Here is a 57,671-nt window from a genome sequence, read left to right as displayed (position 1 = left end):
CCATTGGGTGTATTGCGATTTTTACGCGCTTAATGAGTACCCCGCTGAGGCTAAAATTAAATACCGCGCACAACACGTAAATCAGGCCGATGGGATCTAAATTCAATTGCTGCAACTGGGCATAACATACCATCAACATCCCAAGCATAGCTAAGCCCAAAGCACACTTTTTAACGGGCGTAAACTTTTCTTCTCCGAGTAGTTTTTGAGCAAGTAACCCAGAAAGTATTGGCGCCAAGCCAAACACTAGGGAAATAACCCCCGAAGGAACTGATTGTGACGCTAAATAAGCGAATAGCATGCCTACTAAAATACCACCGCCAGAGTACGTGTAAAGCAGCCATGCTTTTTTACTCCATTGCATTCTGATTCTAGTGCAGGCCATAACAAGTGCAGCCAGTACTAGTGCAAGCGCCATACGCAATAACACACTGGTAGTCGGTGCCATAGTGCTACTGCTCCAAACGATAGCCAGCGGCGTCGTTGACCAAATTAAAACCACAAATGCATAAGACAATTGCACGGGCATTGGTTTACATCCTTAAAGTACGGAACGATAAACGAGGAAAGAGAAGGAAAATATAGGCTAACCGCATCTATCGTCGCGGTTAGTAAAAGAGACTTAACCGCTACACACTAACCCACATGACTAGAAGCCATGATCTATTGAGCATTGTATTGGTTAGTCGGTTCATTGTTATTACTTTTTATCCTAATAAGTAGAACGTCTACTATGTACTCGCAAGCTGTTAGAGTCAACACCATTGACAAAGAAAATCTGATAACACTTCAGAGTATTTCAGATAGACATCGTAAATCACCTCTCATACCATCGCGAGCGATACATTAAAGCAGTAAGGTATTTATGATCATTGCATATATTTTGTCCGCCACATTAGTTAAGACGTCCCTCCTTGGATTGGGTATTGTAAGTATTATGCTCAGTATATTGGCGTTGCTTATCATGAGTATCAATAAATTACATTTATCAACAATAGCGCGACGAAAATTCAAACGGATTTTTAAAGTGGCGCTCGTCGGACACCTGTTCGCTTATTTAGGCTTGCTTGTGAAGGCGTTGTTGATTGATGGCGCAGAAGATATTCCAGCATTTATCGTCAGCCATTTGGTTTTACATCACGTGCTTTGCGCGTTAGTGGCTGGCACAGTAACTTATTTAACCTTGCGCTTGTATACACAAACCAGTAAAGAAAACAACGCTGCTTAGTGACTCAGCAACGTTCATAACCTATACACGGTTTTAAGCATGGAGCTAGAAATTAATGTAATTTTGTTCCTAAAGGTTTTACTGTTTCGGTCGAAAAACAATCTGTACATCGATAACTAAGGATAAGGTTATGATTGATAAGCTCACCAAACATTTAAATATTGCTCAATCGCAATCTGCATATAATCATAAACTCAGTAACATCAACGCCAAAAAAGCCACCACAGTTGTTGCGCCTCAACAGGCTCCACCGACAAATAGCGACTACACAGTGAGATTGTCATCTCCTGAAGAAAATGCTCTGAAAGAAGCCGAACTTGAAGCAACACTGGCTCGCCCTATCGTACTTGGTTTCGGCCGAAACTACACTCAACCGCAAGTTACGTTAACAGGGCTGGGAACTGACGAGTTTGAAAAAACTTATCGCTTTGGAGAGCTAACGGACAAAGCTGAAGTAGAAGATTTTCTAGCGCAAGTAGACAGGCTACCACCAGAACAACGGCACAAATTTCAGTACTTAAAGCCCACTAGAGAGCTACTCGAGCTCACGAAAAAACTCAGTGATGAAGACTTGGCTAAATTCGCAGATGTCATTGTTGCCACTGCAACATTTGACCCTAAAACTGGTAGATTCAACAATATCAGTGAAGACTTAATTCAGCAGTTTAACACCATGTCTGAAGAGGTACTCAATAGCTCGATAAACACAATGTCACATTTGCTCGAACAAGGACAAGCGTATGACTTTTCATCGTACCCTTCTCCTGTAGGGATCTTGGATGATGAGGGAAGAGAGGATGCGCTGCTCACTAGATATGACGAAGGGCATAGCATACTAGCTCAAAGTTTTGGTATGCAAAAAACGGCCAATGTCCATCGTTACGCAACATTATTACTCGACAATAAACTATCCGATGGGCAATTACTTGAGTTAAATGCGCATCTGGATGAAGGAGATTACCAAACCAATATCGGTATTGTCGACATGGCAAAAACCATAAAGCCGTATCAGCAAGATAGCTTTTTTGCCATGCTCAATGAAGCAGATAAATCAAACAAACAAAATATTTTTGCATTAGTCAGTAAGCAGCTCGACTGGCGTGAACACAAGCACTATCTGCAATCTGACGCAGGGGAATACGCAGTTAATTATGACTCACTAACTTCAGATAGAGAAAGGCAAACCCTATACTCGAGTATGCTTAAAGCATACGACGAGGTAGGCCTTAGTTGGATGAATGAAGTCATTGATCTCACCCATGACGCCCCTGCGAAAAGTCAGAGTGCAATTTGGCAAGCTCTCATGGTCGACCTTGAAGACACCCCGGACGAGTTTATTCATTCAGACTCAATTGAGAAGTGGGTTAACACTAACCTAGACGCATTCGTGCATGGTTTTGTCGAGCAACAAATTAAAGACATACGCAATTTCAATCAAGAGTTAGAATCACCCTATAACCTACCTGGGTTAAGTTATGTCCATCTAGAGAAACAGAAAGATGAAGATCTACAAAACCAGACGTCGATAAATTAATTTAAATCTCACTCTAATGAACTTGGTATTGCACTCACTCCCCACTAAATTATAAAAATTAACATGAAAACATAAAAACACACATTGATAAAATAACTGTAACATGCTTATATTTCATTTATTCAAGGAAAGTGAAATGTACTCATGTTAATTATGAAACTGGTTAATATATTAGTCGTCGCCTGTGCGTATTTTACAAATACTCACGCGATTGCAAGCACATCCCATCAAAAAAAAGTGTCAATTACTTTTGATGATGTGCCTATTCATGGAGAGTTTACTTTATCAGAACAATCTCTCAGGAAAATTAATCATCAGCTACTTGATACCCTTGAAAAACATAATATAAAAGCGACAGGGTTTGTTAATGAAGGGCATTTAAAGAACAACCCTAAACTATTAAGAACCTTGTTGTCTGACTGGAAAATGCGCGGGCACCAGCTTGGCAATCACACCTTCTCTCATATTTCCTATCATCAGAGTGAACTAAAGATTTATCTAGAAGATATCAAAAAAGGCGCTGTTATAACGCAGGAAGTGCTCGGTCAAAAAAAACAGAAGTATTTTCGCCCTCCTTATTTACACGCAGGAGAGACTAATGAGTCTCAGCACTTGTTGCACAATGGCCTAAAAATGCTAAATCTAGAACTTGTGCCTGTCACAATGGAAAATGCCGATTATATTTATGATGCGCCTTATACTAAAAAGCTTACAAGTAAAGAAATAAACGCGGCAAAAAACTATAAGGAACAATACTTAGCATTTACCGAGCAACGCTTAGACTTTTATGAAAGTGCAAGCTTAAACATGTTCGAGACAAATATTCCTCATATACTCATGCTCCATGTAAATCAGCTAAATGCAGATAGCCTTGATGACATATTAACTTCCTTAAAGTCTCGAGGTTATCAATTTCAAACAATTGATAAAACCTTAAAACATCCTATTTATACCCAACCAACTCAGGCATTTAAATTCGGTATACACTGGTTATTCCGATGGGATAAGTCCAGAGATAATAAAGTGAGATGGGCAACAGAGCCGGAACCTTCCTCTGATGCATTTACAGCCCACAATCGAGCAATAACAATACTAAAAAAGGAAACTAGCCATGTCCCAGTCGATTAAAAATATCAAAATTGGCGTTTCAGGAATGGGAGAACAATTCTGGGTTAGCGTTGGTAAAACAAAACACTTTTATCTTTCGGCACTTATTCAAGCTGGAGCCCAGCTCATTAACCTAGATCAAGAAAACGTACTAGATGAGCAGCTTGACTTATTACTCAATTTTTCGGGAATTCGATTGTGGCAAGACGATTATAAAGATGGGCCACCTCGCATAATGGCTCTGCATGGCGGTGCCACATTAGATACTCACTTTTTACAAGAGTATTTGCCTAAGCTAAGGGCATGTGACGGTATCATTGTTAACTGCCAATCCGATATCGACGTGATTAAGGCTATTTGTCCAAAACTTCAACCTGACATTATATTTCTTCCATTACCTGTATCTGAAGTATTTTGGCAAGTCCCTGAAAAATCACTTGCTAAAACGCAATTAGACATCTCACCATCTACTTGGGTATTAGGGCATGTAGCTAGACTACTACCCCAAAAGAACTTACATCGATTCTTACAATATATAAAAGATTTAAAAGCCGCATTTCCAGAACAACCGATAAAAGCCATTGTCATTGGTAATTACTGGGTCGATTATCCCGTCTTGCCTTACATGACAGATCAATACCCTGACTATATTCAATCCTTACTGAAACTCTATAAACTTGAAAATATTGTCACTTTTTCAGCTGGTAATCTGTCAGAGCAAATGCTTGCCACCAGCATTGCAGCCATGGATGTGTTGATACACCCAACAAACTCATTAGATGAGAATTATGGATATATCGCAATTGAAGCCATGGCCGCGGGTACTCCCGTATTAGGCTGTCGCTATGGCGGCTTAAAAGACACTGTTATTGATAATAAAACAGGTAAGCTCATGTCCACTTGGGTCACTCAAGGCGGCATCCGCTTCAATTACCAAAGCGGGCTAGCGTGGTTATCTGAAGTGCTCAATAGTAATACACAGCGCTGTGAATTAAGTAAGCAATGCAAAGATCATGCTTCTCAGTATTATCGCTATGGCCACTTTGTATCGCGATTAGAATCAGGTTTACTACGCTGTATCGATTTACATAAACAAGGCATAACTACGCGTATCGCGCATCATGTGCCCATTAACAATGACAGCCAATGCCTATTACCAAACGTGCCTCTGGGTTTTGAAAACTATAGCGGCGTGGCACACTATTATGTATCTCATACTCTCAGCCAACGTATCCCTCTGTCCTCAAAAGTAATCGCGGTTGATCACATTCATCAAGGGCTGTGGACCATAGTTAACGACCCATGCTGGCCTGCCGAGAAAAAGCTCTCTGACAAACAGCTGCAAATACTAGGTGAACTAACCGCCCCTATCGAGTTATCACGCTTCGATCACACTGCCCAAAATATTATTTGGCAGCTCTTGGATGATGGCTTTGTGGTATTTGCCTAAGGATTATCTAGTGATAAGTGTAATTATACCTTGGAAAGACCGCCATGAACTTGGCCAAACATTGGAACAAAACTTACCAGCATTGGAACAAATCCCGAAGCTTGAAATACTCATCGTAAATATGGGTGGCGATCAACAGCACTTGCAAGAATTGCTCAATGCTGTCGACTGTAAAGGCATCACAGTCAGGGTCGTGCACATATTCACTCAGTTTTTTAACAAATCTTTCGCGCTAAATTGGGGTATATATCACGCTAGAGCAGAAACCATATTTGTCCTAGATGCTGACGTAATATTGTCCGAGACAACACTCTCGGAACTCTACTCGCTCGTCTCTGAAACCAGTTTTGCAAACTTGCATTCAGTGTCAGAATCAAAGCCTCAATCAGTGACCCAATTTCAACAGCTATGCCAAACTCGCACGGTACTCACATTACCGATTGGTCAGGGTAAGCATACCGAAATTTTAGTTAACCAATCTACTTTGAATAACGACCAACGCACCGCTCCTGGCCTTGTAATGGTGAAAAAGCAGCATATATTGGACGTTGCGGGCTTTGATTCAAAAATGACTTATTGGGGTTGGGAGGACCTAGATTTAATTGTTCGTCTTAAAGCAAAGCTTATGTTAGAGCAGTCCTTGGCAGGATGTGCCACACACTTAACCCATGATGACACCACTCGAAACTTGGGTGAATTCAGTAAAGCGCAAAGCGATCATCAGAACTTTTCATATTGCTTAGACAAATATGCGAATGCCCACTTTTCAGGTAGCTTCTTACAAGATACCTGCAACCAGTTTGAACAGTATGTCTCTGTTCATCAACACAGTTAGCTCTGCTAACTATTTTTAATTTAAGGAAAAATAATGAAAAATCTAGAAGAAATGAAACCTTTATCACTTGAAGAAATGGAATCAATTGTGGGTGGCGGCCCAAATAAGTTCGACAAAGATGACTTATCAAATGAGCCGATTTTAATCCGCGGTTGTTGTAACCAAGGCTGCTGTGAAGAGCCACCTCAAATCTTCTAAATCCTGCATCAACAGGATTTGAAGGTGAAAAGCTGGGGTAAGCCCGCTTTTCGCTCTTAAAGAGCCCGAACTCGTAGCAAGTTTTGATGCAATCAATACTCGTTTGCCTTAGTACGAGCTATGACCCTCCGTCGTCTTACATAGATCGGTTGTGGCGGCTCTTTTCAATTACTTTGATTTTAATAAGGAAAATACTATGAAAGACAATCAAGAAATGACGCCTCTAACACTTGAAGATTTGGATGCCATCACAGGTGGCACTGCAACTAAAGTAAACCAACAGGATTTGGCAAATGAGCCTGTACTAATCCGTGGTTGCTGCACGCAAGGTTGCTGCGAACAAGAGCTTAGAAAATAAGTACTGCCCTAGGAGGTGCTTTGCACCTCCTTCTAATAACAACAAAAATGGGTCGAATTATCATGTCACAAACCACGCCATGGTCACCACTGCAGCTCAGCGACGAGTGCTGGCAAATAATTAATCAAACTAAAAAGAGCATTCATACGCCACAAACGATCGATACAGAGCTTGCCGACCAAGTGATTAATCTTGCAGATCTACTGATTGCTGAAAACTTGGATAGCATTGTCGAACGGGATGGGTTACCTCATCTTTGCCATGTCATAAATGGCTGGGGTAATCTGACCTACCAAGGTAAACCCTTAACAGATCTAGTTGCAGGCTTTGTGCACTTTAAAAAAGACAAACAGCCTTATATCTATCAATGTGACCCTGAGGGTGATTTTCATCCATGGCAAACTTTCGCCTACTCAGCGATGGCTGGTGTACCTGCAAATATAGAAATAGCTAAAACCGGTATAACGTTTGCGGATTTGCTAAACGGCTCAACTAATATTATGACAAGTAAAGGGGTCGAGCTTGGTCATATGCTGTTTGCGCTCGCACATTATTATCCTTATATTGAAGCCAGAAGTTTTACCTTCTTTGCCCCAGATGGTACACCGCAAACATTTGATATTGAACAACTCATGGTACAAGCTGTACACGCCCATTATGTTGGTGACTACACAGTTTGCCGCAAGTTTCACCTCACCGAAGGGGTGCTTGCAATGGTCGCTAGAGTGCCAGAGTTGGACAAGTTTAGGCCCTACGCTGAGCTCTTTTTGAACAGTCAACTCGAGATATTGCATGTCCTTCTGAGTGTGCTGAGACTAACGGTCAAAGTGTTAGATAACCCTCAAGATGCACAAAGCAAACAACAACTCGAACAATTGCGTACTGACATGGTGATGTCTGACTTAATTGAAAACCAAGTTTATTATGCTGGGCATGTCATAGAAGTCATGGACTTTGCTATTTTGGATGGCTACGAAGTCTCAAACGCGGATTTCAACTGTGCAATTGAAATAGTCAACACATTAAATAAGATTTTGTGCAATTCCCTGCATCAAGTAGATTTTCAAGAAGCGTTCTTAGGCCTCGGACATTACCGTCGCGCTCAAACATTACTCAACCAACTCATACTATCTGACCAACCTGATTTGACCGCTTACATGGTTAACCTTGACCAGTCAAAGCCACATGCGTCACGCATAGATACTAATTGGGATGTGATTGCCAATGGTATATTTTCCGCCCACAAAGTGGTCAAAGAAAGACCTGAGCAGTTTTTAAAGATCATTGAAAAATATAACGCACAGGCCGATGAGCAATGGCAAACTCGTGGCTCTTTTATGCATTTTAGGCGAATTGCACCGAGCCACTGGCCTAGAGCTTGCCACTATGAGTTCCTCACGCTTCCCGATGCAATTGGCGTAGAAATTCATCTCGAGCGAGATGAACTCGCTTTTATTAAACCTTACTTAGTCCAAACTGTCCCCACTTTGCGAAAGGCAATAGGTGAATACCAAACATTAGGCTGGGACGAAAAGTGGAATAAAAGTCGTGGTCGTTTATTTATTAGCTTTTCAGACCAAACCAATACGGATGTGATAGTCGCAGCCATGCTAAAGCTGATAGCGCTGACCCGCCAAGATATTGAATCCCTGCTCGCAGAGCACAGTATGATAGCGGCCTAAAATGGAGTAACCATGGCAATCAACATACAGCATGACAAGGTAGAAGCCGTTTTTACAGAAGCTGTGAGTAATAATCGGCCCGTATTTATGATAGTGATCGCAACCAAACCTTGCTATGTAAAACTGGCTTCTTTAATACATGCATGTGATACACAAAACATGTCCACTCTTGTTATTGAAAGTGGTCAACATTACGATGCCGTGCTGACTGAGGCTGGCGCTCTTTTTGATATTGCCGACAAAGTTGCTATCAATCTAAATGTTTCTGGCAGCATGCTATCAAAAGCCGCCGATATGGCTTTAGCCATTGAGCAACTTGCTCATTATTTTATAGACCTCGCACCAAGCACATGCGTGGTTCCCGTTGTATCAGGAGACACCCTAACGTCAAATTTACTACCGCAGTACTGGTATTTGGCAACCGGGATCCGAGCGGTGCATGTTGAAGCCGGACTGCGCAGTATGGGACCTAGTTCTTGGCAGCCCTTACGTGGTGAGGCGCTTTTATCGCAGCGTCAGTGTGAATGGGTGTGGTATCGCGATATGCCTTTTCCTGAAGGCATAGATACCGTTTTAACTTCTTGTGTATCAGACTTGTTATTGGCCCCATTAGAGCGTAATCGTCAAGCCTTATTAAGGGAAGGATACCTCTCAGAAAACATAGATATTGTCGGTTCACTTAGTGCCGATGCAGTCACTTTGCAGAGTCAACGTAAACCAAAGCAGACCATTTATGATTGCTACCCAGAGCTTGCCAATGGCAAGTGGATAAGAGTTGATATTCATCGCCGAGAAAACTTAACCAAACCCATATTAACCGCGCTTATAAACGCCTTAACCCAACTTGCAACTGAGCAAATACAAATCGTGTTTGTAAAATACAATGCCTTTATCAACGCCGTAGAAAGCTACCAACTGCAGACACTGGTATCTAAAGCTTGTGAAGCAGGTGTTGTTTTTCATGAATTATGGCCCAGTTATCAACATCTCTTGGAGTTTGTGACAGGAGAGCATTGTCGCTTTGTATATAGTGATAGCGGAGGTTTACAAGAAGAGTTAAACACTCTTGGCGTCCCCATGCTTACCTGTCGTGCTAACACCGATAGGCCCGAAACGATACTCGACAGTCAATCCAATCTACTTGTTCCCCCTCTGGACCAAGCATTTATTTATTCAGGCCTAAAACTCGCGATCGACAAGCCGCAAAAAGTGTGGCCGCGTCACGCAGGGCAAAAACTTTATGGCGAAAACGTCGGACAAACCATAGCCGCCAGTCTGTGTCGCTACCAAAGTAAGGTGAAGCGCCGCATTGATATTCTTGAAGGTTACTAAACATGACCGAGAATGACATAATTCAGTGCCGTGCCCCGTTAAGAATTGGTTTGGCCGGCGGAGGCACAGATATCCCTCCATACGTAGATATGTATGGGAGTGAAGTACTCAATTGCACGATTAATTTGTATGTACACGGTCAAATTTCCATAGGTGGAAATGAACTGCTGATCCGCAGCCATGACTCTAAGGTGCAGTTTAGCGCCAGAGACATAAGCCAACTCACTTTGCAAGGAGAGTTGGCCATACAGCAGGCGGTGTATCTGTACTTTGTTGAAAACCACCATCAAGGTAAGTTCTTCCCATGTTCAATAGAGACGTGGAGTGAAATCGGTTTTGGTAGTGGTCTCGGTGCATCATCCGCGCTCACCGTAGCTTTAATCAAAGGGTTTTGCGAGTTACTTAACGTCTCTAATAATCCCCAAATGCTGGCGCGCACAGCGTATGAAATTGAACGTACTAAATTACAGCTCAAAGGCGGTTTACAAGATCAGTTTGCGGCAGCATTCGGGGGGCTCAATCACTTTTCTTTTTTAAGTCAATATGATAACAAAGTAACCCCTCTGGAATTGAGCCAGTCAACACGCCATGCTCTAGAATCTCAAATTATCTTAATTGACAGTCAGATTTTGCGCAGTCCGGGCGAAGCCATTGAAGCGCAATCTTTACAGATCAAGCAATGCAATACGCAGAGACTAAGTTATTTACACCGTATCCGCACTTCGGTTATCCCCATGGCACAGGCTCTGATGAAAGGAAATACCATACATTTTTGGTCTTTATTTAATATGGCAAGTGAACTGAAGCATCAGCTTGGCGAAGCAGTACTCCCGCCCAATATAGGCCCCCTATTCGAATTCACCATGAAACAAGGTGCCTTAGCAGGAAAAATCTGTGGTGCCGGTGGCGGCGGTTTTATGCTCTTTGCACTACCCAAAGATGGTGTAAATCAGCTCAAAGAAAAAATAAAACAGGCTTTTCACACAAATATTATACAAGTAAAAATCGTTGAACATGGTGCGCAGGCGGTTACTGTTAAGCGCAATACCAAACACAAAACGCAGGAGCCGGGTATATGGATGTAATCGTGTTGGTGGGTGGCAAAGGTACACGGCTACGGTCTGTCGTCAACAACCTGCCTAAACCTTTGGCGCCGATTGGCAACCGTCCCTTTTTTGACCTTGTTTTACATAAGCTGCGCGATGCATTTGGCCATGATCTTCATTTGATTTTGGCCACGGGGCATATGCATGAGTGCTTTGAGCAATATGCATATGCCAATCAAGCGCATGCGAAGATCTCCTTGAGTTGTGAAACACAACCGCTTGGAACGGGTGGAGCGATCCGCCACGCGATGCAATTAAGTACTCAGGAACACATTTTGGTATTAAATGGAGACTGCTATTTTGATATTGACTACAGGGATTTTGCGCAGCAAGTTACGAACAAAAGTGCGGTATGCCTTGCTGCCGCTCATGTGCCAGATATCAGTCGTTTTGGCGCCTTAACTATTGGCCCAAACACTGGCCTTGTTACTGAGTTTCTTGAAAAAGGAAAACAAGGTGCGGGCTACATTAATGCGGGTGTATATCTAATCAGCAAAACTGAGTTTTTGGCTAGCACACCCAACATCCCATTCTCTTTTGAGCAGTATTTGTCTGAGTACGCTGTAACTAAGGCACTATATAGCCAGTGTTATAAAGCTGAATTTATAGATATTGGTACACCAGACGATTATAAAAAAGCGCAATCAATGCTCAAACATCTCACATAAAAAGCCTGTCCTTTCACATTGTTTGCGCATTTTGTATACACACTATTAGATGTAATAAATAATATGAGTGTGTAGTGATCATGATAGGTGCAGTGTCTAGCAATCAAAACATGTCTTTTGGCCGTACAGAGAATCAGCTTAGTACGGAACAAACCGACACAATTAAAGCAACTCTCGAACAATTTGCCCCTCAAAACCTCAGTGAAGAGGATGCTAAGTCAATCGTCGAAACTTTCAAAGAAGCGGGTATAAAACCGGGTAAAGCCCTAGCGGAACAAATGTCTGAACTGGGTTTCGATGCCAAAGCAGTAGGAGAACTAGCGGGTGTAGAGCCGCCGCCAAAACCACCTAAGGGAGGTGAATCGTCCACAATTGACTTGCAGCAGGTCGTTGAATTTTTGTCAAAATCGCTTGAGGAACTGGATACTAGCAACCTTGATGAAGAACAAAAACAAGCTCTATTTGGAGAACTAAAAAGCGAGTTTGGTCTTAAAGAAGACAGCAACTTCGTCAAAATAAGTGTTTGAAAGTTGTGCTACGGTGTGTCAGAGTGATGGATATCAAATGGGAACCATTTGATATCCATATACGCTTGCGGGATAGACCTGCTTAGCGTTCAATAAAAACAGCAAGGGGTTTGCTGCAATGACAATGTCGCACGATCAGGAATACGACTTCCTCGTATTTATTGGCCGTTTTCAGCCTTTTCATCAGGGTCATTTGGCCGTGGTAAAAGAGGGGCTAAAACGCGCTCATCATCTTATTATCTTGTGTGGTTCTGCACATCAACCTAGAACCGTTAGAAATCCTTGGACAAGCGTCGAGCGCGAGTTGATGATCCGCGGGACACTTACTCAAGACGAAAATACCCGAGTACATATCGCACCACTCATGGACACCGTATACAATGACGATGCTTGGGTACGTAATGTTCAAACAACAGTAAAAGGGCTCGTCACCGCACACCATCGAGTACCCCATAAACCGGCAAGCATTGGGTTGATTGGGCATAGTAAAGATCAGTCTTCATATTATTTAAATATGTTTCCCCAATGGGGCTCTGTGCCCGTTGATAATTTTCAACAAATTTCTGCAACACCACTCAGACAAGAAATATTTTCAACAGCAGGGCTGGTGTTCTTAGACAGGGAGCATAGTCAGCAATTGCCTGTATTTGTAAGGGATATGCTGCGCCAATTTATCAAGACCGAGGATTATCAGGCAATCCAAAGTGAACATAATTTCATCGAAAAATACCGTCTAGCATGGCAAAATGCGCCGTACCCGCCTACGTTCGTAACCGTAGATGCGGTAGTGGTACAAAGTGGCCATGTACTGTTGATTGAGCGCAAAGCACGCCCAGGTAAAGGTCTATGGGCATTACCTGGTGGGTTTATTAACGGCAGTGAGAAGCTCTTAGACGCCTGTTTACGTGAGCTAAAAGAAGAAACCAAACTCAAGGTGCCAGCACCCGTTTTAAAAGGCTCGATTAAGCAACAGCAAGTATTTGATGACCCGCATCGTTCAGCTCGTGGTAGAACCATTACTCATGCTTTCTATTTTGATTTAGAGCCCAATAAAGCTCTGCCAAAAGTGAAAGGATCTGACGATGCGAAACATGCCATGTGGATGCCTTTATCTGAGTTGGAACCCAGTAAGTTATTTGAAGATCATTATTTCATTATTCAAGAATTAACTGGTATGTAATGTACCAAACATACAACGGGATAGACCCGTTGCACTAATACGATAGGAGGAACTCCATCATGAACCATATTATCCTAAACGCAGATAGCTACAAAGCATCTCACTTTAAACAATATCCGGAAGGTACGAGTCAAGTATCTAGCTATATTGAACCTCGCGGGGGCCACTATCAAAAGGCCGTGTTCTTTGGTTTGCAAATGTTCATTAAAACCTACCTTACCACGCCTTTAACTCACGCTGATGTGGATGAAGCAAAAGAGATTTTAGAGTTACATGGTGTACCATTTTATGAAGCTGGCTGGAGACACATTGTAGACAAACACGGTGGCTTACTGCCAATCAAAATTCAGGCGCTGCCCGAGGGCTCTGTGGTACCAATCAGCAATGCCTTGGTGCAAGTCATTAATACTGATCCAAAGTGTGCTTGGCTGACCAGCTACGTAGAAACCGCACTGCTGCGTGCAATTTGGTATCCAACTACCGTTGCAACGGTCTCTTATCACTGTAAGCAAGTGATTCGTAAATATATGCAAGAAACTGCCGACTCACTGGAAGGGTTAGAATTCAAGCTACATGACTTTGGTGCAAGAGGGGCAACCACTGAAGAAGCTGCGGCGATTGGCGGCGCTGCACACTTACTTAATTTTATGGGCACAGATACGCTCAGTGCGATTGTCGCGGCTAGACGCTACTATGGCGCAAGCATGCCTGGTTTTTCTATTCCAGCAGCAGAGCACAGCACTATCACCGCTTGGGGCAAAGAGGGAGAAAAACAGGCTTATGAAAACATGCTAAAGCAGTTTTCAGGCCCGGGTAAACTGGTCGCTGTTGTCAGCGATTCATATGACCTGTGGCATGCAATTGATACGTTGTGGGGTGTAGAGCTCAAAGCGCAAGTTGAAAACAGCGGTGGTACCTTGGTTATTCGCCCCGATAGTGGCGAGCCAGTCAAAGTAGTGACCACGACTATAGAAAAGTTAATGGCTAAATTTGGCTACAGAGTTAACAGCAAAGGGTATCGTGTTTTACCCGATTGCGTCAGGGTCATCCAAGGTGATGGAGTTGATGAGGTGTCAATTGGTGAAATCTTAAAGGCAATGCAAGGTAAACAGCTCAGCGCAGAAAACATCGCTTTTGGGATGGGAGGGGCACTACTGCAAAAACTGGACAGAGACACCATGCAATTTGCGATGAAAGCAAGTGCAGTGAAAGTAAAAGGCCTGTGGCGTGATGTGTTTAAAGATCCTATCACCGATCATGGTAAGCGCAGTAAAAAAGGTCGTTTAGCCGTGGTTGCCGATAAACAAAAAGGCATAAAAACTGTCCGTGAAAGCGATTTAGGCTACCGTGAAAATTTACTCCAAACAGTATTTAAAAACGGCTATTTACTGATTGACCTAAGTTTTGATGACATCATAGCAAACCTTTCATAACCTACTAACAGCGACCAATGGTGCACAACTCTACTTCCATTGGTCGCTTGCCATCACCCGCCATTTTATAAATACTATTTCAACAGCCAGTTCCAGATCTGGCTAGTCGGCCGATTATCATTCGATATAATAAGTCTATTCATATGTAGGATTGACTGAAATGCTAGATAACCAAGTTTGTCAAAAAGCACGCCTATCAAGGGATGCAAGATTCGATGGTAAGTTTTTTATTGCAGTTAAAACCACTGGTATATACTGCCGTACCGTGTGCCCAGCACACCCTCCAAAAGAAGAAAATGTAGAATACTTCACCAGTGCATTGCTCGCAGCTCAATCTGGTTATCGACCATGCCTTAGGTGTCGGCCAGACAGCGCTCCGGATTCCCCTGCTTGGAAAGGTGTGGGCGCAACTTTAGATAGGGCCATTAAGCTGATTGACCAAGGTGCATTACAACAAAGTTCATTACTCGAACTTTCAAAAAGATTAGGGGTTAGTGACCGCTATTTACGTAAACTCTTTAATCAGCACCTAGGTGTTTCACCAAAAGCCTATGCGCTTTACCAACAATGCTTGTTTGCCAAAAAATTACTGCATCAGACTAGCTTACCCGTAACTGAAGTAGCACTGGCCAGTGGCTTTGATAGCATACGGCGCTTCAATGACTGCTTTAAAGAACAGCTCAAACTCACCCCAACGCAAATGCGAAAACAAAAAAAGGCAGCAAACTCTAAAGTCGTACTGCAACTGTTTTATCGCCCACCATTTAACTGGCAGAAAATGCAGCAATTCTTGTCAGCAAGACTGATCGAGGGGTTGGAGTGGATCACCCCCAACAGCTATGGACGAACGATAACTTGGCAAGGCAGGGCAGGGCAGTTTACTGCAACACACCTAGAAGACAAGCATTGCTTTGAGGTAGAAATTCAATTGGACGAACTAAAAGCTCTTAAGCCAGTCGTCAACAACATTCGTCGAGTCTTAGATGTGGATGCTGACTTAGTTCAAATCGAGCATGATTTATCACAAGCGCTACCAAATACGTTTGAATTGACTACTGGGCTGCGTTTGCCCGGAATTTGGGGGTTATTTGAAGCGGGAATAAGAGCTATCTTAGGCCAACAAGTTTCTGTTCAAGCGGCCAAAAATTTGGTGTACCAACTCGTATTTACATTGGGTGAAGAAGCGCCTAATGGGCGATATTTTCCCACACCAGAAGCTATTGCCGGCAATGAACTCACCTTTTTAAAGATGCCTGACTCTCGCAGGCAAACCTTGATCCGGTTTGCGCAGTATTTCTGTGATACCACTGAACCAGAGGCCCCTGATGAATGGCTAAAACTCAAAGGGATTGGCCCTTGGACGGTAGCCTATGCCAAAATGCGTGGTCAGAGCGATCCAGACATCTTTTTAGGGTCAGACTTGGGGGTCATCAAAGCACTCAAAGCACAAGTCGCTTCTCCTGAAGCCTCGGCCGTTACTTCGTCCGAGACTTCGCCGGAACCAATACATACACTATTACCTGATTTAGCGTCTCCGTGGCGCAGCTACCTTACTTTTCAGCTATGGAGTCAACTATGAACCTATACACAGATTACTTTCAAAGCCCACTTGGCTTAATAGAGATAAAAGCCTCTGAAGCTGGTCTACGTCAGCTGATTTTCTGCGGTGAACAGGTCTCCCAAACACACACATGTGAACTACTCAAAGAATGTAATAAGCAGCTCGATGCGTATTTTTCAGGTCGCCTCACGCAATTCAACTTGGATCTAGACTGGCAAGGCACCCCTTTTCAGCAGCAAGTGTGGCAAGCGCTCACGGATATTCCATTTGGTAAAAGTATGACTTACCTAGAACTGGCTGAACAACTGAACAACCCCAAAGCAGTGCGCGCCGTTGGCGGTGCAAATGGCCGAAATCCAATTACATTGATTGTTCCCTGTCACCGCGTGATTGGCGCCAATGGAAAAATGACGGGCTATGCAGGCGGCGTGTTCAGAAAACAGTGGTTACTTGCGCACGAAGGCATTGTGGATTCAAAACCAAGCACGCAACAACTGGCTGAGCTGGTTAATACGCGTCAGGCAAAAACAGAGTTTTTACAGTAGCGCTATTCATTGCGCTGACAGCGCCAGACGCCTCCTTTAAGATCCTTTTTCGAGGCCAGTAGGAACCATAACTGTTGATTGTCAGCGCGTATTATATTTTTGAGTAGTTTCTGCGCACCGACCATTTCTTGTTTAGTTTTACCAAGGCTATTTCTACAACAAACCATGGCTGTGGACCCGTATTTGAATCTTACTTTTGTACTCGGTATTAAACACTTTGTCGCAGCCAAGCGCTTTTGACCTTGGTTAGATGCAAATCCTCGTTTAATCTCCTCAGTCCATAAATGTGCTTTTCGAACCCCTGATAATTTAAATATGTAAGTGCGATCCAATCATGCTGGTTGCCCAACTTCAGTGGACTCTGGCAACGTTGCCCCAGTAAAAACGACCGCTTTTGAGTAAATAAAAAAATCAGTGTGCCTTACCAAGTAACTATTGCTATATACTTCACCCTATCCTCCCCAAGTCTTTCTTCTCAAAATAATTAAATCATATCCAATCTAGACACAAGGCTTATTTTAGCGCTACCACTTCAACCAAATAACAAACAATTGCCAAACAATTAACATTAAAAACCTTTAATATAGGAATAAATTATATATATTTATACAATGAAAGAGATATAGTTTATGAATTGGATAGTATTACGTGTCTTTTTATGGTGGTCCAAACGAGCCTATACGGTTAAGTACGTATTTTGGCAAAAAAGGAAAAGTATTCCCAGCTGTCACTCTGATCATACTCGCAGTGTTCTCCCCCCTTGCTATCAAAAACTTCATTATTGGTGAATATCCTTTAGCCACAGCGATTAGTTTGTGTGTTTTCACATTTAGTGTCGACTCCTATGCTCTCCTCAGAGGTAGAAAATTGCCAATAAATGAGCATATTGTCGCCACTTTAGCAGTGATTTCCGTCACTTTATCACTTTTTACTTTAGGTGAAGGTACCATTTTTTGGGTGTTCCCTGTCAGTATTATTATAAGTTTTTTATTTCCAATCAGGACTGCCATTGTTTTCAACTTATCACTCATTTTGAGCGCAACCATTTACGTTTTACTCAACTATCAAGTTGCCGATGCGATGCGGTTATTTTTTGCTTTGTTGATGACTGTCACTATTGTAAACCTGCTACTCAGGCACATTGACTCACTTCATGAATTACTGAAAGAAGAGTCCACTAAAGATGCTTTAACGGGTGCCCTTAATCGTCGCCAGTTAAACTTATTTTTAAAAGATGCATTGGCAAACAAACTACACTATCACAGCGACTCCACACTCATTATGATTGATGTAGACCACTTTAAACAAATTAACGATTTATACGGTCACGCCAAGGGCGATGAGGTGCTGATACGCTTAGCTTCTGGTATCAACACTCAGATCCGCGAAAGCGACTTACTCTTCAGAGTAGGTGGAGAAGAGTTTGTGATATTGCTCCCTAATACCACGGTCGAAACCGCAGAAAAAGTCGCAGAAAAGTTAAGGGCCACCATCAGAACATCATCGCTCATTGAAGATCGCCCTGTAACCGTCAGTTTAGGCATTTGTGCAACAGATAATAACCTGACTCAAACCAAGTGGATGAGCTGTGCAGATAAAGCATTATATGCGGCAAAAGAAAGAGGCAGAGACAGAGCATGTTGGTATAATCTAAACCGCGATATAATCGAAGATGTCGCAGCCTAACTGACTATTACACATCATCACCAAAGTTAGGGACACACGCGAAAAATCAGGTGTAGTCCAGCAAGTTTACATCGAAACTCTTGTAGCAATTTTAATGTGACCAAATTACAATGTTAAAAAACATGTTAACTCATCATTTTTTGGAGATAATTGTTGTATAAATTTGAAGGAGTTAAAACCACACTCGGCTGCACTTTTGGCCTTGCGGTCTGTTTGTTCGGCGCCCTCCATTTTCAACAAAATTGGCAACACTACAGCACCACAATCAGTCAACTTACCCTTCCAATTTTACTCTTTTCTGCTGGATTTGCTGCACAGTTTAATCGCAGTCGACTCGCACTTGTGTGCTTACTCTGGACTGCATTCTTTGCCTCTCAAGCGTACACTTTTCCTTGGTCACATTGGCTTGAAAATAGCGCTCCATGGCAATTACTGTGTGGTGCTATCATACTTTGGCTAATGTCTTTGATGCGAGACAAAGCGTTGCTTTCTAGGCATTTAATTTCACGCCTAGTGATACTTGGTATGGTTGGGTTTAGTGGCCACTTTTGGCTCATATCTCAGTCCACTGTCAATACATGGCTGGTAAATAACCACTACACAAATCAGCTAACGCCGTATGTTACTTTTCATGCACCGTTATTTTTAATTGGCACTTTACTTTTTTGGCGCAGTCTCACACATAAATGTCTCACACGCGCAACGCTGTTTAGTAGCTTTTTATTGTGGCTTGCCATTCAGTTGAATTGGTTAGCGCTGCCGCTTGATGTGGTGGTTGTTATAGTCGCATTGGTTTACCTACTAACCGTATCCATCGATAGCTATTTCTTAGCGTATCGAGATGACTTAACGGGGTTGCCAACCAGAAGAGCGTTGAATCAACTCTCACTGTCACTTGGACGCAAATACACCGTAGCCATGCTTGATATCGACCACTTTAAAAAATTTAACGACACCTACGGCCATGATATCGGCGATCAAGTACTGAAGCTAGTTGCCTCTAAACTAAGTAAGGTGAAAAGTGGTGGTAAAGTATTCCGTTATGGCGGCGAAGAATTTACGGTAGTCTTTTCAGGCCGCTCGCCTGAGATAGCATTTAATGCGCTTGAGCAGCTGCGAGAAGACATTGCCAACTATGATATGGTTATCAGGCAACAACAACGCCAATCTAAAAAATCTAGGCAGAGCAAACCACCCTCTGATAGAAAGGTCGTTAACGTAACAGTTTCAATCGGTGTTGCTACAAGGCTGACAAAACAAACCTTTGAACAAGTCGTAAAAAGTGCTGACGAGGCACTATATCGAGCCAAGAAAAAAGGCCGTAATAACGTCAGTAATTAACCCACTCTATGTGAGCTATTTTCACAGCAATAGATAGCAGACTGACTGTCTATTGCTATACTCAGGCCATGCTTAGCCCAGCAAAGGATACTTTATGAAGCATTTTTATTGCATGTTAATTCTTTTTACTTTTAGCTTTCTCTCTGCCGCAGAAGAAAAGAAAGAGCTTCCACCTCTTAACCCTGCCTACCAAGGTGAACATGGTATGGTACTAATGAATCGCGGTTCAAAAATATACGCAACGAACTTTCCCTCATACAAGTTGCCAGGTGACATTCAAATCGTGTATAAAATTGATAACCCTGACGTCGCGTTTTTAAATTTAGTACGTGATTCTGAGCTCATAACAATTAAGCCTAAAGCGTTTAACTTACAGCGATTAGAGCGAGGTGAAGAAATTACTGTTGTGGCTGATGTCTATGAAGGCCATTATAAAAAAGACGGGTTTAAAGTGTACTCTGAGCGCTCTATCGTGTTTAGTGATAAGCTCTATTCAAGGAAAATGAAAGATTTGAAACCTTCGGGTCAATGGCAAGAATACGACAGTATAGAAATCAATAAAACCGAGCGTATTTATGTCCACAAAATTACCCAAAAACCGAGTTTTAACCATTTAATCTTCGTGGATTTAACCAGTGCTTGCATGCAAAGATTCAAGACCTCTAAGAGAGTACCAAAAGTATCTGAGCTGATATATAAATTTGTGAATTGTGGTACCTTAAAGCAACTCTATTTTGATGCAGATGCCTACCAATAATAGGCTTTTTTACCGCTTGCCTAGGTTATCAAACAATGCACCTAGGCTTCGGTAGAAGCTATCTTGATGTCTCTATTTAATGAAAGTTACGCGATTTATGATTAAACCCTTGTAGTAAATCGCTTTCATCAATCAAACGCCCCGCAATCACATGGATCACTTCACCTTCCTTTTCCACAATACCCTTTACCCGCAGTAATTTAGACCTTAAATAAGCTTGCTTTTGTGCTCTTGCTGTACCAGCCCACACCACCACATTAAGATTGCCAGTATCGTCTTCTAGGGTAAAAAATGTGACACCTCCCGCTGTACCAGGAGCTTGCCGGCCAGTGACTACCCCCACAACCGTTACTAAGCTCTTATGAGCTTTACCTGCCAATTCATTCATCCGTGTAAATGGCCTCAACAAACCAGCTTCTTCCAATAAGGTGATCGGGTGTTTATTCAGTGTGATTCCCGTTGCCGTATAATCCTCAATTAAGTCAGCAAACGCATCTGGCGAGTGTACATGCTGTACTTTGTCTAACTGTTCAGTCTTAAACAAAGGTAAGCTTGCTTCACTATCCATTATCTGCCAACGAGCTGAATACCTATCTCCACTAAAACTTTGTAGTGCGTTGGCAGAAGCTAGCCGCTCCAAGGTCCCTTTATCAGTGCCAATGTCACTTAAACACTGTACACGACGATAACCTTGCTGTGGCCGTTGCGTCACAATACGTGCAGCCATATTTTGATTGAGCCCCTTAATAATGCGAAAACCCAGCCGAATGCCCCACTGACCTTGTGATTGGCAAACTACATGGTCATATTCTGACTGGTTAACACATACAGGTAATATTTCAACTTGATGGCGCCTCACATCCTGCAACAACTGTGAGGCACTATAAAACCCCATGGGTAAGCTATTGAGCAATGCAGTAAAAAACATCGCGGGGTAGTAGTATTTCAACCAAGATGATGCATAAGCAAGCACAGCAAAAGAAGCCGAATGGCTTTCTGGAAAACCATATTCACCAAAACCACAGATCTGCTCAAAAATACGATCTGCAAACGCGCTATCATACCCCCGCTCAGTCATACCTTTTAGTAACTTATCCTTAAATTGCATCAACTCACCGTTTTTTTTCCAAGAAGCCATCGCACGTCTCAACTGGTCCGCTTCCCCCCCAGAAAAGCCAGCAGCAACCATAGCAAGTTTGATCACTTGCTCCTGAAAGATAGGGACTCCCAAAGTGCGATCAAGTACCGACTTAACGGCTTCGGAGGGGTACTCTATTCTTTCTTCACCATTGCGGCGCTTTAAAAATGGGTGCACCATATCTCCCTGAATTGGGCCAGGACGCACAATCGCGATTTGAATGACCAAATCGTAGTAACAAGCAGGTTTTAAACGGGGCAACATACTCATCTGCGCCCGTGATTCAATTTGAAAAACGCCCACAGTATCGGCTTTTTGGATCATGTTATACACCGCTGGGTCATCTTGCATCCGTGTTAGATCAGCAATGCTCAAGTGTCTATCGGTATGTTGCTTTATCAAATCAAACGCTTTACGAATGGCTGTTAGCATGCCAAGAGCCAGTACATCGACTTTTAACAGCCTTAGGCTTTCCAAATCATCTTTATCCCATTGAATAACCGTTCTGTCTACCATGGCTGCATTTTCTACAGGTACTAGGTCATGTAATGGCCCTGCCGAAATTACAAAACCTCCCACATGCTGCGAGAGGTGGCGAGGAAAACCCATAATTTCATTCACCAGCTCAATAAACTGCTGGCCTTTCATAGAGTCTGGTTCTAGCCCCAGTTCAACAATCTGTGCCTGCCAATTTAAGCTGCGGTCGCGTCGATTAGCATTTTTAATGAAATACTCCAGCTGAGACTGGGCAATCCCCAGCGCTTTTCCAATATCACGCACTGCGCTTTTAAAACGATAAGTGATCACCGTCGCAGCAAGAGCTGCACGCTTACGACCATACTTTTGGTAGATGTATTGAATGACTTCTTCGCGCCTTTGATGTTCGAAATCTACATCAATATCGGGGGGCTCATTACGCTCTTTACTAATAAAACGCTCAAATAAAACGGCAACCTGTCGAGGATCTACCGCTGTAATCTCTAAGCAATAACAAACCACAGAGTTAGCAGCGGAGCCCCGACCTTGATACAAAATGCCACGACTTTTTGCAAACATGACAATGTCATAAATCGTCAAAAAGAAGTAAGGATAGTCCAGCTCCTCAATTAAATTCAGCTCTTTATTTATGGTCTTGTCAATCTCAATTGGCACCCCGTTAGGAAATCGCCGCCGCTTCCCTTGTTCAACCAAAGCGCGTAAATATTGCATGGCTGTTTGCTCTGCTGGCACCAGTTCACTGGGGTATTGGTAACGTAGATTATCCAGATCAAATGAGCAACGTTTAGCAATGCGCTGTGACTCTTCAAGCCAACTAGGTTGAAACAACTTAGAGAGTTTAGTCTTGGAACGCATGGCACGTTCGCTATTTGCCAACAGCCGCGCTTTAATTTGATCAACAGCTTGATTATGCGCAATAGCAGTTAATGCATGCTGCAAGCGCAGTCGAGTTGGTGAGTGCATAAGCACCCCACCCACTGCACATATCGGTATTTGAAATTGCTTAGCAAGTGCCTCACAATGAGCAACATAGCGCTTATCCTGATTATCTAGACGTCGCTGCACACCTATCCAAGTACGCGTGTAATGATAACGAGCTAGCCACTCCCCCCAACTTTCATCAGCAGCATTACCAGCAGGTAACCAAATCATAAAACAATGACGTAGCGACATCAGATCCCACTTTTCAAGTGCGTAATCTCCTTTACTACTTCGCCGTCGCGCATTACTTATCACTCGACATAACTCACTGTAAGCAGCTTTATCTGGGCAAATCAAAACCACTTCTAGATTTTCAAAGCGTAATAAACTGCCAATGATGAGCTTGATACTCAGTCGTTCATTTTTAATCAAAGAATGAGCTCGTACGACCCCAGCTAATGAACATTCATCTGTAATAGCCAATGCAGAATACCCTAAGAACTGTGCCTGCCTAACAAGCTCTTCAGGTCGAGAGGCTCCTTGTAAAAAAGAAAAGTTGCTCTGGCAAAATAACTCTGCGTATTGCATTAACTAAATACTCCATGCAAATACCAACGTTGTTGCCGATCTCTAAAAACCCAAAGCCAGCGCTTAGACTCGTCTTGTGCAATAAAATAGTCTCGCTCCACTTCGTGGCCATCCCACCAGCCTGTACAAATGCGCTCTGGCCCCTGTACTAAGGTAACGGGCTGCTGCAATGGGAGAATTTGTGGGAGTAGCAAATTAGGTCGTAGTATAGGCTCAAATTCAACCTCACTCAATATCTGTGTTTGTGAGGTCAAAGGTGCACAATGCGTCGTTGCAAATTCAGGACGGGCATCAGCGCTTGGCTTAATACCTTGTACAGCGTCTTCTCCCAACTTAGCCTGCAGCACCGCGAGTAACCCAGCCGCCGTCATAGTACCGCAACGCTCACTGAACAAATCGCTGCTGAGTTCATCTGGTTCGCAAAAGTCTGTCACCGATAAAGCAACCCCCTGTAAAGGGGCAACTAATTGCGTTCTTTCCAGTACTAACTGGCATAACCCCTGCCATTTATCAGCACGATACTCCCCTTCGGCACTCCCAATTTCGATCTTCAAGGGCTCGCAATCCCGTTGTAACAGCGTAAATTGAATTGACTTAGTAAGCTTATTGCGAAGCTTTAAAAATTGCTCTAACTGAATCAATAGTTTGAATAAAGGCTTGGCAATCCAATCTAAATTTTCTAACTCATAGAGTAAAGTCAACTGGCGCTCAAATACTTCAGGAGGCTGATAAAACGAAACCGGATGATGTAACTTACCGCGTAAACGCCCTACGTAATGAACTAACTCGGTATTAAAACGCTTACCTAGCTCTAACATTGGAATCTCAAAAAGTGCTTGTGCCGACTGGATACCAACACGCATTAAGCCTTGGTGTTGCTTTTCAGGTAATGCTAATGCGCTGACAGGTAAGTGACCTAAGCGATGTTCTAACTGCTTACTATCTTCACAAAGGGTATCAAACTTCGCTTCAGCCAATAGCTGTGCGGCCAAAGGTGAGTAGCCCAGACTGAAATGATAACGTACATTTTGTGCTTGAAGCCGTGCCTGTAAGGTATGCCAGTACTCAGTAATATTGCGATACATGGTCAACATACCAGAGACTTTAAGTAGCAACCCAGTCGTACCAGATAAATGGATCTCAGCCGTATTTAGATACAGCCACTGCGCCAACTCGGTCAAACGCCGCCTCGTTTGCTCTTCATCATATTCATGTACACACAGAGACGAACACGTTGCCGCAGCGGCGCCAAGTCCCATGCCTTGTCGAATACCCGCTTCATGCGCTACTGAGTTTAATTGCACAACACAGTGCCCTCGGCCTGCAACAATAATCGTTGGTTGCTGCTGATCTTTATAATGATACAAACTGTCCAGTTGCAATTGTGGGAAGTGTAGGTAAAGCCAAAGTGCCATAACTCACCTATTTGCCTGCTGTAAGGCACGCTCAAATGTTACGATATCAGCACCTCGAGAAGGTTTAAGCTGTGCTGTCAGCTCAGGCCAATTTGAAGACATATCGAGTACAAAATCAGGCTTAGCCCATCCACCTCGGCGCTTTGTCACTTGCACCTTAAGGCCCAACGCGTGAGGTAATAACTTTAAACTTAAAGAGACTGGTAATGATGCCAACTGCGTAATGCAACTGCGCATTAAACAAATAAGTCCTTGCCCTGTTTGCGCTGCAAGCTGTAGACGTTTAACTTGGTGTACTTCTAAGTCCCCATGCCACAGTAAAACACTGCTACAGGCTCCACTTTTTAAGCACTGCTCAGCCGCCCAAAGTGCCTCTTGTGGCGAATTGGGCCGAATCACTAAAAACTGCCCAGTGTCCACCCCTTGGTGAAAAAGTGCATGGGCGTTAATCAGTGCAGGAGGGTGTATTACCGCACACATACGTGTCTGTTTACGTAAGTAAGGCAATAGTAATCTCAACTCCCCAATACCTATTTGACTTTGAATGTCCACAACGCCCTGACTTGGCAACCCACCATGCAGAAGCTTATCAAGGTCATCAAACCCTGTGCTGACGGTCTCATATACCTGACGAGAGGCAGGAGCATTTTCAGTCCCCTGCCAAACAAGGTTCTGATGTTGTAAAAAATCAATTAAATTGGCCATAACACACACTTTACTGTATACACATACAGTATCATAGATCGAAATCAAAAGTGCAAGTGAGATCTATAAGGCATATCGCAAAGTAGTTGTAACTGGCTACAATAAATTCAAGAGCAGTAAAAGCTTAGGCTAAATAGGGGGCAAAAAATGTGTGGCAGATTGAATATTACCGATGACCCTTTTGTGATCCAAATACTGCTAGACTTAGGTATAGAAAACCCACAAGAACGTATGCATTTTGGCCGCTTTAAACGCGCTACCGACACCATAAGTATCATCCACCAGCACAACGGTCAGCGCAGTGCCACTTGGTGGCTGTTGCTAACACAAACGTAATCTGAGTTTAAGCCTTCTAAATACACCTCATTTAACAGTCGATATAATAAGTTACATGTGAAAAGTAGCGCCGCTTATCAACCTTTTAGATATGGCCGCTGTATTATTGTCGCCAAAGGGTTTAGCGAGACACAGTACCAAAATGGAAGCCTTTAAGTTATCATGTCTTTATCGCAAAAAATGGGGCGTTATGCTTGGCCGGATGGTACAAATATTGGAGTCACCCAGACACTGGAAAACAGCAACTTTCTTGCTCAATTATCACACTGCCACTCCCCCTAAGTTGCGCCCTTTTCACAACAAGGCAAGCCCGTGATGCTCCGACAACACGCAAACTTATTGGCTCAATGATACATGACTAACTCTGCGAGGCCATTTCACAAACATTGAATTCGCCACAAGTAAACTCAAGTCGAAAGTTCACACTCGATAGTGTGTTAAAATACAGTTTAGCTTCACCGCAAGTTGCTCTAACTGTACCGCCCGCTCATCAATTTCACGCCCTCGAGTCAAGTTGTCGCTGGCCTCTTGGCTGATAGCAGAAATAGACTGACTTATCTGCTGAACCGCATCTGACTGCTGCTTAGAAGCCGCTGCGACTTGTGTGTTCATCGCCGCTATTTGCGCTATGGCAGAAGTAACATCCCCCAATGACGCTTTCGCTTGTTCCGAAGTTTCTGCATTATTCACGCTTTGAGATTGGCTCTGCTGCACGCGCCCTTGAGCCTTTTCGACACCTGATTGTAACCGCTTAATCATATCTTCAATTTCACCTGTTGCTTGCTGAGTACGAATTGCCAGCCCCCGTACTTCATCAGCAACAACGGTAAACCCCCGCCCTGCATCACCCGCTCGCGCAGCCTCAATTGCAGCATTTAGTGCTAATAAGTTGGTTTGCTCCGCAACAGATTGGATCACATCTAATACACTGCCGATTTTAGCACTTTGAGAGGACAAGATATCCATCATCTCACCCACTGAAGCCATCTCTATTGCCAGTTGCTGAGATATCAATGCACATTGCGCAACCAAATCATTGGTATTATCTGTGAGGCTATTAACTTGTTGTGTTTGTTCGGAAGTTTTAAGCGCACTATTAGCCACCTCTTGCACTGCTTGTTGCATCTGTAAGCCAGCTGTCGCCGATTGTTCGCAGTCTAACGACTGCTGGTTAACCGCATTGATCAACGCACCCATTCGTTCAGACAATACAATAGACATCTCTTTCAACGTGTGAGCACTGCTCAACATATCACTGAAATTTCCTTGCAGGCGTCCAACTAAACGATTGACAGATTCACTCAGTTCACAGATCTCAGCATCACCTTCAGTCGGTGCTCGCAAGCGAAAATCATTGTTATCAGCAATATCTCGAATGGCATTACTAGCCGCTAATATAGGCTGTGTAACTCTCGTTGCGATAAAAATACCGATTAGAGTTGCCACCACACCCGCAATCAAAACAAATACCAATGCTGACTTAAAAATGGAGATTTGCAGCGATGAAATCATTGCGAACGCCTCTGCATAATCAACCTCACTAACAATGGCCCAATTCAAGCCTTCGATATTGAGTGGTGCATATGCTGATGCCACGGCAACGGAACGATAATCATCAAATATCGCAACACCCGATTCTCCATTAAGTGCGGCACGAGTACCTGGGGAGTCCACCTCCAATATACCTACAGTCGTATCTTGTTGCTCTATTTTAGCAATGATGTCTTGCGCTACATTATGCGCTTCCAGTACGGTCAAAAACTGAGACTTATCTTCAACAAAAAAGCGACTGTTAGTCAGTAATTTTTTTGCTTGGTTTACCACATATATTTCGCCGGTGTCGCCTAACCCTTGTGCTTTCCATTGACCCGAGAAGGTCAGCATATTATTAATTTCATCCACAGGTAATTGAAAAACTAGTACGCCTAAAAGTACACCATCATCTATAATCGCGGCACTAATAAATCCTGCGGCGGCATTGTATGAGGGTAAATAAGGTGCGAAGTCGATAAAGTTGCCTTGTCTTGTGGTTTGCCCACTGGCAACCTGAAATGCCCGTGCTAGACCTGAATCACTAAACGGCCCTGTGGTAAGGGACGTCGCAAAATCGACCTCTTTGAATACCGAGTACACTACATCCCCCTCAGGGCTGACAAGAAATATGTCGTAAAAGCCAAATTGAGACTGAAAATCACGTAATGCCTGATGATATTTACGATGCACGGCATCATAATCATTATTATTAGGCCCTGTTAACAGCTGGTCTTTACTGCCAAGGGGGTGTGGGTTTTCTGCAATATACTGTGTTTGCAACGATTGGGCTTGTTCAGAAAGTTGAGTAAATAAGCGCGTAGCCTCCCTTTCTCGAAGCGGGCTTTTATCTACCAAAACGGCCCTAAATTGATTCAAATAGTAACTTTCTAACGCTTGAAGGGTACTTTCGCCCATTGGTTCAATATCATTGAATGCCGCTTTAAAAGCCTTCGCTGCATCTATCACCATGGTCGAATGCGCCAATGTAGTTGCCTGTGATTGCATAGTTGCAAAATAACGTTCTACTTGGTTTTGCATAGCGTTTCTTCTAGATATTAGGTTGTTTTCAACCTCTTTAGAAACTGCGGCTTTACCTTCTTGATAAGCAATAAAGCCAATTGCGAAGCACGCTATTAATAACGGTACGACAGCAAGCAATACAGAAACAATACTCAAACGTGTTTTTAATCGCACCTTAATTCCCCACTACCTGTTTATTATTCACAGCTGATCAAATGACCGAAGCCGCCTAGTCATATCCTAAAAGCTTCTCGATGCACTTTTATGACTTTTAATTATTTACCCATAAGAGAACAAAAAACAACCATAAAAACCCATGCAAAACTATTAATTAATTAAATTAATAAAAATAAAGCTGAATATATTATTCAACCAACCGACAAACTGAGGTGAAACCACAACTAAATAAGCAAAGGAAATATAAAAATTAATTCTTTGGAATTAATCTTATCGAGTATTTTTGCCACGCAAGGACAAGCTCAAATTCTCGAAAAACTAGATTTTGAGCGGTCAACTGAACATGTGGAGATAAATTACGATGATATCACGGCTATTTAGCAAACGAATGTACACCCTATGTCGGGAAGCTATAGCTTAAAAGTTAGCGCCCAAAGTCACTTTGAGATAATGCGTGTTTTTGAAATCAACCAAACCCTAACCAGTCCAACACAGTTTAGAGTAAGCTTTGATGTCCAACTATCAGAAATCCAAAACTCAAAATACCAAGGAAATACGACCCTTTATACATATTTAATCGTCGAATTCGACGACGGTAGTCAGGTGCAAGTATATACTTCGAAAGCTGATAATATTAGCCAAGAGCCTGGTAGTATTCATTTGACGTCGCTACAACATTACCTAACGACAAACATATTAAACATGTCACAGCATACTGGAATATGCATTTGTTAGATGAGATGCCAGTCCTTTTCGACAACATCGAAGCGCAACTCACTGATAATACAATATTGAACATAACAACACTGTCATTCAACATTTCTTAATAGATGACACCACCACAACGACTATCGAATAATTGTGAAGACGTTTTAATGGTAATATCGCGCTCACAACGCAGAAGTTCGCTCCGATGGCGCTTTCTATCAGATTTTTAATGACTATGAGTCTGGCAATATTGACTTCACAACGCGACACCCAAAGGAAGTCTCAATAAGCCTTGAAGAAAATAACCAGCTCAACAACGCAAAAAGCCTGAAACTCGCACTTTTCTATGGCGACAGGCAAGCTACTCTTACTTTTTTCTCTGGAGTGAAACGCGCTTTAGCACACAAATACATACCCAATTAGACGTTAATATTACTGAGGCAACTTATGGGCAACCTGTGCAAGTGTGTACTGACATGTATTATAGAACGGGAAAAAAAGATTCATTTTGTGAAGCACGCACATTCGGTAAGAGTAGCTACCAAGTCAATGAGGTGTATCCACTTGATCCGACTCAGTCGCTGCATCGCTTCCTTATTCGCGCACGCTCGTTTAGTAGTTCACCAACCACTGCCAATATCGACAATTTCTCTTTGAAGTGCTGACAACCGGCTTTTACTTAAACCGTGATGATAATATGACTCGATAAAATTCGAGTATGAAACCACATGCAGAAAAGCGGAGCTATCAAGCCCCGCTTTTTTCTTGCAAATTTCAAATGTGTAGCAAGTGATACACATTACTGTGTAACACAATACCACGACTATCAAAACGAATATCGCCTTTTTAAGAGATACAATAAGTCACCAATATGAACTTAAGCCTTACCGCCATTATTTAAATAGCTTTAACAATAGACCATATCAAGCTCTGCCAACATCACTTTGGTTAGATAGCCTGTAAATGTATGCGGAAAATACTTTTACGCACCCAAAATAGCCAATTTAAAGTACAAATTCAAGCAAACAAGATGTAATTCCAAAAAAATATGTATATATAAATATAATCATAAAAACGAATTTTATCAAAAGGTTAAGAACTCACCCAATCCAAAAACAGTGGCTTTTAAAAGACACTAGACATATATATGCCATCATTTTAACAACGGAGTTTCATTTTTGGGGAATACACTCCTCGCGTTCAATTCGGAAGAACACAAACAGTAAATTTAGGCTGTTCATTTGCTCACTAGGAGGGAGAAAAGACAATAAACTCACAGGAATAATGATGACATATACTACAGTTGCGCTCACAACATTCGCCATACTCAGCATAATACCCATTGCACACGCTGCTCCCGAAGTACATTACGACCAATGCCAACCGGTATTTAACTATCAGACAGCCAGCTACCAAGGTACCACCGACAAAAATAATAGTGGCAATCAATGGTGTTATTTGAAACAAGCAATTGATGGCAGTTCATGGGGTAATGCACGTACGGAGACCATTCCCGCGTTTACAACCATTACAGGTAAGCGGTGTAACACCCCTTCTCGATATCAAGGTGAAACTTTTTACGGTTGTTCAACGGCAAATCATACTGCACCTTGGTGCTACGTTGACGAGCTAGGAAACTGGGAAGATTGCGCACCGATTGAGGGGGAGCCTCTACCGAAGCATACTCACCCACAAGCGAGTAAACGTTTAGACCGTATTGCACTTGGCTCCTGCTTTAAAACGAAAGGCGATATGCCACAAGCACTTGCCAAGCTCATTTCTCATCAACCCGACCTGTTTTTATGGCTTGGTGATAATATCTATGCTGATACCACAGACATGGCGACAATGCGCCAAAAATATGATGACAAGAAACGTAATATTGATTATCAAAAGTTTCTCGCCGCGAATATTCCTGTTATGGCAACTTGGGATGACCATGATTACGGTGCCAATAATGATGGTAAACACTACCCCCAGCGCGTCAACAGCCAAAAAGAGTATTTGCGCCACTTTGATGCCCCAGCGGATGACCCAAGGCTCAACGATCAAGCGGGTATTTATGAAGCCAAGTTACTAGGGCCAACCAATGAGCGCACTCATGTTATTACACTGGATGCCCGTTATTTTCGCTCACCGACATTTAACAATTACGGTACGTGCGAAGGTGATAAAACTACAATTTTAGGCGCAGAACAATGGCAGTGGCTTGAACAACAACTGAATACCCCTTCTGAAATTAAGCTCATCGCCAGCGGTATTCAAGTACTTCCACCACTTAACCAAGGTCGTAGCAAAAGTAAGTACTGTGCATATGGAGATGGTAAGCAGTTCGAACAAGCAATCGCTGATATGGCAGAGTCTGATATGTCAGGCACGAGTTATGAGTCATGGGCAGAAGTGCCTTTGGAGCGAGCTAAGTTGCTGCGTTTAGTACAAAAGTCAATTAACAGTGGTAAAACCAAAGCAGTCATTTTCTTATCGGGTGATCAGCATTGGGGGGAATTACTGAAAAAAGAAATCCCAGCAAGTACACAATATGGTAAGGCCGTTACCGTATACGAAGTTACGGCATCTGGGTTTGGTCAAAATTGGCCGTACCATATAGAAAACCCTCTGCGACTGCCCGTCTATGCCGATGCCAAAGGTGATGGTCAGTACAATCAACCATGTAAATTCCCTTTCACTTATGGCCTAACCACCTACCGCGGCTGCACAACGAAAGACAATGATAGACCTTGGTGCTATACCAAAGTTGACGACAGTGGAAAAGGCATCAGCGGAGAGTGGGGAAACTGTGCGCCTAGCGGCGCTACAACACCTGGTGGACAAGTAGGAACCGTTAGCAGCAATATTGCGAATTTAACCACCAGCGATAGGTATCTAATCAATAAATCGGGGAGTAACTATGGCATGGTTGATATCGATTGGGGGAAACACACGATTAAACTCTCTATTCAAACAACCGAGGAAGAAGCTGTATCTACTGTCGTTAAATTTTAACTGACATCGAGAGACGTAGCGCCTTAAACAAGGCGCTAGTTTATGTCTACCCCTCATACACTTCTGCGTTTTCTTCTGATTTTTCAGATATTATGTACAGCCAGTTTGCTATAAAACAGGCTACTGTCATTGTGATAAATAACCAAGTACCACTTGCTAAGTCGAGGATCACACCACCAACTAAAGGCGCGAAGGCAAAGCCTAGCGAGCAAAGCCCCGCAGCGCCAAAGTAACTTGCTTTCAAATGTTGAGGTGCCATTCTGTCTATATGAATGTTTATGTTTGAAAACAGTATCGCTTCGCTCAAGCTCAGTACTGCGATACATACAATCCACGCCCAAAAACTATCAACATCTGCTAGCACCATCATTAATTGCGACACAGCTAACACCCCGCCACCAACTAGTAATCGAGATTGAATAGACCAGTCCTTCATCATGTGTAAAAGCGGGAATTGAAACAACACAATAATCAGGGAATTGGTTACAATCAGGCTAGAAATCAATAGTGCCAGCTGCGGGACTTCAGCCCTTGTAAGGTATTGAACTAGGCTGGAATCACCTTGACCAAAAACGAGATAAACCAAGAAAGTTGCAACCAATACCCATAAAAACCTTTTATCATCACGTAATAATGTCAGCCACTCCCTAAAACGAGGGACATTTGTCGGCTGGTTCGATGCTTTGCAAACTCGCGCTTGGTGCTGATTTAATAGCAATGCGCAAAACAAAGCCAAATAAGCAACTGCGGTATAAATAAAACTAAATTGCTCACCATTGAGGCCTGCCCATAGACCAAATAGAGGTCCCAAAGCTGCGCCTACATTGACTAAGAAATACAATAGATGAAGCGCTAATTCTCTATCTGAATCTTGAGCTAGCTCATCACTTAACAGAGCTTTACTTGGCGCATCCCACAATGTTCTTGGCATACATGCAAAAAATACAGCCAAGCAAAATGTCCAAAGTTCCTCCACTAAAGCAAGTGCAGTAAATGCTAACACCCCCACTATTACCGCAGCATAAAGTATCTTAAAGCGGCCAAATCGGTCTGCTAAATGCCCTGTATAAAACCCGAGTAAAACAGCAAATGTGGCGCTGCCAGTAAGTAAGACCCCCACCTCAGTCGCGCTCAAAGAAAATTTGGTATACAGAATCACAGCAAGAAATGGCCAGACCATATAGTAACTTGCTCGAACAAAAAAATTGCCTATTAGCATGGTCCAAACCAATGGTGTGAAGCGAGTGATCTGTGTTGAGAATTGCGTTAGTTCCATCTTAAAATCCTGTTTTTATTATCTTTGCGCCTACAATGAAACCTCAACTTAACCTGAGGTAAAGTACTTTTTGCGCTGTTCTAATCAAATCAAACTACGCCCTGCTTTGTCTTATTACATACGGCTTTTTACTTTATTAGTCGCCAGTGCTGTTGCAGGGTCATCTGGCCAAAAATGTTTCGGGTAACGCCCTTTCATTTCTTTTTGCACTTCTCGGTAGCTCGTTTGCCAAAAATGCGCTAAATCTTGGGTCAATTGCAAGGGCCTGTGCGCTGGAGACAAAAGCTCCATCAAGATTGGTAAGCGACCTTCACATAACACTGGACTTTGGCTCATTCCATACACTTCTTGCATCTTCACCGCCAATCGAGCTGGGCCACCCAATTGATAGTGAATGCGTAAATTTGAGCCACTCGGCACTGCGATTCGCTCAGGTAATAATTCGTTTAGGCGCTGTTGCTTTTGCCAATCTACTCGGGCGACCAGTGCTGCTTTGAGATCTAACTTCTTAAGTTGATTAAACTGTTTGATATCATTTAGGTATGGCGCTAGCCAAGTATCGACACTCGCCAGCAAGTCCGCTTCATTGCAAAGTTCAAACTCTTCAGGATAAAGTCGTTCAGCAAGCTGTAAGCGCACTAACAAAGGCGCACACTCTTGAAATTGATTAAACAGACTCAAGCCTTGTCGCTGAACTATATTAAGCCATGCAGCCGTTCGAGCCGTTTGGTCGAGCGGCATACTACTGGGCTTTGCAGAGATAACACACTGACCTAAATACACTCTATCTTGATGGATAAACTGTGCCGATTTTTGGTCAAACTCGCACACTGTTCTTGCCGTGAATAAATGAGGCAATATGTCTTCTAGTTCATTGGGGGCAAAAGCGGTAGCGCTAAATATCGACTGTCCTTTGTGACCGCCCAATTGTGCAATCGCCAAAAACGGTGCGTCTAACCAATACTCACTGTGTGCTTGTACGCCAGCACCATTCGCTAACACAAAGCCATTGCCTCTTCGCTTGGCTAATCGGTCTGGGTACGCTAACGCAACCACAATGGCAATATGCTCCGTAGCCAGCTCAGTAGCATCGCATTCAATTTGTGCACGCTTGCACCAATATTGCAATTGCTTTGTAAACTGTAGAGGGGCTTTCTGTTGCAATTGCTGCAACGACAAACTTAACTCTGGCGCACATTTCACTTTGCTGTCTTGCAAAGCCATAAAGTAGCAAGCTAAACGGGTGATACCAGGCAGACGCTCTTCTAATTGCTGAACTTTGAGCAACATATGCGCATACCTTGGTTCACCGCCAAGAGACTGCATCTTTGAACCTAGCCCCTGTAACTTTCCCTGCTCATCTAGTGCTTCTAATTCAATGAGTAACAGCTCTGCTTGACTTATTTGCGCTTCACTAGGTCTATCTAGTAAAGGCAATTCTGCAACGCTTGTTCCCCACACCTTAGCTTCCAAAATGAGCCCGCTTATATCCGAGCTTAATATATCCGGCTTATCGTGCGCGTCCCGCCTCTCAAACATCGCTTTACTACCGAGCCGATACACAACCCCGGGTTCAATTCGACCAGCCCGTCCCGCACGCTGTATCGCTGACGCCCGAGAAATAGACAGTGTGGTTAGTTCAGTCACCCCTGTACGTAAATTAAATACACCTGCACGTCGTTTGCCAGAATCTATCACTACTCGGATCCCTTCTATTGTCAGTGATGTTTCTGCCACGTTTGTTGTTAGGACTACTTTTCTTTGTCCAGACTGAGCAGGTGCAATCGCAGCCTGCTGGCTTGCTTTACTCTGGTCGCCATACAATGTAGTCAGTTGTAACTGTGGGTTCTGTTCTAGCTCCTTCAACAATGCGTTGGCAACAAAACGGATTTCTTTTTGACCCGGTAAAAACACCAAAATACTGCCACTTTGCTCGCTCAATGCTTGGCGCACCATTGGCGCGATTTGCAGCAACCATTGGCCTTCATCTTTGAGCGTGATGTAGCGCTCCTCAATAGGGAAACTACGACCTTCGGACTGAACTACTGGGCAGGCTAAGAATGACTGATAACGTTCGCTATCCAAAGTAGCTGACATTACCAAGATTTTTAAATCTTCACGCAATGCAGCTTGAGACTCTAGAGCAAATGCCAATGCGGTATCTGCCGCCAATGAGCGCTCGTGAAATTCATCAAAAATTAAAAGGTCAATATCAGACAGTTCAGGATCTTGCTGGATCATGCGCGTAAGCATCCCTTCAGTGACAATCTCTAGTCGCGTGCGCGTTGAGACTTTCACTTCTTGGCGTATTCTCAAGCCAACCTGTTCTCCCACAGACTCATTCAATTGAGAAGCCAAAAACTGGGCAATATTTCTCGCAGCCAGCCGTCTAGGTTCAAGCATAACAATGCGCTTGAAGTGTCCATCTTTCATCAATTGTAAAGGTAGCCAAGTCGATTTACCCGCCCCCGGTGGTGCTTGCAGGAGTACAGTTTGTTGGGAGGAAAGTTGTTCAACTAGTTGCGAGTAAACTTCTTCAATAGGTAGCACAGTGACATGATTCAAGTTGCGTAGACATAGTAATATTCTAACACTATTGAACTGAATGACAGTAACTTACTTTACGAGTGGTAACTGGTAGTGGCAAGTAAATGACCGCTGTTGATAAGGTTTTTGTAATCGCTAATAAGTTGTTCAGCAGGCGCATTAAACGGAGGACTCAATCCACGCAACCCAACCCACGCATTTCTACTTTCTTCTTTGGCCATGTAAAGGCCATTATCCGCCAATTCGAGTACCTGTTCCCAAGTCAGTGATTTTCCACCTTGATTACCAAGCGGGTATGGTGCAAAACCAATGGAACAAGTTGCTTGTATCGCTTGTTCATTAACAACAAACGGGAAACACTCAACCTGCCGCCTCACTCGCTCCACAGCTTCAGCAGCCTCACTATGGGTCATATTTGGCATCACGATTAAAAACTCTTCTCCCCCCCAGCGGATCACCATATCACTTTCTCTAGTGCACTGTTTTAAAATGTCCGCCACTGACTGAAGCACCGTATCACCGGCAGCGTGGCCGTAAGTATCATTAACTTTTTTAAAATGATCTATATCTAACAAGCAAAAAATCATTTCATGCTTTTCACCTGTACTAGTTTGCGTAGTCGCATTCGTATTTACTTGTGCATCAATAATACTAAAAAAGTAATGTCGGTTATTAAGGCCTGTCAAACTATCGGTAAAGCTGAGTGCTTGCAAACGTTTATTTCGTTCTGCGAGCTCTGCTGTTCGCTCTGCCACCTGCCGCTTTAATACCGTTAAATAACGCTTATTTTGCCATCTCCAATAGCCAAATCCAAACGCCAAAACTACAAGTAACATGCCCAGCACACCCCGCTGTTGGGCCAAATGTGCATTATCAATTTTTTGTTGATGTTGAATTAATTGCTGTGCCTGAAGGGCATTGTCTTTCTCTAACACGCTTAGTTGCTGCTTTTGTGCGGCTAACGTGTATTGCGCTTCTAATTGCAAGAGCTTGTTATTTCTTTTTTGTAGATTTAATGCCTGCTCCGTCATTGCAAAGCGCTTCAAATACAAATGTGCTTGCTCAAAATCCCCAAGTTGCGCATATGCACCTGCCAATATTTTTTGCAGCATTGACTGTTCAGTCAAAAATCGCGTACCGAAGGTTTCACCTAGCGCTTTATTGGCTTGCTTTATTGCATCTGTAAACTGACCTGCTTGTAAATGTGCCATGGCACTCATCAATTTATAACGCACTCTCAGACGTAAGTTCTCTTTCAAAGCTGCTTGTTCCTGCGACACCAACTTTAGTAGAGCGCTTGCATCGAGATGCTCCCCAATACTTAAGTAGGCCCAAGCTCGAGTTAGCGCCAACTGACTCGAAAGCTCTTGCTGTGCTTTTGATTCCACACTCTCTAAAATCATCAAAGCTTGGCGATAACTGCCACGCATAATATGTAAAGTGCCTTGCCAAAGGGCATGCTCTGCTAGCAAAGCGCTAACGTGTTCATTAGAAACATTTTTTGTAATTAAGGAATAGGCACGTTCCAATAATTGCTGTGCAAAACGAAAACGCTCCAAACTCATTTCAAGCTGGGCAAGCGCTAAATAAATCCCAGCCTCCAACTCTGGTAAATTCATACCAGTAACAATATCAAGCGCATCATTGTGCAAAACCAGACTGTTTTTATAGTCACCGTAATGCTGCCGCATTAGTCCTTCAAGTAATAAAGACTTCGCATGTAAACGCTTTTCTCCGAGCTGTCTTGACTGCTCTCTTAAAACACGTATTTGCGATAATAAATTAAGATCATAATCTTCTTTTAGCTGTGAAGTTAATTGGCCCAGCATTTTATTAAGATCTTCTTTTTGAGAAGAGCTACTGCTGCTACTCAAATTAGCCCACACCTCAAAGCTCAACAACCATATAAATGGCAAAGCACACCAATGTAGCTTCATTGCACCACCTCTGTCGTTGCCATCATATCTTCATTGATAAATTGCCAATCGCTCACCAAGTGATTAATAAACCCAGATTGCATCAAAGCTCTACGCAGTATCCCTTTCTTTTTGAGTATTTTAAGACCACGATTAAGCGCAGCAAAGATCTGCTCACCCTGCGGGTGGCGTTTACTTACAATAAAATGACGTGAGTCAGGGAGCATCATTTTGAGATTTTGAATAGGTACATACTCTCTACCTTCAAAATTAAGCAGCAAATCTTCACTCACACTAAAGTTCACTAGCATGGCATCGACAATATCTGTTTCAACCATATTAAGCATGGTTTCCCACGGGCCGATAAAGCTAACAATATTAATTGGGGTATTATTCAGTGCTCGCCAATCCACACGCCATCTGGGGTTTGCAACCACAGTAAGCTGCTCAAGCTGCTCTTTGGGTAGGTTTTGCAGTGCAATGTTGCGCTTTGTAACATACAACCCTGCTTCATAATCCCCAAACTCAACGACCGCATCACTCACATAAAGTGAACCTCGGTAATTGAGAATATCTTCATGCCATACAGAGCGCGCTAAAATAAGGCTATCGCCTGAGATCATGTCAGAAAACTCCATTATATTAACAGAGGGCTTAGGGTTGAAGACCACTTCTCTTGTTTCTCCCCCTAAGAATAGAGCTTGCTGCAACAAGACCATTTCAATTATTTCAATATGGGAGCCTTTGGTAGTTGGCTGAAAGTCTTGCACATCTATAGGGGAACGGCCGTTAAGAAACTCGTTGTAACGCTGACCGAAGTTTTCACTGCTCATAATATCAACAACAAGTTGATTGTATGCGAAAGCAGGGCTAATGCAAGATACTAGCAAAACCAAAACCAACCACTTCATGACAGCTCCCAAATCACACCTTCACCACTCATATCGAAGTATACTAAAAAAACAGTGCAAATGTTAACCAAAAAATAACAGCAAAGTAAGCTTTTATAACTAATATTTTGGCTATGAAATTATTTATCCCTGAGAAAAAATCATGACTATTTGCAACATACTGATAGTTATTACAAATTTTACACGCGAAAAATGAGACTTAAAGAAATGTTGAAAATAACGGTACAAAAATTAAGTGAAGTAGACACCACAACAACGCATTGTAGTGTCTAGTTATAAGTAAGATGAATTAAGCAGAACGGGTTGCAGAAGCCGGAGAAATGTTAGCAGCACCCAGCGCAGGTGGGATAACGGCAAATTGACCAGCAACTAATACAGCAACTGCCCCAAACAAAAAGTACTCACTAGGAACAGACAATAGTTCAAAAAAGTCCATAAGCTTTACATTGAGTAGCATTGCAAAAATAGCCCCAAATAGAATACCAATTGAGGTAATCACAATATTCTCTAACATATAATAACGTACTATTTGCCATTTCGTTGCACCCAATGCTCTTCGAGTACCGATCTGTCGTTTGCGCCTTAGAATTGCGAAACGCGCCTGCCCAAAAGTGCCAAGCATAGTAATAACGACTAAACCAATTGTCACAGCGAACAAAATAATCAGCGATGAAGTCATCGGTTTATATCCTTTGTTTCTGGTGTGAGTAAAGTCGTGAAACTTGTCTATGATCCTTCCCGGATGACGCATTAATACCGTATGTACTTCGTCCATTGCTTGTTTAAGTTGACCTTCACGAGCCTTCACCATAAACTTACTTTCCTTGGTCAATGTATACGCTGGGAAAATTATACTCCGCTCATTTCTCATCCAGTTAGGCCAAGTTGCAATAAGCTCGTTAACCACACCAATGATTTGATATGGCCGACCATGGATGTAGATAGTTTTACCCACCGTTTGTGTCCAATCCTCGGGGGATATTTTTTCAGCTATCGCTTTAGTGACCATCAGCGTACTAGATTGCACGGTATAATCAGCGCTAGAAAGCACCATTTCAGCCTGATCAAATTGTCGACCCAAAATGACCTCTAGACCTAAGGTTTCCACAAAGTCTGCTGTCATGCTATAAATACCAGCATAGGTGATATAACTCTCATCACTTTCGGTCTTATTAAGCGCCAAACCTAACCCCCAGTTAGTTAATGGAATTGAATTAGTTGCCATTACATTCTCCACGCTACTCAGCTCTATAATGTCGGCAAAGTCTTGTTCAAGTCTTGCTTTATAGCGCTCAGGTTCAACCGGCAAGTTAGCTGTAAACGTGAATAAGTTTGCTTCGTCTAATCCGCTGGGCTTATGAATTTCGTGCCATTTATTCACGGCCATATGGCTCACATTAATTAATATAGTGAATGCGACAGCAATTTGAATCACTAGCAGAATGGGGCTGGTTTTATTTTTCCATAAGGTCTTTAAAATAGGCTTAAAATCCTTCATGTCGCGCTCCTACAAACTCTTTAACTGGCTAGATGGCTGTATTAAGCTTGCGCGATAGATCGGCCACAGACCAAATAAAACAGAGGTGCTCATAGCCAAACCAATCGTGCCAACCATGAGGTAAATATCCATGGTCATCACATTTTTGTGTAAGTTCGAAAACATGTCAGTTAATACCGATAACCCTACTTGGGCCAAAAGAAGGCCAATTACACCGCCAACAAATCCAATAAATATTAATTCAAACCCAAATTGAATAATGATGTCTTTTTTACTTGCGCCAACCGCTCTACGCAGGCCAATCTCGCCCCCTTTGCCATGAAACTTAGTCATCATTAAGCTCATTACATTACACAAACATGCCAGCAAAAATGCCAATGCAAACCCAATTCCCATTATGTTTTCTTTACTTACTGCGCCTTCCTTTTCTAAGTATTCAGTCACCGACATAAGCCTATTAGGTTCTGGTCGCGTAAATCGACCAACTTGCTTTTGTTCTTCTGAATAGTCAGATAAGAAGTGAAAGTAATCGTCTTTTTTGTCTACAGTGTCGAACTCAACCCACATATAAAGCCATACGCATTCAGAAAGTAACACTTGTGCTAATGTAGAACTAGGCGCATCCCCCCAACATGACCACCCCATTGAAGTCGGTGAAAAAAGCTCATTGCGAATTTGCGACTCCAGTGGAACAAAGTAGTTAAGAGTAGATTGATACATTAAGTATCTGTGAGTATAAAAGCGTGGCGTAGGCTGCCAGTCATCAATAACGCCAACTACGCGATAGAGCAATGTGCCGACCAATACATCCTGACCGACAGAGTTTATTCCACCAAATAAGCGGTCATTTTCATGCTTAGACAATACAATAACTTGTTCACCAGTTTGATCGGCCTCTTTGCTCCACGTGCCGCCGTGAATAAATGGCGCATCAAACACATCAAAAAAATCACGGGTAGTAGAACGCACAGGGTGGAACTGGGCATCGCGAACATCCATTGCTTCTGCTCGGATCATGTCCGAAAACTGCGTAAATAATGCATGCTTATCAGCTTTATCTGCTTGTAGCAACGCCATTGCATCTTGATAGGTCAAAGTGCTGGGAATATCATTTTTACCATTTCGTCGATAACCATAGGGCTGAGTGGGATCCCATGAATTCAAGTGTACCATAGCAACCCGCTCACTTTTGTGCGGCAGAGGGTTTTGCGCCATCATATATCCGACGGTAACTGTTATCATCGCAGCTGTGATGCCAATGGCAATCGTGCCTATCATGAGAAAACTCAACAGCGGCGTTTTTCTCAAACTAAGCCATGCCAATTTGATGTAATAACTAACCATATTAATCCCTATGCAGTAGTGAAACCTGATGTTCAGATAAATGACCATCTCGTATTTCAATAATGCGGCTAGCCTGTTTCGCTTGTTCCATATCGTGTGTCACCATCAAAATACTGGTTCCTTGTTTATTTATGTCCTTCAATAAAGACATAATTCCATCAGCCATTTTTGAGTCTAGATTTCCAGTTGGTTCATCTGCCAACAAGAGTGACGGACTACCTGCTAACGCTCTGGTAATTGCAACGCGCTGCTGCTGCCCACCAGATAACTGTTGTGGATAGTGCGACTTCCTTCCTGCAAGCCCTACTTTTTCCAAAGCTTCATGGACACGTTGCGCACGCTCTTTTGAACTAAAGTGCCGATAACGTAAAGGCATCTCTACATTGTCAAACAGGTTTAGTTCAGGTATGAGATTAAAACTCTGAAAAACAAATCCTATCTTTTGATTTCTCAATGACGATTTATGGTTGTCTGATAAGCCTGTCACATCTTTACCGCCCAAATAATACTGGCCTTCAGAGTAATCCTCTAACAGCCCTGCAATATTTAAGAATGTGGTTTTACCAGAACCAGAGGGACCTACAATAGAGACGAAATCACCTTGCTCAATATCTAAATCGAATGGTTGAAGAGCTTGAGTTTTTAAGGTGTTTGTAAAAAATGACTTTGCAATTCCTCGCATTTTTAACATTTTATATCCTTTAATTTATTCACTCGTCGTTGTAAACAGCATCTCACTATATTTTATGTATTCGTAGGCAATGAAAAAAGAACATAGCTTGCAGCCTCTTTTTGACTTATGTGGCTGTCACGACTTAATTGCCCAGTTTAAGTACCCAAAAAAATCCGAGTTATTGTAATTGAAAAACATTAAATAGAACACAAATTTAATTAAAAATTCACGTTTAATTAAAATTTTAATTACCCGTAAAATAAGCAACTGAACAGGAAGTTTATTAAGGCTTTTAGGCACCAGAAAGATTAAAGGAGAACGATAGAAGAATGAGGCCCAGATGAACTGAGCCCGATAGCATTAGACGGAGCGAGTCGCTTCTGCAGGTGAAACACTTGCAGCACGAATTGCAGGCTGTAAAACCGCGAGCATACCAGCACCAAAAATAATGAAGCTCCCATATACTAAGTAAATACCAGGGACTGGCGACAAGTGAAAATGCGATACTAATAAATTGTTCGCTAAAATCGCAAATACAACCCCTAAGGCAATACCCAACAGATTTATTACCGTATTTTCGAGTATATAATAGCGCACAATTGCCATTCGACTCGCGCCCAATGCTCTGCGCGTACCTATTTGCTTACGCCTTTTTAAAATGCTAAATCGTGTCTGTCCAAATACGCCTAACATTGTTATTAGCGATAATCCAATCACGACAGCTTTTAAAGTACTATATGCCGCGACTTGAGAACGATAAGCTCTTTCTCTCGACTCGGTTAACATCTCTAAGTGATCGACGGTACGGTTGGGTTCTTGCATAATTACCCCCATTACATCTTGTATACTTTTGTCTGTATTTGAGCCTTGCACTCGAACCAACAATGACACTTCAGATGAAATAAGTGAAGTTGAGAATAGGATGTTATAGCTCCTATTTTTCCAGTAGCTCCATGGGCCTATCAGATGCTCAACCACTCCTTGTACGATCTGGGCTTCATTTTTAAGGTAAATTGTCTCACCTAACGCCGCTTGCCAATCATTTGGGAACAGCTGCTCAGCCAGCGCTTTACTAATTACGATACCTGAAGGGACATCCAGTCCAAATTGAAACAAACTTCTCTCATCCTCAGCTTGGAACCCTTGTCCTGCTATAAGTTTTAGACCCATAGTTTCAAGTGCATCGTAACTGCCTGTATAAAATGCTGCTTTAGTGACAAACCCTTCAGCATTGCGATCTAACCTAATTTCATGCCCTATTCCCCGCTCAGAAAATGGGATAGAGCTCAAAGTTACTGCGCTCTTAACACTGTCTAATGATTTAACCGCCTCGAGATCCCGAAATAAACTTGTTTTCATTTCCTCAGGTGTACCATGCAAAGACATTTGAAACCAAAATAACTCACTTTCAGCTAAACCACTGGGCACGTTTATTTCTTCATGTTTTTGTAACAGCATAAAAACCGCATTGACCAATATTGTAAATGTCACGGCAATTTGCAGTAAAAGGAGCAATGGGCCTGTTTTTGCCCGTAGTAAAGACTTGATTATCGGTTTTAAATCTTTCATCTCATTGCTCCCTACAAACTTTTCAAATGGCTTGAAGGTTGAATTTGGCAAGCTCTATAAATAGGGTAAAGACCAAAAATCGAACTAGAGAACACCGACAATGCAACTGTAAGCACCATGAGCTCAAAGTTCATTTCCATAAGCTCTGCATGTAAATGACTATATACCTGTGCTGTAATGTGTAACCCTAGCTGCGCTAACATCAACCCTATGATACCTCCGCAAAGCCCGACAATGATAGTTTCACAGCTAAATTGACACGCAATATTTACCTTGCTAGCCCCCACCGCACGCCTTAAGCCAACTTCGGTACCTTTACCGTGAAACTTGGTCATCATCAAACTCATACTATTAAGCAAACAGGCAATTAAAAATGCAACAGCTAACCAAACCGCAATATTACCATCTTCTTTAATTACTTCATTATATTCAATGTATTCAGATACACTCATCATCCGATTCATTTGCTCACGCTGAAAGCGTCCCATCGACCGCTGCTCTTGAGCGTAGTTATTGATATAAGCAAGGTAATCATCGCGCTTATCCGCTGAGCTCAACTCAACCCAGTAAAACAACCAAACACATTCGGATGATTTTACGGACTCCAAGTCAACAAAATTGGCTTCACCCCAACAATAAACACTACCATCCGTCCCTGATAGCCAGTTATTGTTTACGCTAGATTGGAAAGGGATAAATACATTTCTGGGCTCGATATAGGCTTCACTTCGAGTGGTATAAAAGCGAGGTAGCGGCGTCCAGTCATCTAATACACCAACGACTCGATATATTACCCCCCCTATGAGAACCTCTTTTCCAAGCGAGTTCTCCCCTCGGAACAACTGCTGATTTTTCTTTTTCGATAGTACGACAACAGGATTGCCTTCACTGTCATCTCCAGTACTCCAAGGAGAACCATATAAGAAAGGCACGTCAAGCATACTAAAAAATTCATGTGTCGTTGGCCTAATATATGTCATTGTCGCCATACCGGAAGGCTGTTCCCCAGCTCTCACCATCGCTTTATGAAAACTAATAATTGTTTGTTTATCAGCTTTTTTATCTGCATATAAGTTTGTAGCGTCCTGATAGGTCAAATAAATGGGAATATCTTCTTTGCCATCTTTCAACTTATAGGACATATTGGGATCCCAACTACTGAGGTGCACGGTGAAAAGACGGTCACTTTTCCCGGGGACAGGGTCCTGAGTCATCATATAATTGACCGTGTAGGTGACCATAGTAGCAGCAATACCTATTGCGATTATCGCAATCATTAAAAAACTCAACAGAGGCGTTTTCTTGATGCTAAGAAGTGCAAGCTTAAAATAATAACGCAACATGTCTAATCTCACGCCACCACTTTTTGCGAAGCTAAGCCTTCAGTAAGTACGCCATCTTTGATTTCAATAATGCGATCAGCTTGATGGGCTTGCTCTAAGTCATGTGTCACCATCAAAATGCTGGTACCTGACGCATTTATATCTTTTAACAAAGACATAATGCCATCAGCCATATTCGAATCTAGATTACCCGTAGGCTCATCCGCAAGTAAGAATGATGGAGAGCCTGTTAGTGCTCTCGCAATAGCGACTCGTTGTTGTTGACCACCGGAGAGTTGTTGAGGGTAATGAGCTTGCCTGCTCGCTAGGCCAACTTTAGTTAAAGCATCAACCACTCGTTGCTTGCGCTCTTTTGCAGAAAATGAGCGATAACGTAAAGGCATTTCAACATTGTCGAATACGTTTAATTCAGGTATCAAGTTAAAACTCTGAAATATAAAGCCAACTTGCTCATTTCGTAAGCGTGATTTTTGAGTGTCGCTCAAATTGGTAACATCTTGATTGTTAAGGTAATAACTCCCCTCTGTGTAACCTTCTAATAAGCCAGTGATATTCAGAAAAGTCGTTTTCCCAGAACCTGAAGGGCCAACAACTGATACAAACTCCCCTGCTTCAATCTCTAAATTAAACGGTTGTAAGGCCTGTGTTTTAACCGTATCAGTTACGTATATTTTGGCAACGTTTGACATTTTTAACATTATTATTCCTTGTAGCTATTGCTTACTAATTGAGGACTTTCCATCGTCCAAATGTTCTAAATTGCTAATTTTTAAGCTAAGTAATAGTAACGCCTACTTAGCAACCTTAACAGTGTATGACACCTTATATACCTAAAGATATCACGCTCTGAAAGATACATAAATAAAACCTCAAAGTCACCAAAATAAAACATTAATTTAATATGGTTATGTGCTTTTTTTGTTAATAAACATAGTTCTAACCATCGCTCAAAGAACCCCAAAAGGGAACTTCAATTCTTTCATGTACAGCATAGGGACATCTTCAACCTATCGCTTCTGCGCGCCAACGCGCTGCATAATGTATGCCGCTGCGCTCTTTCAAGATGCCACCCCTGATTTCAATAGTACGCTTTGCTCTCATTGCTAAATTTAGGTCATGCGTTACCATCAACAGTTGTCTCCTGATTATTGAAACTTTTCAGATAGTTCATGATTTTTTCGGCTTTGCTTGAGTCTAGACTACCAGTAGGCTCATCTGCTAACACAATGGCAGGCTCTCCCACTAGCGCACGTGCGATTGCAGCTCTTTGTTGTTGGCCCCCAGAAAGTTGATGCGGCTTGTGATGTGCACGACTCGTAAGACACACTTTTTACAACATATCCATAACTCGGCTCTTTCGCTGAGAGCGTTCTATATCGTAAAGGTACTTCAACATTGTCGTAAACAGACATAAAGCCTATCTTGGCATTTCTTAGCCGCGACTTGTGCCTGTCATTAAGAGGTAAAATTGATTTTCCGTCCAATTGGTATTGCCCCTTACAAGGGAGCTCTAGTAGACCTAATATATTTAAGAATGTCGTCTTATCTGAGCCTGAAGGGCCCACAATAGAAATGAATTCACCTTGTTCAATTTCAAGATTGAATGACTGTAAAGCCTGTGTTTGAATCATATCCGTCGTATAGGTTTTTGACACCCCTAACATGTTAAGCATATACATTACTTCCTAGCCTAATATATTTTAAAAGAAATGATTTTGACACGTGTATATATACACTCGGATTCACAACTTAAATAGTGCCGATTATTCTTTGACTTAGCTGCTTTTTATTGTCATTTAATAGATTGAAATACGTGATTAAATTTCATTTTATACCTAACTGTTCCTTTCCAAAAGATACACAAAGGGCCAACGTAAGTCACGATAAAACATTAAGAAAAGTAGTCATATATAAATGGGTTGGAACATTTCGGAAAACTCGATTAATTCACAAACAAAGACCTAGAACGTAAAAAATAACCATACTAATTGACTATGCCTATTAAATCCCTGTTGTATGGCGCTATTTATCCTCACGACTAGACAACAGCAATACAAGACGCCAACCCTGTATTACTGCTACTCAAAATCTCCAACCTTGTTATACTCCATACCCCAAGTTAGGAGACAGCCAACGCTCAGCTTCTTCTAAAGACATATTGCTGCGTTTTGCGTAGTCTTCAACTTGATCTTTTTGAATTGCAGCAACAGCAAAATATTTTGAGTCTGGGTGTGAGAAATACCAACCAGAAACAGCGGCTCCGGGCCACATTGCATATGAACTTGTGAGCTTCATACCAATACGGCTTTCGACGTCTAATAGCTCCCAGATTTTGTGCTTTTCGGTATGCTCTGGACATGCTGGATACCCAGGTGCAGGTCGAATTCCTTGGTAATTTTCACGGATCAGCTCTTCATTAGTGAGGTCTTCGTCCACTGCAAACCCCCAATACTCTTTACGCACTTGCTCATGCAAGTACTCAGCAAATGCTTCTGCTAACCTGTCCGCAACCGCTTTGACCATGATCTTGTTGTAATCGTCTTGCTGCGCATCAAAAGCATCAGCGAGATCATCTTCTTCAAGTCCACCAGTTACAGCGAAGGCACCAAAGTAGTCATCAACCCCTTTAGGCGCAACGTAATCAGCGAGACAGTAATTTGGAAAGTCTGTCTTTTCTGTTTGCTGACGAAGCTGAGAAGAACGTAATAATACTTCTGAGCGCGACTCATCTTTATAGATTTCAATGTCGTCTTCCACACGATTAGCCGGGAATAACCCTATGACACCGAGAGGTTGCAGCGTGCCGCTACGCTCTAAATCATCCAGCATCGTATTGGCATCTGCAAATAGATTCTGAGCTTCTTCCCCGACAATTTCATCCTCAAGGATACGCGGATACTTACCCGCTAGTGACCACGTCATAAAGTACGGAGTCCAATCGATATACGCTCGTAACGTCTTGATGCTCACATTTTTAAATTCGGTGACCCCTAACTTTTTCGGCTTGGGTGGGATGTAATTATCCCAATCAAGTTTAACGGCGTTATCACGTGCACGCGCTAAGGTAACAGGCTTTGAACGCGGTTTTTTGCGCGCTTGCTGTTCACGTACTTTGACATATTCATTGGCAGTTTTTTCTAAAAACACTGGCTTTTGCGTAGCACTGAGTAAACTTGATACGACACCAACGGCCCTGCTGGCATTGTTTACGTAAATCACCCCCTTGTCATACTGAGGCTCAATCTTAACCGCATTATGTGCCTTAGATGTTGTTGCTCCGCCGATCAATAATGGGATTTCAAAACCGCGACGAGTCATTTCTTTTGCCACATGCACCATCTCATCCAGCGATGGTGTGATAAGGCCAGACAGCCCTATCACATCTGCATTTTCTTCAATGGCAGTTTGTAATATTTTTTCAGCTGGTACCATTACGCCAAGGTCGACTACTTCATAGTTGTTACACTGAAGTACCACTCCTACAATATTTTTGCCGATATCATGCACGTCACCTTTCACGGTCGCCATGATGATTTTACCATTACTGGTACCTTCTTCTTTTTCCGCTTCAATAAATGGGTCAAGATAAGCAACTGCACGCTTCATTACTCGAGCCGACTTCACAACCTGAGGCAAGAACATCTTACCAGCACCAAATAAATCCCCGACCACGTTCATGCCGTCCATTAATGGGCCTTCGATAACCTGAATAGGTTTATCAAAACTCAATCGGCATTCTTCGGTATCTTCTTCTATGTATTCAGTGATGCCCTTTACCAATGCTTGCTCAAGTCGCTTAGTAACAGGCCAAGTGCGCCACTCTAGATCTTCTTTCTTCTCAGCCTGTGCCATACCTGAATATTTAGGGGCAATATCAACAAGGCGCTCACCAGCCCCAGGATCGATATTGAGTATCACGTCTTCAACGGCATTTCGGAGCTCTAGAGGAATATCATCATAAACAGCTAACTGACTGGCATTTACGATACCCATGTCCATACCTGCTTTTATCGCATGGTATAAAAACACCGAGTGAATGGCTTCACGAACCGGATTATTACCGCGAAATGAGAATGATACGTTGGACACACCACCAGAAACCTTACAATGTGGCAGGTTTTGTTTAATTCGGCGTGTCCCTTCAATAAATTCGACTGCGTAGTTATCATGCTCCTCAATCCCTGTTGCAACCGCGAAGATATTGGGGTCAAATATGATATCCTCTGGCGGAAAACCTAGCTCATCCACTAAAATTTTATAAGAGCGCTCACAGATCGCATACTTACGGTCTGCGGTCTCGGCTTGGCCCACTTCATCGAAAGCCATTACCACAACCGCAGCGCCAAAACGCTTTAAGACTTTTGCTTGCTTTACAAAAGGCTCTCTACCCTCTTTAAGAGAGATAGAATTAACGATTGCTTTACCCTGAATACACTTAAGGCCCGCTACGATGACATCCCACTTTGACGAGTCAACCATGATTGGGACCTTAGAGATCTCCGGCTCAGATGCTATCAAGTTGAGGAATTTTACCATGGCCATTTTAGAGTCCAACATGGCTTCATCCATATTGATATCAATGACCTGTGCGCCGCCTTCTACTTGCTCTCTGGCAACTTCTAGTGCAGTTTCATAGTCTTCCTCTAAAATTAGGCGCTTAAATCGCGCCGAACCTGTGACATTGGTTCTCTCGCCAACATTTGTAAAAATGGCTGTAGATTGCGTCATAGTGATACTTCCTAATTCAGGTTACAGGCTTCTAAACCTGATAAGCGCATGCGAACGTCGAGATCGGGCAGTTGACGAGGCCTAACATCAGCAAGCTTGTCAGCAAATGCTTTGATATGTTCAGGCGTGGTTCCACAGCAACCGCCCACTATGTTGATAAAGCTTTCTTTGCCCCAATCAACTATCTCCAAACTCATTTCATCGGCTTCAAGGTCATATTCACCAAACTCATTGGGTAAGCCTGCGTTCGGGTGCACGGAGGTGAAAGTTTCACATACGCGTGCCAACTCTTCTACATACGGGCGAAGTAAGTCAGGGCCTAGCGCGCAATTTAAGCCAATGGAAATTGGTTTTATATGGCGAATTGAGTTGTAAAAAGCTTCTGTCGTTTGACCTGATAAAGTCCTACCAGATGCATCCGTGATAGTACCTGAAATCATCACTGGCAATCGAACGCCAGCTTGTTCAAATGCTTCTTCAACCCCATAAGCTGCTGCTTTCGCATTAAGCGTATCGAAAATAGTTTCGATAAGAATTAAATGCGCCCCGCCTTCTATCAGGGCAAGTGTTGATTCTATATACGCTTCCACCAGCGCATCAAACGTAATATTACGATAACCTGGATCGTTTACATCAGGAGAGATTGAACAGGTTTTTGACGTTGGGCCCAGCACTCCGCCTACATAACGCGGCTTACTGGGATCTTTAGCTGTAAACTCATCACACACCTCACGTGCTAACTTTGCCGATTCAAAGTTTATCTCACGGCTTAAACTCGCCATGTCATAATCTTCCATAGAAATAGTCGTCGAATTGAAGGTGTTTGTTTCAATAATGTCCGCCCCTGCTTCGAGATACTCTCTGTGAATTTGTCGAATCACTGCGGGCTGCGTCAAACTCAATAAATCATTATTACCCTTAATCAGTACATGCCAATCCTTGAAGCGCTCACCGCGATAGTCTTCTTCTTCAAACTTGTGTTTTTGGATCATAGTACCCATCGCGCCATCTAATATAACAATGCGTTTTTGCATGATTTTTTTCAGGGCATCAGATACTGCTTGGCCATCAACTGGCTCAAATGGCACGCTGTTATTCAGCATAATTGTTAGTCCTTACGTCTTGGCTAACGAGATTAATATCGTAGGGGGTTGTTTGGTACACATAGTAGTTTAACCAATTTGAGAATAATAAAAAGGCATGGCTCTGCCAGGTTTTTGATGGCTTGACACCATGATCATCATTGGGGAAATAATTCTCAGGTTTAAGCGCATTGACGTCGTTGAGTAAATCTCGCTGGTATTCTTTTTGTAGCGTATCCGCATCATACTCTGGGTGACCCGTGATATACACTTGACTACCGGTTTTGTTTTTCAATAGATAAGCTCCAACCTTTTGCGAGCCAGCTAAGGCGACTAAGTCCTTGCAGCTATTGATCTGCTCAATATCAATATGCCCATAACGGGAATGTGGCACTAAAAACTCATCGTCAAAACCGCGCGTAAGCGCCCCGTGCTCAAAATACACTTGATGCTTAAATACACCACACAATTTATTTTCTTTAAGTGCTCTTTTTAAGCCATGATGATGGAATAAGCCCGCATGTGCGGCCCAACAAGAAAACAAAGTTGAGGTGACATGGTGCTCCGCCCAATCAAAAAACTCTTGTAATTCTTGCCAGTAGATAACGTCGCTGTATTCGAGATGTGCTAAGGGTGCGCCCGTCACAATCAAAGCATCATAATTCTGCTCTTTCACTTCAGAGAAGTAACGATAGAACATGTTTAGATGCTGCTCTGAGTTCTCAGAGCTACGGTGTGTGTCTAAACGTAACAAATCCACATTCACTTGCAGCGGCGAATTTGCCAGCAAACGAATAAACTGCACTTCGGTCTCTACCTTATTGGGCATTAAATTCAGTATAGCTAACCGCATAGGACGGATTTCTTGAGACAAAGCTCGACTTTTGGGCATTACAAATACATTTTCATGTCGCAGCCTTGCAATGGCAGGTAATTCGTCTTTTACGGTGATAGGCATGAGACTCTTCCCCAGTGAAGCATAAATTAGCGAAAACTATATAGCTTGCCATTATGAACGAAAGCCCAAAAAATTCAACTTCTAGATGTACAGACGTCCAAATGAAAGGGTAATAATGCTTTGCGCTCGTGAATACAGCGCGTATCTCGCAAAAATAGAAAAGTTTGGGGGTTGTCGTAGTTAGATGTGAAGAATAAAGGTAGGCAGGCGAAGAAAAAGGCGTATTGAGAAACAAAGTGATAAAGGGTGCCCTGTGAGTAGCACCCTGTTTTTATGCAAGTAGAGGATTAACCAACATAACCATAAGCTAACACTATCGCTAAGATGAGACCTGCTGAAGAAAAGATACCGTATTCAATACTCACCTTCAGGCGATCGGCCCCTTCTTGATTTGACTCAGAAAATGCCATGAGCAAACAAGAAACGAACATACAAAAGCTGAAGAGAATTAAATTTACTTGAATTGCATCGAAAATCATATTGTTCTCCAATGGGTGGCAAAGCGACCACGTTAAGCTAACGACTATGTCTACGAAACAAAGTGTAGCAAGAAACCTTTTAAACTTTCAATAAAAACTGAAAGTTTAAAACCACATCTTTAATTGTTGCATCCGTAAGCAAAAAGATTACAGTACAACCAATTAAAAAGAACAATAAGATAATTATGGGTATTGGAGAGGTAGCTGCTTTCACTGCGGCGGCGGTGTGGGCATTTTCAACTCTGCTTTATAAACGCTTTAGTCACCATTTAAATCCGTTTGAATTAAATGTAGCCAAAGGGATTATTGCATCCGTATTAATGGCAGCTGTATTGCTCTTAACTTGGGACACTCAGCTACCAACAAATCAATTCAGTTGGGGGTGGTTGATTGCCAGTGGCATTGTCGGAATAGCGATTGGAGATAGTGCTTACTTTGGTGCGCTCCGCAATATAGGTCCTGCGCGCACTTTGGTCATTGAATCACTCGCGCCAGCAATTGCAGGACTGCTCAATATTGCTCTATTGGGGGTCTTTTTGTCATTCACAGCCTGGTTAGGCATTATACTCACCACCTTAGGGGTGATCATTGCAGTAAAGCCCCATCAGGCCCTACCGGCAGTAGATCGAAACACGTACCGCAAAGGTGTTGTTTTTGCGCTCATTGCTGCAACCTGCCAAGCTGCGGGGATGGTGTTATCTAAGGGGGCGTTGAATGATCAGCAAGTCAGTAGCCTGTGGGCTGCAACCATACGTTTAGTGTCTGGCACACTGGCTGTCGCGGTTATAGTTACGGTGTTTAAACACTGCTCATTGCAACGCGCGATCACGCTAAAGGGGATAGATAGTAAAGGTTGGTTATTTACTGCGGTGTTTTTTGGCACATTCATCGGCTTATGGCTGCAATTGATTTCGGTAAACAACACGGATCCAGCTATTGCACAAACCATTTTTTCTGCCGCACCACTGATGGTGATGACAATGAGCTTAATACGCAAAGAGCATATTACACGCAATATGGTATTGGGTGGGGTATTGGCGTTTGGTGGGATAGTTTTACTATTGAGTGGGTAGGAATAAATTTAGGAAAGAGGCCATCTCAGTTAGCCTGTGCATAGAGCAATACATGTGAGCAGACTAACTGGATGGCCTTGGAGGTAGGAGGTATGGAAGGGTAAGCATCGCAAGAATAGCGACACGATATGAAATTATTCATTAACGAATAACGCAAGATGCGCTTATTCGGCCAAAGCTTCGCAGCTCACATAAGAGTAATACCCTTGGCCATTAATCACGTGTTCAACTTCGTTAACGTACCAACGACCGTTAATTTCGTCCGCGACGTCTTCAATTTCAACTACGCCACCAGCAACAATGTCCGGTTTTCCAAAAGTGTGTAGTTGAACCGATTTGTGGCTGCGTTTTAATTGATTAAGTTTGCTATCCGCAGCTGCCTGCGCGCTTGCTTCGTTTGCAAACACGTACGGTAGTACATGGGTTGGGGAGTTGGACCCCGCATTCACTGTCTTTAGCTCAGCAATATCAAAGTCATAGAACTTTGCTTTGACTTCACCAACAGACTTGTAATGCTGAGCGTTGAGCACCCAGCTTGTCAGCCATTTTGGCCCTAGCGCCACCTCTGGCAAAGCTCGCCCGGACAATGAACGTCCAGTCCCTTTATTCATGAAAATTAATTTGTCATTGACGATTTTCATGAATGCATCATATTGCTCCGCTAACTTTGAAAGTAGCTGCATATCGCTTTCGCTTTGCTCGATTTGAGGTAATTGAATTGGCTGATAGCTATCTGCAATACAAGGAGACAGGCCGTACTGACCTGCAATTTCTGAAATCACATCAGCAAGCATCAATGGGGCATCATCTGAGCTTGGCCAAGATTTGAACTTTAGTGTTTTTAAATTTTGATCCCAAAGAACTTTATTACCATGTATCTCCAGTGCTCTCACTGGGCCAATTAATTGATATTCACCGACACTGTATTTACCCATTTCAACGATCGGTGCGCTGTTATCGCCAGTGCCCTGTTTGTAACCCATGCCTATTTCAAGATCTTCAGCACCTTGTGGCGCAGTGACTGGCAAGCTTCCTAAGTTGTCAAACTTCACATAACAAGTATCACTTAACAGCCCTGTACGAAGGGCCACTCGTACTTCAGCAATGCGATCACGAAGCTGCGCCGCAATCTCATTGCCATTCGCTTTTACCGAGTAATGCGCCTGTAATTCCATGACAATTTACTCCCAAATATTAATCTCTTTACGTACTTTCGGTTTCGGTAAATCAGGTAGAAAAATTTCTATGTTTTCTGGATAGATGGGACCTAGTTCAGCCAGCCCATAATTTGCTTCTAAAACGCGCTCAACTAGGCCCGAACTGCGTCCATAATGACGAAAACAGATTAGATCTAAGCAGTCTCCGTCTCGTGTGACGTATGTTACACCACTCATTATTTGGCTCCTTCGTTTCCGTCATAGCGGGAAAGCTTCATTGTAAATTGAATTTCTCGAGGAATGCCGTCGTTTAAAAATAGGGTACGTGTCTCATTAATATCGGTGATGACCCATTTGTCTAGTACGCGCCCTACACTTGGACTTGATTTACCACTTTCCTCTACGTATGTTAGTGTTAATGGCTCACCTTTTGCGGCTTCAGCACGCATCTTATCCAATTGCTTCAAGCCATCTTTAACCAGCTGTGGAAAGATGGTTCCTTCAATTTCAATCTCTTGCTTGCCCACACCCACGAACTGCTGCACAGGTGTTGCTTGGTCAGTTTGCGTGTCGAGCGTTTTCCAGCGGTACTGTGTATTAAACTGGATTTTTTGATATGCAGCAGTACTCACAGAAAACTTGTATTTACCTAGCTGCATCATGTAATTGGCATGATTTATCTTTGCCATTGAAAGCCCTCTTTAAAAAGCTTAAGGGGAGACCCCTTAAGCTACTTCGTTGTAATACCGCGCACGATAATCTCGCACAGCTTGCTGTTGCTGCTGCTCCAGTATTTGCTTAACCTGGATAGCAATGTCCTGTGCTTTCTCATCCCCGTTCGTATTTACCGTAATATTGGCATTAACCGTGACACTGCCTGCAAACTCCTTAGATTGCACATCGCTGGTAATTTGAGATTGCACACGACCTTGTTGAGCTAAAGACTCAGGCTTACTCACTGGCAAAGCCTTTGCTGTCACCTTCTGTTTCGGCTGTTCAGTCTCATCGCCACCAAACAAGCTAGCAAAGAAATTACCACCGACTTGGGACATCGCCGCATTTGTTAAATAACCAGCAACAGGACCCAGGAATTTTCCATACTTAGGAATTTTCCCGACTAAGTGTTCAACGCCTTCTGCGCTTAAAGCGCCCGTTAAAGTGCCACCGATAGTACGTGCTTTTTCTTGTGTTGATAGGTCATCATTGGCCGCTGCTTGATAAATGGTATGGCCATTCAAAGCATGTCCCAGCAACTGCGTTTGTTTAGACAATTGCGCTGACTTGCCGGCGGGTTTGCCAGATGCTGCATCTACCGCAGCCATCGTGGAGAGCACCATGTTCGCTTCATTGATGACATTGTCTTTGACAAACTGTAGCGGCGAGTCTGGCTGAGCATTTTCCACCGTACCTTGGGAAAACTGCGTTTCGGCTTGTCCATCTGCCAATGCCGCGACACTCGATGTATTAGACTCTCCTGCTGCTTGCTGGTTATCCTCTTTAGAGTCATCATCAAAGAACCAACCGCCAAGTGTATCGCCTAACCAACTGCCTGCTGATTCTCCGCCAAATGCGCCAATCGCACCACCAACAATACCGCCAAGTGCAGTGCCTATAACTGGCACTACAGAACCAATAGCTGCACCTGCAGCCGCTCCAGCTAGTGCGCCTCCCATGCCACCTACGGCGCCGCCGACACGGCTGGATTTCTCTTGCTTGCTTAAGGTGTCATCATTCAACGCGGAGTAGGCATCCATGGCGCCCATTGCAACAGTCAAAGGTGCGTTTAACTTGCCTAAGTACTTTGCAGGCCCCTTGGCCAAGCTTGACAGTACGCCACCTTTTTTACCGGCAAACTTACCTAACTTTGAAAACACCGAATCATTTGCAGCCTTAGGCGCTTTGTATGAAGTGGATGCTTTCGCTTTAGGTTGTTTTGCAGGCTTATCGCCTTTACTTTTGGCTGTTTGCTGCCCTGCTGGTTTGGATTTTCCGCCATCTAGCACTTTAAATGCTGGCTTCGCAGGATTTTTACGTTTTGGCTTATTAGATTTCGAGGGTTGATTTAATTTCGCTGCCTTTCGCTGGCTAGCATCATCACTATCACTGTGAGCGCGTTTTACTCCTTTATTCGATTTGTTACGCTTATTGTGCTTTTTCTTCGATTTCTTAGGTTTTTCTTCTTGTTCATCTCCACCGTCAAACAGTGATTCTAAACCTAAGTCACCTAAACCAAACTCCGCCAATAAGTCAGGCACAGCCCCAGTTAATGAAGATAAGTCCCCATTTATAATACCTTTAAAATCGAGCTTCTCAATCAATGCGGAGTGCTTCGAAAATAGACTCGCCGCATCTTGCAAGCCGAACGCGTTAAGCAATTCAGGTGCTTGCTGCATTAAGGAGCTGAGATCTCCTTCCAAAATCGCTTTGGTATCTAGTTTTTGTAGCGCAGGTAATGCGGCATCGAGTGTTGCGCCTACTTCACCTAACCCGGCCGCTTTAAGCAAGCCAGGAGCTGCGGACATCAAGCTTGATACATCGCCACTGGCA

48 protein-coding genes and 2 pseudogenes (1 of these 50 running past the window's edge) are annotated in these 57,671 nt (G+C 42.9%); 24 read left to right on the top strand and 26 right to left on the bottom strand.

Annotated features, from left to right (window positions below):
- Positions 1–529 carry the 5' portion of a DMT family transporter gene (locus N482_RS00230; protein WP_063375184.1) on the bottom strand. The gene continues 359 nt to the left of window position 1, outside the view, so the window shows 529 of its 888 coding nt (coding positions 1–529); it begins with the start codon at positions 527–529; its stop codon lies beyond the left edge, outside the window.
- Positions 530–865: 336 nt separating this feature from the next.
- On the opposite strand from N482_RS00230, the gene N482_RS00225 reads away from it, so the two are divergent.
- The 19 genes from N482_RS00225 (at position 866) to N482_RS00140 (ending at position 20,528) form a co-directional block, all read left to right on the top strand.
- Positions 866–1,228: a hypothetical protein gene (locus N482_RS00225; RefSeq protein WP_063375183.1), complete on the top strand. Its 363-nt coding sequence runs from the start codon at positions 866–868 to the stop codon at positions 1,226–1,228.
- 130 nt (positions 1,229–1,358) lie between these two features.
- A complete protein-coding gene (locus N482_RS00220) occupies positions 1,359–2,762 on the top strand; it encodes a hypothetical protein (protein ID WP_063375182.1) in 1,404 nt (467 codons plus the stop codon).
- A 144-nt stretch (positions 2,763–2,906) separates the two neighbouring features.
- A complete protein-coding gene (locus N482_RS00215) occupies positions 2,907–3,890 on the top strand; it encodes a polysaccharide deacetylase family protein (RefSeq protein ID WP_063375181.1) in 984 nt (327 codons plus the stop codon).
- Positions 3,874–5,319: a glycosyltransferase family 4 protein gene (locus N482_RS00210; RefSeq protein ID WP_063375180.1), complete on the top strand. Its 1,446-nt coding sequence runs from the start codon at positions 3,874–3,876 to the stop codon at positions 5,317–5,319. Before N482_RS00215 ends, N482_RS00210 begins: the two co-directional genes overlap by 17 nt.
- A 10-nt stretch (positions 5,320–5,329) precedes the next feature.
- Positions 5,330–6,154: a glycosyltransferase gene (locus N482_RS00205; protein ID WP_196763613.1), complete on the top strand. Its 825-nt coding sequence runs from the start codon at positions 5,330–5,332 to the stop codon at positions 6,152–6,154.
- A gap of 33 nt (positions 6,155–6,187) precedes the next feature.
- Positions 6,188–6,352 carry a hypothetical protein gene (locus N482_RS24630; RefSeq protein ID WP_155730427.1) on the top strand — a complete coding sequence of 55 codons (165 nt, stop codon included), beginning with the start codon at positions 6,188–6,190 and terminating at the stop codon, positions 6,350–6,352.
- A 196-nt stretch (positions 6,353–6,548) separates the two neighbouring features.
- Positions 6,549–6,710, top strand: coding sequence for a hypothetical protein (locus N482_RS24625; protein WP_155730426.1), 162 nt, complete (start codon positions 6,549–6,551; stop codon positions 6,708–6,710).
- 62 nt (positions 6,711–6,772) lie between these two features.
- On the top strand, positions 6,773–8,392 hold the full coding sequence (locus tag N482_RS00200) for a hypothetical protein (protein WP_155730425.1): 1,620 nt from the start codon (positions 6,773–6,775) through the stop codon (positions 8,390–8,392).
- A gap of 12 nt (positions 8,393–8,404) precedes the next feature.
- A complete protein-coding gene (locus tag N482_RS00195) occupies positions 8,405–9,724 on the top strand; it encodes a UDP-N-acetylglucosamine 2-epimerase (RefSeq protein ID WP_063375177.1) in 1,320 nt (439 codons plus the stop codon).
- 2 nt (positions 9,725–9,726) lie between these two features.
- On the top strand, positions 9,727–10,809 hold the full coding sequence (locus N482_RS00190; protein WP_063375176.1) for a hypothetical protein: 1,083 nt from the start codon (positions 9,727–9,729) through the stop codon (positions 10,807–10,809).
- Positions 10,800–11,498, top strand: coding sequence for a sugar phosphate nucleotidyltransferase (locus N482_RS00185; RefSeq protein ID WP_063375175.1), 699 nt, complete (start codon positions 10,800–10,802; stop codon positions 11,496–11,498). The genes N482_RS00190 and N482_RS00185 overlap by 10 nt, the downstream gene beginning before the upstream one ends.
- Positions 11,499–11,578: 80 nt before the next feature.
- Positions 11,579–12,025, top strand: coding sequence for a hypothetical protein (locus tag N482_RS00180; protein ID WP_196765281.1), 447 nt, complete (start codon positions 11,579–11,581; stop codon positions 12,023–12,025).
- A 118-nt stretch (positions 12,026–12,143) separates the two neighbouring features.
- On the top strand, positions 12,144–13,205 hold the full coding sequence (locus N482_RS00175; protein ID WP_063375173.1) for a bifunctional nicotinamide-nucleotide adenylyltransferase/Nudix hydroxylase: 1,062 nt from the start codon (positions 12,144–12,146) through the stop codon (positions 13,203–13,205).
- A 59-nt stretch (positions 13,206–13,264) separates the two neighbouring features.
- Complete coding sequence (locus N482_RS00170) at positions 13,265–14,638, top strand: nicotinate phosphoribosyltransferase (RefSeq protein ID WP_063375172.1); 1,374 nt, start codon at positions 13,265–13,267, stop codon at positions 14,636–14,638.
- A gap of 160 nt (positions 14,639–14,798) precedes the next feature.
- Entirely contained in the window at positions 14,799–16,217 is a 1,419-nt protein-coding gene (locus tag N482_RS00165) for a DNA-3-methyladenine glycosylase 2 family protein (RefSeq protein WP_063375171.1), read from the top strand.
- A complete protein-coding gene (locus N482_RS00160) occupies positions 16,214–16,744 on the top strand; it encodes a methylated-DNA--[protein]-cysteine S-methyltransferase (protein WP_063375170.1) in 531 nt (176 codons plus the stop codon). Before N482_RS00165 ends, N482_RS00160 begins: the two co-directional genes overlap by 4 nt.
- A gap of 648 nt (positions 16,745–17,392) precedes the next feature.
- Positions 17,393–18,430 carry a GGDEF domain-containing protein gene (locus N482_RS00150; RefSeq protein WP_063375168.1) on the top strand — a complete coding sequence of 346 codons (1,038 nt, stop codon included), beginning with the start codon at positions 17,393–17,395 and terminating at the stop codon, positions 18,428–18,430.
- A gap of 153 nt (positions 18,431–18,583) precedes the next feature.
- The gene (locus N482_RS00145) at positions 18,584–19,771 is read left to right on the top strand and encodes a sensor domain-containing diguanylate cyclase (protein ID WP_155730424.1); all 1,188 of its coding nucleotides are present in this window, start codon (positions 18,584–18,586) and stop codon (positions 19,769–19,771) included.
- A 94-nt stretch (positions 19,772–19,865) separates the two neighbouring features.
- Complete coding sequence (locus N482_RS00140) at positions 19,866–20,528, top strand: hypothetical protein (RefSeq protein WP_063375166.1); 663 nt, start codon at positions 19,866–19,868, stop codon at positions 20,526–20,528.
- 76 nt (positions 20,529–20,604) lie between these two features.
- On the opposite strand, the gene N482_RS00135 is transcribed toward N482_RS00140, so the two are convergent.
- From N482_RS00135 to imuA, 3 genes are read right to left on the bottom strand one after another with little or no spacing between them, the layout of a single operon-like run.
- The gene (locus N482_RS00135) at positions 20,605–23,673 is read right to left on the bottom strand and encodes an error-prone DNA polymerase (protein ID WP_063375165.1); all 3,069 of its coding nucleotides are present in this window, start codon (positions 23,671–23,673) and stop codon (positions 20,605–20,607) included.
- Positions 23,673–25,088: a Y-family DNA polymerase gene (locus N482_RS00130; RefSeq protein WP_063375164.1), complete on the bottom strand. Its 1,416-nt coding sequence runs from the start codon at positions 25,086–25,088 to the stop codon at positions 23,673–23,675. Before N482_RS00130 ends, N482_RS00135 begins: the two co-directional genes overlap by 1 nt.
- A gap of 3 nt (positions 25,089–25,091) precedes the next feature.
- Positions 25,092–25,793 carry a translesion DNA synthesis-associated protein ImuA gene (imuA, locus tag N482_RS00125; RefSeq protein WP_063375163.1) on the bottom strand — a complete coding sequence of 234 codons (702 nt, stop codon included), beginning with the start codon at positions 25,791–25,793 and terminating at the stop codon, positions 25,092–25,094.
- Between the two features lie 147 nt (positions 25,794–25,940).
- Here imuA and N482_RS25075 point away from each other — a divergent pair, with 147 nt between their 5' ends.
- Positions 25,941–26,129: a hypothetical protein gene (locus tag N482_RS25075; RefSeq protein ID WP_063375162.1), complete on the top strand. Its 189-nt coding sequence runs from the start codon at positions 25,941–25,943 to the stop codon at positions 26,127–26,129.
- A gap of 420 nt (positions 26,130–26,549) precedes the next feature.
- Here N482_RS25075 and N482_RS00115 read toward each other — a convergent pair whose 3' ends face one another.
- Entirely contained in the window at positions 26,550–28,856 is a 2,307-nt protein-coding gene (locus N482_RS00115) for a methyl-accepting chemotaxis protein (RefSeq protein ID WP_063375161.1), read from the bottom strand.
- Positions 28,857–29,258: 402 nt separating this feature from the next.
- Between N482_RS00115 and N482_RS00110 the strand changes: the two genes are divergently transcribed.
- From N482_RS00110 to N482_RS00105, 3 genes are all read left to right on the top strand, one after another.
- Entirely contained in the window at positions 29,259–29,594 is a 336-nt protein-coding gene (locus N482_RS00110; RefSeq protein WP_063375160.1) for a hypothetical protein, read from the top strand.
- A gap of 449 nt (positions 29,595–30,043) precedes the next feature.
- Positions 30,044–30,232 (top strand): hypothetical protein, encoded by a 189-nt coding sequence (locus N482_RS24620; RefSeq protein ID WP_155730423.1) that lies wholly within the window; start codon positions 30,044–30,046, stop codon positions 30,230–30,232.
- Between the two features lie 622 nt (positions 30,233–30,854).
- The gene (locus N482_RS00105; protein WP_231100752.1) at positions 30,855–32,570 is read left to right on the top strand and encodes an alkaline phosphatase D family protein; all 1,716 of its coding nucleotides are present in this window, start codon (positions 30,855–30,857) and stop codon (positions 32,568–32,570) included.
- A gap of 46 nt (positions 32,571–32,616) precedes the next feature.
- On the opposite strand, the gene N482_RS00100 is transcribed toward N482_RS00105, so the two are convergent.
- From N482_RS00100 to N482_RS00030, 17 genes and pseudogenes are all read right to left on the bottom strand, one after another.
- On the bottom strand, positions 32,617–33,846 hold the full coding sequence (locus N482_RS00100) for an MDR family MFS transporter (RefSeq protein WP_063375158.1): 1,230 nt from the start codon (positions 33,844–33,846) through the stop codon (positions 32,617–32,619).
- Positions 33,847–33,960: 114 nt separating this feature from the next.
- A complete protein-coding gene (gene hrpB, locus N482_RS00095; RefSeq protein ID WP_063375219.1) occupies positions 33,961–36,396 on the bottom strand; it encodes an ATP-dependent helicase HrpB in 2,436 nt (811 codons plus the stop codon).
- A gap of 71 nt (positions 36,397–36,467) precedes the next feature.
- The gene (locus tag N482_RS00090) at positions 36,468–38,330 is read right to left on the bottom strand and encodes a GGDEF domain-containing protein (RefSeq protein WP_063375157.1); all 1,863 of its coding nucleotides are present in this window, start codon (positions 38,328–38,330) and stop codon (positions 36,468–36,470) included.
- Positions 38,327–39,220, bottom strand: a complete 894-nt coding sequence (locus tag N482_RS00085) for a hypothetical protein (protein WP_063375156.1) — start codon at positions 39,218–39,220, stop codon at positions 38,327–38,329. Before N482_RS00085 ends, N482_RS00090 begins: the two co-directional genes overlap by 4 nt.
- 289 nt (positions 39,221–39,509) lie before the next feature.
- The gene (locus N482_RS00080; RefSeq protein WP_063375155.1) at positions 39,510–40,718 is read right to left on the bottom strand and encodes an ABC transporter permease; all 1,209 of its coding nucleotides are present in this window, start codon (positions 40,716–40,718) and stop codon (positions 39,510–39,512) included.
- A gap of 9 nt (positions 40,719–40,727) precedes the next feature.
- Entirely contained in the window at positions 40,728–42,062 is a 1,335-nt protein-coding gene (locus N482_RS00075) for an ABC transporter permease (protein WP_063375154.1), read from the bottom strand.
- A gap of 1 nt (position 42,063) precedes the next feature.
- Complete coding sequence (locus N482_RS00070; protein ID WP_063375153.1) at positions 42,064–42,753, bottom strand: ABC transporter ATP-binding protein; 690 nt, start codon at positions 42,751–42,753, stop codon at positions 42,064–42,066.
- Between the two features lie 342 nt (positions 42,754–43,095).
- A complete protein-coding gene (locus N482_RS00065; protein ID WP_063375152.1) occupies positions 43,096–44,304 on the bottom strand; it encodes an ABC transporter permease in 1,209 nt (402 codons plus the stop codon).
- Between the two features lie 11 nt (positions 44,305–44,315).
- On the bottom strand, positions 44,316–45,581 hold the full coding sequence (locus N482_RS00060) for an ABC transporter permease (RefSeq protein ID WP_231100751.1): 1,266 nt from the start codon (positions 45,579–45,581) through the stop codon (positions 44,316–44,318).
- A gap of 74 nt (positions 45,582–45,655) precedes the next feature.
- Positions 45,656–46,345, bottom strand: a complete 690-nt coding sequence (locus tag N482_RS00055) for an ABC transporter ATP-binding protein (protein ID WP_063375151.1) — start codon at positions 46,343–46,345, stop codon at positions 45,656–45,658.
- Between the two features lie 304 nt (positions 46,346–46,649).
- Positions 46,650–46,775 carry a hypothetical protein gene (locus N482_RS25830; RefSeq protein WP_269202092.1) on the bottom strand — a complete coding sequence of 42 codons (126 nt, stop codon included), beginning with the start codon at positions 46,773–46,775 and terminating at the stop codon, positions 46,650–46,652.
- Positions 46,762–46,974 carry an ATP-binding cassette domain-containing protein gene (locus N482_RS25825; RefSeq protein ID WP_196763612.1) on the bottom strand — a complete coding sequence of 71 codons (213 nt, stop codon included), beginning with the start codon at positions 46,972–46,974 and terminating at the stop codon, positions 46,762–46,764. Before N482_RS25825 ends, N482_RS25830 begins: the two co-directional genes overlap by 14 nt.
- Before the next feature lie 139 nt (positions 46,975–47,113).
- Positions 47,114–47,278 (bottom strand): annotated as a pseudogene (locus N482_RS25820) (ATP-binding cassette domain-containing protein); the annotation flags it as partial.
- A gap of 469 nt (positions 47,279–47,747) precedes the next feature.
- Entirely contained in the window at positions 47,748–50,375 is a 2,628-nt protein-coding gene (gene metH, locus N482_RS00045; protein WP_063375150.1) for a methionine synthase, read from the bottom strand.
- Positions 50,376–50,386: 11 nt separating this feature from the next.
- A complete protein-coding gene (locus tag N482_RS00040) occupies positions 50,387–51,409 on the bottom strand; it encodes a homocysteine S-methyltransferase family protein (RefSeq protein ID WP_419555000.1) in 1,023 nt (340 codons plus the stop codon).
- A 58-nt stretch (positions 51,410–51,467) separates the two neighbouring features.
- Positions 51,468–52,415 (bottom strand): homoserine O-succinyltransferase, encoded by a 948-nt coding sequence (locus N482_RS00035; protein WP_063375148.1) that lies wholly within the window; start codon positions 52,413–52,415, stop codon positions 51,468–51,470.
- Positions 52,416–52,702: 287 nt separating this feature from the next.
- Positions 52,703–52,894: a hypothetical protein gene (locus N482_RS00030; RefSeq protein WP_063375147.1), complete on the bottom strand. Its 192-nt coding sequence runs from the start codon at positions 52,892–52,894 to the stop codon at positions 52,703–52,705.
- 185 nt (positions 52,895–53,079) lie between these two features.
- On the opposite strand from N482_RS00030, the gene N482_RS00025 reads away from it, so the two are divergent.
- Positions 53,080–53,967 (top strand): DMT family transporter, encoded by an 888-nt coding sequence (locus N482_RS00025; protein WP_231100750.1) that lies wholly within the window; start codon positions 53,080–53,082, stop codon positions 53,965–53,967.
- A 164-nt stretch (positions 53,968–54,131) separates the two neighbouring features.
- Here the strand turns inward: N482_RS00025 and N482_RS23930 are convergent, their stop codons facing one another.
- The 4 genes and pseudogenes from N482_RS23930 to N482_RS25065 form a co-directional block, all read right to left on the bottom strand.
- Positions 54,132–55,142, bottom strand: coding sequence for a phage late control D family protein (locus N482_RS23930; RefSeq protein ID WP_081227589.1), 1,011 nt, complete (start codon positions 55,140–55,142; stop codon positions 54,132–54,134).
- Positions 55,143–55,148: 6 nt separating this feature from the next.
- Complete coding sequence (locus N482_RS00015) at positions 55,149–55,361, bottom strand: tail protein X (protein ID WP_063375145.1); 213 nt, start codon at positions 55,359–55,361, stop codon at positions 55,149–55,151.
- Positions 55,361–55,813, bottom strand: coding sequence for a phage tail protein (locus N482_RS00010; RefSeq protein WP_063375144.1), 453 nt, complete (start codon positions 55,811–55,813; stop codon positions 55,361–55,363). Before N482_RS00010 ends, N482_RS00015 begins: the two co-directional genes overlap by 1 nt.
- 36 nt (positions 55,814–55,849) lie before the next feature.
- A pseudogene (locus N482_RS25065) lies at positions 55,850–57,671 on the bottom strand (phage tail protein); the annotation flags it as partial.

The organism is Pseudoalteromonas luteoviolacea NCIMB 1942, from assembly GCF_001625595.1.
Lineage (GTDB): Bacteria > Pseudomonadota > Gammaproteobacteria > Enterobacterales > Alteromonadaceae > Pseudoalteromonas > Pseudoalteromonas luteoviolacea_A.
This window is presented reverse-complemented; position numbering and strand designations above follow the sequence as displayed.

Coding starts and splice junctions, on each gene's coding strand:
- N482_RS00010 (WP_063375144.1), bottom strand. CDS start 55,813: ATGGCAAAGATAAATCATGCCAATTACATGATGCAGCTAGGTAAATAC.
- N482_RS25830 (WP_269202092.1), bottom strand. CDS start 46,775: ATGGTAACGCATGACCTAAATTTAGCAATGAGAGCAAAGCGTACTATT.
- N482_RS00070 (WP_063375153.1), bottom strand. CDS start 42,753: ATGTTAAAAATGCGAGGAATTGCAAAGTCATTTTTTACAAACACCTTA.
- N482_RS00100 (WP_063375158.1), bottom strand. CDS start 33,846: ATGGAACTAACGCAATTCTCAACACAGATCACTCGCTTCACACCATTG.
- N482_RS00165 (WP_063375171.1), top strand. CDS start 14,799: ATGCTAGATAACCAAGTTTGTCAAAAAGCACGCCTATCAAGGGATGCA.
- N482_RS00065 (WP_063375152.1), bottom strand. CDS start 44,304: ATGAAAGATTTAAAACCGATAATCAAGTCTTTACTACGGGCAAAAACA.
- N482_RS00025 (WP_231100750.1), top strand. CDS start 53,080: ATGGGTATTGGAGAGGTAGCTGCTTTCACTGCGGCGGCGGTGTGGGCA.
- N482_RS00160 (WP_063375170.1), top strand. CDS start 16,214: ATGAACCTATACACAGATTACTTTCAAAGCCCACTTGGCTTAATAGAG.
- N482_RS00135 (WP_063375165.1), bottom strand. CDS start 23,673: ATGCAATACGCAGAGTTATTTTGCCAGAGCAACTTTTCTTTTTTACAA.
- N482_RS00175 (WP_063375173.1), top strand. CDS start 12,144: ATGACAATGTCGCACGATCAGGAATACGACTTCCTCGTATTTATTGGC.
- N482_RS00225 (WP_063375183.1), top strand. CDS start 866: ATGATCATTGCATATATTTTGTCCGCCACATTAGTTAAGACGTCCCTC.
- N482_RS00075 (WP_063375154.1), bottom strand. CDS start 42,062: ATGGTTAGTTATTACATCAAATTGGCATGGCTTAGTTTGAGAAAAACG.
- N482_RS00220 (WP_063375182.1), top strand. CDS start 1,359: ATGATTGATAAGCTCACCAAACATTTAAATATTGCTCAATCGCAATCT.
- N482_RS00210 (WP_063375180.1), top strand. CDS start 3,874: ATGTCCCAGTCGATTAAAAATATCAAAATTGGCGTTTCAGGAATGGGA.
- N482_RS00080 (WP_063375155.1), bottom strand. CDS start 40,718: ATGAAGGATTTTAAGCCTATTTTAAAGACCTTATGGAAAAATAAAACC.
- N482_RS00015 (WP_063375145.1), bottom strand. CDS start 55,361: ATGAGTGGTGTAACATACGTCACACGAGACGGAGACTGCTTAGATCTA.
- N482_RS00130 (WP_063375164.1), bottom strand. CDS start 25,088: ATGGCACTTTGGCTTTACCTACACTTCCCACAATTGCAACTGGACAGT.
- N482_RS00110 (WP_063375160.1), top strand. CDS start 29,259: ATGTCGGGAAGCTATAGCTTAAAAGTTAGCGCCCAAAGTCACTTTGAG.
- N482_RS00185 (WP_063375175.1), top strand. CDS start 10,800: ATGGATGTAATCGTGTTGGTGGGTGGCAAAGGTACACGGCTACGGTCT.
- N482_RS00195 (WP_063375177.1), top strand. CDS start 8,405: ATGGCAATCAACATACAGCATGACAAGGTAGAAGCCGTTTTTACAGAA.
- N482_RS00140 (WP_063375166.1), top strand. CDS start 19,866: ATGAAGCATTTTTATTGCATGTTAATTCTTTTTACTTTTAGCTTTCTC.
- imuA (WP_063375163.1), bottom strand. CDS start 25,793: ATGGCCAATTTAATTGATTTTTTACAACATCAGAACCTTGTTTGGCAG.
- N482_RS00035 (WP_063375148.1), bottom strand. CDS start 52,415: ATGCCTATCACCGTAAAAGACGAATTACCTGCCATTGCAAGGCTGCGA.
- N482_RS24625 (WP_155730426.1), top strand. CDS start 6,549: ATGAAAGACAATCAAGAAATGACGCCTCTAACACTTGAAGATTTGGAT.
- N482_RS00040 (WP_419555000.1), bottom strand. CDS start 51,409: ATGCAAAAACGCATTGTTATATTAGATGGCGCGATGGGTACTATGATC.
- N482_RS00200 (WP_155730425.1), top strand. CDS start 6,773: ATGTCACAAACCACGCCATGGTCACCACTGCAGCTCAGCGACGAGTGC.
- N482_RS24620 (WP_155730423.1), top strand. CDS start 30,044: ATGTATTATAGAACGGGAAAAAAAGATTCATTTTGTGAAGCACGCACA.
- metH (WP_063375150.1), bottom strand. CDS start 50,375: ATGACGCAATCTACAGCCATTTTTACAAATGTTGGCGAGAGAACCAAT.
- N482_RS00190 (WP_063375176.1), top strand. CDS start 9,727: ATGACCGAGAATGACATAATTCAGTGCCGTGCCCCGTTAAGAATTGGT.
- N482_RS23930 (WP_081227589.1), bottom strand. CDS start 55,142: ATGGAATTACAGGCGCATTACTCGGTAAAAGCGAATGGCAATGAGATT.
- N482_RS00170 (WP_063375172.1), top strand. CDS start 13,265: ATGAACCATATTATCCTAAACGCAGATAGCTACAAAGCATCTCACTTT.
- N482_RS00215 (WP_063375181.1), top strand. CDS start 2,907: ATGTTAATTATGAAACTGGTTAATATATTAGTCGTCGCCTGTGCGTAT.
- N482_RS00105 (WP_231100752.1), top strand. CDS start 30,855: ATGACATATACTACAGTTGCGCTCACAACATTCGCCATACTCAGCATA.
- N482_RS00055 (WP_063375151.1), bottom strand. CDS start 46,345: ATGTTAAAAATGTCAAACGTTGCCAAAATATACGTAACTGATACGGTT.
- N482_RS00030 (WP_063375147.1), bottom strand. CDS start 52,894: ATGATTTTCGATGCAATTCAAGTAAATTTAATTCTCTTCAGCTTTTGT.
- N482_RS00090 (WP_063375157.1), bottom strand. CDS start 38,330: ATGAAGCTACATTGGTGTGCTTTGCCATTTATATGGTTGTTGAGCTTT.
- N482_RS24630 (WP_155730427.1), top strand. CDS start 6,188: ATGAAAAATCTAGAAGAAATGAAACCTTTATCACTTGAAGAAATGGAA.
- N482_RS00060 (WP_231100751.1), bottom strand. CDS start 45,581: ATGATTGCGATAATCGCAATAGGTATTGCTGCTACTATGGTCACCTAC.
- N482_RS25075 (WP_063375162.1), top strand. CDS start 25,941: ATGTGTGGCAGATTGAATATTACCGATGACCCTTTTGTGATCCAAATA.
- N482_RS00180 (WP_196765281.1), top strand. CDS start 11,579: ATGATAGGTGCAGTGTCTAGCAATCAAAACATGTCTTTTGGCCGTACA.
- N482_RS00085 (WP_063375156.1), bottom strand. CDS start 39,220: ATGAAGTGGTTGGTTTTGGTTTTGCTAGTATCTTGCATTAGCCCTGCT.